Origin of the sequence: Vibrio sp. STUT-A11 (assembly GCF_026000435.1) — a bacterium.
Taxonomy (GTDB): domain Bacteria; phylum Pseudomonadota; class Gammaproteobacteria; order Enterobacterales; family Vibrionaceae; genus Vibrio.
In genome coordinates this window covers 921655-979325 of the sequence record NZ_AP026764.1, presented here as the reverse complement: position 1 = coordinate 979325, position 57671 = coordinate 921655, and the positions used below count along the sequence as shown (strand labels likewise).

42 protein-coding genes and 3 pseudogenes (2 of these 45 only partly in view) are annotated in these 57671 nt (G+C 44.7%); 21 read left to right on the top strand and 24 right to left on the bottom strand.

Going from position 1 to position 57671, the window contains the following annotated elements; all coding sequences use genetic code 11:
- The 3 genes from OO774_RS20050 to OO774_RS20040 all read right to left on the bottom strand — a co-directional run.
- On the bottom strand, nucleotides 1-397 hold the 5' end (the start) of the coding sequence (locus OO774_RS20050; protein ID WP_264906167.1) for a Gfo/Idh/MocA family oxidoreductase. The gene continues 632 nt to the left of window position 1, outside the view; only the first 397 of its 1029 coding nucleotides appear in the window; its start codon is at nucleotides 395-397; its stop codon lies off the left edge, out of view.
- Nucleotides 398-1154: 757 nt separating this feature from the next.
- Nucleotides 1155-2528 carry a melibiose:sodium transporter MelB gene (gene melB, locus OO774_RS20045; protein ID WP_264906165.1) on the bottom strand — a complete coding sequence of 458 codons (1374 nt, stop codon included), beginning with the start codon at nucleotides 2526-2528 and terminating at the stop codon, nucleotides 1155-1157.
- A 361-nt stretch (nucleotides 2529-2889) separates the two neighbouring features.
- Nucleotides 2890-5010 carry an alpha-galactosidase gene (locus OO774_RS20040; RefSeq protein ID WP_264906164.1) on the bottom strand — a complete coding sequence of 707 codons (2121 nt, stop codon included), beginning with the start codon at nucleotides 5008-5010 and terminating at the stop codon, nucleotides 2890-2892.
- 787 nt (nucleotides 5011-5797) lie between these two features.
- Here OO774_RS20040 and OO774_RS20035 point away from each other — a divergent pair.
- The 5 genes and pseudogenes from OO774_RS20035 to OO774_RS20015 all read left to right on the top strand — a co-directional run.
- Complete coding sequence (locus OO774_RS20035; protein ID WP_264906162.1) at nucleotides 5798-7039, top strand: carbohydrate porin; 1242 nt, start codon at nucleotides 5798-5800, stop codon at nucleotides 7037-7039.
- 70 nt (nucleotides 7040-7109) lie between these two features.
- On the top strand, nucleotides 7110-7985 hold the full coding sequence (locus OO774_RS20030; RefSeq protein ID WP_264906160.1) for a MalM family protein: 876 nt from the start codon (nucleotides 7110-7112) through the stop codon (nucleotides 7983-7985).
- An 85-nt stretch (nucleotides 7986-8070) separates the two neighbouring features.
- A complete protein-coding gene (locus OO774_RS20025) occupies nucleotides 8071-11160 on the top strand; it encodes a beta-galactosidase (RefSeq protein ID WP_264906158.1) in 3090 nt (1029 codons plus the stop codon).
- Between the two features lie 178 nt (nucleotides 11161-11338).
- Nucleotides 11339-12346, top strand: coding sequence for a substrate-binding domain-containing protein (locus tag OO774_RS20020; RefSeq protein WP_264906156.1), 1008 nt, complete (start codon nucleotides 11339-11341; stop codon nucleotides 12344-12346).
- Nucleotides 12347-12728: 382 nt separating this feature from the next.
- Nucleotides 12729-12888, top strand: a pseudogene (locus OO774_RS20015) (DNA-binding transcriptional regulator GalS); the annotation flags it as partial.
- Nucleotides 12889-12953: 65 nt separating this feature from the next.
- On the opposite strand, the gene galM reads toward OO774_RS20015, so the two are convergent.
- From galM to galE, 4 genes are all read right to left on the bottom strand, one after another.
- The gene (gene galM / locus OO774_RS20010; RefSeq protein ID WP_264906155.1) at nucleotides 12954-14018 is read right to left on the bottom strand and encodes a galactose-1-epimerase; all 1065 of its coding nucleotides are present in this window, start codon (nucleotides 14016-14018) and stop codon (nucleotides 12954-12956) included.
- A 9-nt stretch (nucleotides 14019-14027) separates the two neighbouring features.
- Nucleotides 14028-15188 carry a galactokinase gene (gene galK, locus OO774_RS20005; RefSeq protein WP_264906154.1) on the bottom strand — a complete coding sequence of 387 codons (1161 nt, stop codon included), beginning with the start codon at nucleotides 15186-15188 and terminating at the stop codon, nucleotides 14028-14030.
- A 195-nt stretch (nucleotides 15189-15383) separates the two neighbouring features.
- Nucleotides 15384-16436 (bottom strand): UDP-glucose--hexose-1-phosphate uridylyltransferase, encoded by a 1053-nt coding sequence (locus OO774_RS20000; RefSeq protein ID WP_264906153.1) that lies wholly within the window; start codon nucleotides 16434-16436, stop codon nucleotides 15384-15386.
- Nucleotides 16437-16490: 54 nt separating this feature from the next.
- A complete protein-coding gene (galE, locus tag OO774_RS19995) occupies nucleotides 16491-17501 on the bottom strand; it encodes a UDP-glucose 4-epimerase GalE (RefSeq protein ID WP_264906151.1) in 1011 nt (336 codons plus the stop codon).
- A gap of 666 nt (nucleotides 17502-18167) precedes the next feature.
- Here galE and OO774_RS19990 point away from each other — a divergent pair.
- The gene (locus OO774_RS19990) at nucleotides 18168-18374 is read left to right on the top strand and encodes a hypothetical protein (RefSeq protein ID WP_264906150.1); all 207 of its coding nucleotides are present in this window, start codon (nucleotides 18168-18170) and stop codon (nucleotides 18372-18374) included.
- A gap of 233 nt (nucleotides 18375-18607) precedes the next feature.
- On the opposite strand, the gene OO774_RS19985 is transcribed toward OO774_RS19990, so the two are convergent.
- From OO774_RS19985 to OO774_RS19960, 6 genes are all read right to left on the bottom strand, one after another.
- On the bottom strand, nucleotides 18608-19870 hold the full coding sequence (locus OO774_RS19985) for a maltoporin (RefSeq protein ID WP_264906148.1): 1263 nt from the start codon (nucleotides 19868-19870) through the stop codon (nucleotides 18608-18610).
- Nucleotides 19871-20018: 148 nt separating this feature from the next.
- On the bottom strand, nucleotides 20019-22085 hold the full coding sequence (locus tag OO774_RS19980) for a beta-galactosidase (RefSeq protein WP_264906147.1): 2067 nt from the start codon (nucleotides 22083-22085) through the stop codon (nucleotides 20019-20021).
- Nucleotides 22085-23317 carry a glycosyl hydrolase 53 family protein gene (locus OO774_RS19975; RefSeq protein ID WP_264906145.1) on the bottom strand — a complete coding sequence of 411 codons (1233 nt, stop codon included), beginning with the start codon at nucleotides 23315-23317 and terminating at the stop codon, nucleotides 22085-22087. The genes OO774_RS19980 and OO774_RS19975 overlap by 1 nt, the downstream gene beginning before the upstream one ends.
- A gap of 16 nt (nucleotides 23318-23333) precedes the next feature.
- On the bottom strand, nucleotides 23334-24176 hold the full coding sequence (locus tag OO774_RS19970; RefSeq protein ID WP_110176712.1) for a sugar ABC transporter permease: 843 nt from the start codon (nucleotides 24174-24176) through the stop codon (nucleotides 23334-23336).
- A 4-nt stretch (nucleotides 24177-24180) separates the two neighbouring features.
- Nucleotides 24181-25476 carry a sugar ABC transporter permease gene (locus tag OO774_RS19965; RefSeq protein WP_049873693.1) on the bottom strand — a complete coding sequence of 432 codons (1296 nt, stop codon included), beginning with the start codon at nucleotides 25474-25476 and terminating at the stop codon, nucleotides 24181-24183.
- A 105-nt stretch (nucleotides 25477-25581) separates the two neighbouring features.
- Entirely contained in the window at nucleotides 25582-26817 is a 1236-nt protein-coding gene (locus OO774_RS19960; protein WP_140269313.1) for an extracellular solute-binding protein, read from the bottom strand.
- A 217-nt stretch (nucleotides 26818-27034) separates the two neighbouring features.
- Here OO774_RS19960 and ugpC point away from each other — a divergent pair, with 217 nt between their 5' ends.
- From ugpC to OO774_RS19935, 5 genes and pseudogenes are all read left to right on the top strand, one after another.
- Nucleotides 27035-28138: a sn-glycerol-3-phosphate ABC transporter ATP-binding protein UgpC gene (gene ugpC / locus OO774_RS19955; RefSeq protein WP_264906142.1), complete on the top strand. Its 1104-nt coding sequence runs from the start codon at nucleotides 27035-27037 to the stop codon at nucleotides 28136-28138.
- A gap of 78 nt (nucleotides 28139-28216) precedes the next feature.
- On the top strand, nucleotides 28217-29224 hold the full coding sequence (locus OO774_RS19950) for a LacI family DNA-binding transcriptional regulator (RefSeq protein WP_264906141.1): 1008 nt from the start codon (nucleotides 28217-28219) through the stop codon (nucleotides 29222-29224).
- 220 nt (nucleotides 29225-29444) lie between these two features.
- A complete protein-coding gene (locus OO774_RS19945; RefSeq protein WP_264906140.1) occupies nucleotides 29445-30443 on the top strand; it encodes an arabinogalactan endo-1,4-beta-galactosidase in 999 nt (332 codons plus the stop codon).
- A gap of 225 nt (nucleotides 30444-30668) precedes the next feature.
- Nucleotides 30669-30859 (top strand): annotated as a pseudogene (locus tag OO774_RS19940) (IS5/IS1182 family transposase); the annotation flags it as partial.
- Nucleotides 30860-30915: 56 nt separating this feature from the next.
- A pseudogene (locus tag OO774_RS19935) lies at nucleotides 30916-31466 on the top strand (tyrosine-type recombinase/integrase); the annotation flags it as partial.
- Nucleotides 31467-31588: 122 nt separating this feature from the next.
- Here OO774_RS19935 and OO774_RS19930 read toward each other — a convergent pair.
- From OO774_RS19930 to OO774_RS19920, 3 genes are all read right to left on the bottom strand, one after another.
- A complete protein-coding gene (locus OO774_RS19930) occupies nucleotides 31589-32632 on the bottom strand; it encodes a GMP reductase (protein WP_264906139.1) in 1044 nt (347 codons plus the stop codon).
- Nucleotides 32633-33044: 412 nt separating this feature from the next.
- Nucleotides 33045-34571: an NAD(P)H-hydrate dehydratase gene (locus tag OO774_RS19925; protein WP_264906138.1), complete on the bottom strand. Its 1527-nt coding sequence runs from the start codon at nucleotides 34569-34571 to the stop codon at nucleotides 33045-33047.
- A 94-nt stretch (nucleotides 34572-34665) separates the two neighbouring features.
- Nucleotides 34666-35574, bottom strand: coding sequence for an aldo/keto reductase family oxidoreductase (locus OO774_RS19920; RefSeq protein ID WP_264906137.1), 909 nt, complete (start codon nucleotides 35572-35574; stop codon nucleotides 34666-34668).
- 95 nt (nucleotides 35575-35669) lie between these two features.
- On the opposite strand from OO774_RS19920, the gene OO774_RS19915 reads away from it, so the two are divergent.
- A complete protein-coding gene (locus tag OO774_RS19915) occupies nucleotides 35670-36095 on the top strand; it encodes a helix-turn-helix transcriptional regulator (protein WP_264906136.1) in 426 nt (141 codons plus the stop codon).
- Here the strand turns inward: OO774_RS19915 and OO774_RS19910 are convergent.
- Nucleotides 36082-36663 carry a hypothetical protein gene (locus OO774_RS19910; RefSeq protein WP_264906135.1) on the bottom strand — a complete coding sequence of 194 codons (582 nt, stop codon included), beginning with the start codon at nucleotides 36661-36663 and terminating at the stop codon, nucleotides 36082-36084. The genes OO774_RS19915 and OO774_RS19910 overlap by 14 nt on opposite strands.
- Nucleotides 36664-37166: 503 nt before the next feature.
- Here OO774_RS19910 and clcA point away from each other — a divergent pair.
- Together clcA and OO774_RS19900 are read left to right on the top strand one after the other, a co-directional pair.
- The gene (gene clcA, locus OO774_RS19905; RefSeq protein ID WP_264908644.1) at nucleotides 37167-38570 is read left to right on the top strand and encodes a H(+)/Cl(-) exchange transporter ClcA; all 1404 of its coding nucleotides are present in this window, start codon (nucleotides 37167-37169) and stop codon (nucleotides 38568-38570) included.
- A 326-nt stretch (nucleotides 38571-38896) separates the two neighbouring features.
- Nucleotides 38897-39862, top strand: coding sequence for a TDT family transporter (locus tag OO774_RS19900; protein WP_264908642.1), 966 nt, complete (start codon nucleotides 38897-38899; stop codon nucleotides 39860-39862).
- Nucleotides 39863-39903: 41 nt separating this feature from the next.
- On the opposite strand, the gene folE is transcribed toward OO774_RS19900, so the two are convergent.
- Entirely contained in the window at nucleotides 39904-40557 is a 654-nt protein-coding gene (gene folE / locus OO774_RS19895; RefSeq protein ID WP_264908640.1) for a GTP cyclohydrolase I FolE, read from the bottom strand.
- Between the two features lie 278 nt (nucleotides 40558-40835).
- On the opposite strand from folE, the gene moeA reads away from it, so the two are divergent.
- The 4 genes from moeA (at nucleotide 40836) to OO774_RS19875 (ending at nucleotide 44150) form a co-directional block, all read left to right on the top strand.
- On the top strand, nucleotides 40836-42071 hold the full coding sequence (gene moeA, locus OO774_RS19890) for a molybdopterin molybdotransferase MoeA (protein ID WP_264908638.1): 1236 nt from the start codon (nucleotides 40836-40838) through the stop codon (nucleotides 42069-42071).
- A gap of 9 nt (nucleotides 42072-42080) precedes the next feature.
- The gene (gene moeB / locus OO774_RS19885; RefSeq protein ID WP_264908637.1) at nucleotides 42081-42830 is read left to right on the top strand and encodes a molybdopterin-synthase adenylyltransferase MoeB; all 750 of its coding nucleotides are present in this window, start codon (nucleotides 42081-42083) and stop codon (nucleotides 42828-42830) included.
- Nucleotides 42831-42979: 149 nt separating this feature from the next.
- The gene (locus OO774_RS19880) at nucleotides 42980-43276 is read left to right on the top strand and encodes a hypothetical protein (protein ID WP_264908635.1); all 297 of its coding nucleotides are present in this window, start codon (nucleotides 42980-42982) and stop codon (nucleotides 43274-43276) included.
- A 43-nt stretch (nucleotides 43277-43319) separates the two neighbouring features.
- Nucleotides 43320-44150 (top strand): sulfurtransferase, encoded by an 831-nt coding sequence (locus OO774_RS19875; RefSeq protein WP_264908633.1) that lies wholly within the window; start codon nucleotides 43320-43322, stop codon nucleotides 44148-44150.
- A gap of 262 nt (nucleotides 44151-44412) precedes the next feature.
- Here the strand turns inward: OO774_RS19875 and OO774_RS19870 are convergent, their stop codons facing one another.
- From OO774_RS19870 to OO774_RS19860, 3 genes are all read right to left on the bottom strand, one after another.
- Nucleotides 44413-46308 (bottom strand): TRAP transporter fused permease subunit, encoded by a 1896-nt coding sequence (locus OO774_RS19870; RefSeq protein ID WP_264908632.1) that lies wholly within the window; start codon nucleotides 46306-46308, stop codon nucleotides 44413-44415.
- Between the two features lie 108 nt (nucleotides 46309-46416).
- Nucleotides 46417-47346 (bottom strand): TAXI family TRAP transporter solute-binding subunit, encoded by a 930-nt coding sequence (locus OO774_RS19865; RefSeq protein ID WP_264908631.1) that lies wholly within the window; start codon nucleotides 47344-47346, stop codon nucleotides 46417-46419.
- A gap of 704 nt (nucleotides 47347-48050) precedes the next feature.
- Nucleotides 48051-49052, bottom strand: a complete 1002-nt coding sequence (locus tag OO774_RS19860; protein WP_264908630.1) for a sugar-binding transcriptional regulator — start codon at nucleotides 49050-49052, stop codon at nucleotides 48051-48053.
- 465 nt (nucleotides 49053-49517) lie between these two features.
- Between OO774_RS19860 and tal the strand changes: the two genes are divergently transcribed.
- Both tal and tkt read left to right on the top strand, forming a co-directional pair.
- Nucleotides 49518-50468, top strand: coding sequence for a transaldolase (gene tal, locus OO774_RS19855; protein ID WP_014233810.1), 951 nt, complete (start codon nucleotides 49518-49520; stop codon nucleotides 50466-50468).
- Nucleotides 50469-50550: 82 nt separating this feature from the next.
- Nucleotides 50551-52542: a transketolase gene (gene tkt, locus OO774_RS19850; RefSeq protein ID WP_264908628.1), complete on the top strand. Its 1992-nt coding sequence runs from the start codon at nucleotides 50551-50553 to the stop codon at nucleotides 52540-52542.
- Between the two features lie 86 nt (nucleotides 52543-52628).
- Here tkt and OO774_RS19845 read toward each other — a convergent pair whose 3' ends face one another.
- Both OO774_RS19845 and aroG read right to left on the bottom strand, forming a co-directional pair.
- Nucleotides 52629-54197 (bottom strand): PAS domain-containing methyl-accepting chemotaxis protein, encoded by a 1569-nt coding sequence (locus OO774_RS19845; protein ID WP_264908626.1) that lies wholly within the window; start codon nucleotides 54195-54197, stop codon nucleotides 52629-52631.
- A 375-nt stretch (nucleotides 54198-54572) separates the two neighbouring features.
- On the bottom strand, nucleotides 54573-55625 hold the full coding sequence (aroG, locus tag OO774_RS19840) for a 3-deoxy-7-phosphoheptulonate synthase AroG (RefSeq protein ID WP_264908624.1): 1053 nt from the start codon (nucleotides 55623-55625) through the stop codon (nucleotides 54573-54575).
- A 456-nt stretch (nucleotides 55626-56081) separates the two neighbouring features.
- Here aroG and OO774_RS19835 point away from each other — a divergent pair, with 456 nt between their 5' ends.
- Nucleotides 56082-57065, top strand: a complete 984-nt coding sequence (locus OO774_RS19835; RefSeq protein WP_264908622.1) for an OmpA family protein — start codon at nucleotides 56082-56084, stop codon at nucleotides 57063-57065.
- Between the two features lie 105 nt (nucleotides 57066-57170).
- Here OO774_RS19835 and OO774_RS19830 read toward each other — a convergent pair whose 3' ends face one another.
- Nucleotides 57171-57671, bottom strand: partial view of a beta-phosphoglucomutase family hydrolase gene (locus tag OO774_RS19830; protein ID WP_264908620.1) — the 3' portion only. It continues 102 nt past the right edge of the window; the window shows 501 of its 603 coding nt (coding positions 103-603); its start codon lies off the right edge, out of view; its stop codon occupies nucleotides 57171-57173.

Sequence of the window (57671 nt, the reverse complement as noted above, 5' to 3'; positions counted from 1 at the left end):
GTAAGGTTCGTACATCGGTATCAAATCGACGATTATGAAAAGCACACAAAAGAACGCCTTTGTCGTTTGCTGCATCAATCAACCCTTGAGCAACTTGAGCACTAGGCGCGAACGGCTTATCGGCAACAACATGCACACCAGCCTCAATCGCTTCTAATACGAGATCTCTACGCGTTTCAGGAGGCGTCGTAATAGTAACAGCATCCACAGTACCTGATTTAATCATACTGGTTAAGCTGTCGAAGACTGGCATCCCGGGGAAATCTTTTTCTATTTGCACCCGCTTAGATTCAGACCGGGCAACAATGCCTGTCAGTTCTAGCTCTTCTGATGCTTCAATAAAAGGTGCGTGAAAATACTGACCACCAACACCGTAACCAACAAGTCCAATGCGCATAGAATACTCATCCTTTTGATTCTTAGACCTCATTCACTCTATACCTATGCCACACCATAACTCAATAGGTTGCATAAAAATAAAACATTTATTTTGTTGAATACAATTGAGAGATCCGTAGCGGCGAGTAAAGTAGGTTACACTTCACAAAGTGCAATTTCTAATGCTTTTCGACGAACCTTTGGCTTCTCCCCAAAAGAAAGTTGAGAATTAAATCTAAACGGATTCTCGAGCATATATCGTGTGCGAAGAGGATTTAGCGATTGCCCCTCAGCTACAAGAAATGATGGCTGAAAGAGCAAACATAACCCAAGTAATGTATTTAGATTCAGGTCATGAACCTTTCTTCACATGCCCTGATAACTTAGTACAAATAATTGTCGATCTCACTTAATCTAACGCCGAAGAAACTCTAAACAAGGAAAGTTTTTTCACCTTGATACCGATAAATAAAAACTAATGGATACTTATACTGCGCTGCGGTTTGTCGGAGGCTAATCAAGCTTTACCGGAAATGGGTAACTTTAAAACCCTCAATAACGTTACGAGAGCTTAAATTTGATCTGTTCTGATATTGATGTCTTGAAAATAACATTAAAGTCTGAGCAGTTTCTAGCACGTTTTTGGACAAAACCTTGTTACGAATTTCATAAGACCGAGACGTTTGGGATCTCTATCGCGCAGTAAAAAACGGAAGGCTAAAAAGCCTCCCGTCATAGATTAAATTTGTAGCCAAATGTACTGAACTTGGAGAATACTAAGCTTCTACTGAAACAGGTTCAACTTGTTCATTTGACTTGAGTTCTTCTTTATTGAAACCGTCGTGTAAGAGGTAGTAGCGTCGGTAAATAATACCGCTGATAATCATCATGATTGCAGGCAAACCAATCATCATAAACTCAAGCCCCATAATCGTGCTTTCTGATTGCTCCACGTTTGGTACGTAACCAACAACCGACAGACCTACACCAACAATGAAGCCACCAGCTGCACCAGCGAATTTTACAAGCATGGTTTGTACTGAGAAAATAACACTTTCACTACGACGACCTGTTTTGTACTCACCATAGTCAACGACGTCAGCCAACATTACCGTTTGCAGTGCGTTTGCAATGCCCACACCAAACTTAATTGCAGCACCTGCCATACCAATCATTAGCGCATTTGCCGGAGCAATGAAACCCATAACGAGCAGCAGCAGACAAGAAAGAACAGGGAAACCACAAGCAATTAGCCATAGGTTTTTACGTGGAAGTGCTGCCGCTATACGAGGGAATAAGAAGACACCTGCCACTTCTGCAGCGCCTGCAACCATCATGTATACAGGGAATAATTCCGCATCACCTAATGCGTAAGAAAAGTAGTAAATCGCAAAACCACCAACCAAAAGGTTTGCAATTTGGAATGAAAGAACCGTACCAATCAGTGCTTTTAGCTGGTCATTCTTACCGATAATTCCCAGCACATCTTTGAAGTTAAATTTTTCTGCAGTTTTTGCATTTGTAGGTACAGCCTTCTCTTTTACGTTACGTGCAATCAGGAATGCACTCATAACAAACAGTACCGCAATCAGCATTGCCACGTTAAAGAAACCATCACCTTGGTTACCGTTACCTAACTCACCCACAATATGTAAGCCATAAGTACCCGTGATGAACCATGCAAGGCTAGCGAACAGACGAGGCCAAACGACTAACTTCTCACGTTCCTCGCGAGAGCTAGATAACGCTGGAATCATTGACCAGTATGGAATATCCATGATGGTATAAGTCAGTCCCCATAAGATGTAGGCCGCCGCCGCATAGATGTAGAGAGCGGTACCTTCGAACATATGAGTACTAAATAGACCAACCAATACCACTGCGTTTAATAGCGTACCAATCACAATCCATGGGCGGAATTTACCAAATCGTGATCGCGTGTTATCTACGATCACCCCCATCATAGGGTCGGTGACTGCATCTACGATACGAGCCGCCAGAAAGATGGTACCAACAAATGCTGCAGACAAACCTGCCACATCAGTAAAATAAAACATTAAGAAGATATAGATAGGAGCACAGGCAAAGTCTTTACCAAGTGCACCAAGACCGTATGAAGCCTTGGTTTGTAGAGTAATTTTATCAGACATAATCTTTCCTTAGTGCCGTACTGCTATGCATTCCCCTAACTAGAATCCATAACGTCGACGTATTGTATTTATATTTCGATGATAATGTTACTCACACACCTACTGCCTTACTGTGATCCACAACCACTTCATGGAAACGTTTACAATCAAGTTCTCAAAATGAGATATGGAACACTATTTTTGTCTTTGAACTTGGATAAGAAATAAAACATACACCTAACTATCAACAACTTAAAACAAATCTCAGTGAAAACGGTTTAATGAATACGTTTTTAAATGCACGCAAAAAGCCGCACAAACTTAATGTCTGTGCGGCTTGAATAAACAGCTCGGGAATCAATTAAGGTCTCGTTTTATGGTGCTATTCGCAAACCCGATCAAACTTCACTAACATCGCAGTCTCTGGATCTAAAATTGGCATGGTTAAACCCACTTCCGCACACCACGCACCGGAGAGTTCACATTCAGACTCTGTCCATGGGGGCTGATAATTGACAATATCGTCGTAGTTAGAAGGTTTATCTAACACCGACACACGATATATCCCCTCTGGATCCAAACCCGGCACGCGTAAATGCCCGCTGAGTGAATTGGTCGGCATCGCGAGCTGGGCGATCATTACGGCAGCCTCAGATTGATCCTCAGAAACAACCGCATGAATCTGATGTACTTTATCATCCGTTGGCACTCTCCATGTTCTACCAGTGTGTAGCAACGGACGCAATACTTTGTGTAGCCTGATGTAACGCTCAAACCCCTGTTTTTCTTGTTGTTCTTCTTTCACTGGATCAAGCTCGATACCCATGTGACCAAACAGAGCGGTTAGCCCGCGAAATTCTATACTGTGACGACGACGCGTACTGTGACAATGACTGGCTCCAATATGGCTTCCCATCACTTCAGGTGGGAAGAAGTAACTCATACCACGTTGAATGGTTTGACGTTCAAGAGCGTCGTTGTTGTCTGAAGCCCAGAAACGATGGGTACGTTTTAGTACTTCGTAATCAATACGACCACCACCCGCCGCGCACGATTCAATCTCTACTTGAGGGTGCTTTTCACGCACTTTATCCACTAACTCGTAGTAACGTAGAGTTTGACTGTGCGCTGCCGCTCGACCAAGGTGACCAGGCTGAACAACTTCACGGTTCATGTCCCACTTGATGTAAGCAATGTTGTAACTCGACAGGAAGTGATCCAATCTTTCGAACAAGAAGTTAAAGGCGTCATCATTTTGCAGGTTAATCACGTACTGGTTACGACCTGTCGGCTGCTCGTATCCATCGACTGCAAGTAACCAATCTGGATGCGTGCGGTACAAGTCAGAATCTTTGTTGATCATTTCTGGCTCAAACCACAACCCAAACTCCATACCCAATACATTTACGTGGTCCACAATCGGTTGCAAACCTTTTGGATACTTGGATTCACATAAGAACCAGTCCCCTAACCCAGCTTTGTCACCATTGCGACCTTTGAACCAGCCATCATCAATAATGAATCGCTCTACACCCATTTCTGCCGCTTGAGATGCCATCGAGATGATGTATTGCGGATCATGGTCGAAGTAAATCCCCTCCCAGGTATTCAAGTGAATTGGACGTGGTTTTACGCTAAAGTTGCGGGGTAAAATTGAATCGCGAACGTGAGAGTGGAAGTGATGGCTCATTCCATTTAAACCTGCATTGCTGAAGCTTGCGTATAGCCAAGGCGTAGTCACGCTTTCACCCTCTTCCAGCGCTACTTCACCCGGTAGATAAATCACCTCTGCCTGCATGTAGCGGCGTCCATCAGCTTTCACATCCGCGCGCAATCTGTGGTTTCCACTCCAGGCAAAGTGGAATCCCCATACGTCACCATTCATTTCATCAAAGTGAGTCGTACCAACAACAAGTGCAGGGTAATGCTCATGAGAGGTACGACCGCGGCGGTTTTCTTGTTGGTACCCCCCCTGAGTTAAAGGTTGACGGACCGTCTGGAACTCATGTACCCAGCGTCCGTAATACGTCATCAACTCATTTGCTCTCGCTGGCAACGGAAGTGTATTAGCAAGACGATTGACATGATACGTCCCCGCTTTGATGTTGGTTAGCGTGTGACTGGTCTTGACCACGTCATGCTCATCCATCTGCAAAATGGTCTTTAAGCGCAGGCCAGCAATAGCGTCTTCACTCTCGATAGCAATGCAGTTTGTACTCCGTTCGATTCGGGTAACGACAAATACGGGCGCCCAATCCTGCCCATCACGATGACCTTCCACCCCAGGGCTACTGAACACTCCGCGACCAAGCTCAGGATGCAGAGTCATGGATACGTCTTTGTCTAAACGTCCATAAGGTACCGGGCGTTGCAGAGTGACACGATAACCTTCCAGATCACCGCTTACCTTCTGTCCCCAATGCAGGATCTCCGCATACTCACCCAACTCTACGATCAGTTGAGTCTGTTTACCTGCTAGCTCAATCAGCGTTTTGTCTGTCATCTTGTCTTACCTTGAAACTGAAATTTACGTCGCATCATAATGAAAAGAACAAAATAATCTGTGAGCTGCGCCAAAATCATGGAAACGTTTACAGATAAATTTTTCATACTGAGGCGAGCGTCATTTGGCCTAATACCCTCTTATATTTAACTCAAATCAGAAAGAGAATATAAGATTTTATTGTTGTAAAATTGGACATAAAATCACAATAACCTATTGTAATTAAATCAAAAAAACCACATATAAATTATAAACAAATATGCAAATAAGCCTAAAGACCACGCAGTTAAACCTTCAAGCTCTTGCAGTGATCAAGCGACACTCGTATTCTTAATGCTTCGAGATTCATAATGAAGTGTCTCCTTGGGTCCTAACTTTATACCCCAGCTTGACAATTCAGCACGCCGCCGTGTGGATTAAGCCCGCAAACGACATGTTGTTTATACTTCCTTGTCTCACATGCCCAATTGAGTTCAGTTGGGCTTTCTTTCCGCCCCACCCTCAATCAAATCCCTTTTTATCAATAAGTTACATATCATTAATCACCATCCTTCTAGCCGCCTCAAAGTAAACGATTCCAACCAAAAACCATCAAAACTAACCTAAACTCCGTCTATAAACCTCTAATAAAGAGATCAAAGTCACACAAAATAGCAATAACATCATCCTTTCGACAAAAATGCCAATTTGATCATGAAAACGTTTCCAGCGTTTATTTACACTGCTCGCCGAGTTAGGACTCAAATAAAAAATAAATCCATAAATAAAAATAGAATGGAGACACTTCATGAAACAAAAGACGCTTGTAAGAGCGCTTGGGTTAACCCTTGCCCTAGCACCGCTTGCTAGTATGGCCGCAGTGGAAAACATGACCTACTTCGGCTACGCAAAATGGGGCAATATCTATACCGATAATGATGAACACAACGATGGTAAAGGCGAACGTAACGATGTGATTCGCGCAGGTCAGGGTTATGGTAATTACCGTTTGGGAAACGAATTGAACTGGTGGGAAGCGGGCTTAAAAGCTGACGTATGGCAGCAAGGCGATGCGTACTTTGACACCACTCTTTATCTGGGAAGTGGCGAAAGCTGGGGTGACGTTAGCTTGATCCAAATGTGGGCAGCTGGTTACGGACTTTTCGAAGGCCAAGAAGATGCTTCCGTCTGGGCGGGTGAACGTTTCTACCGCCGTCATGAAGTGCACATGATCGACATTAAATACTGGGATACCTCAAGCACCGGTATAGGTATTGAGAACTGGGACCTCGGATTTGCTAAAGGCCATTTTGCCTGGATGGCGCCAAATTCGAGTGCTGATGGACGTAGCTTACACAACTTGGATGCACGTTTAAGCGATATTGAATTAAGCGACAGTGCGGATCTTACCGTTGGTTTGAACTATGTTTTCGCCCAAAACTCAAGCTACGACGAAAGTGACATCACCACCTCTGGCACCATGTTTTCTGCCCTTTATCGTCAAGCCTGGAGCTATGGTTCAAACACGTTTGCATTCCAATATGGAACTGATGCGCTTGCGGGTGGCTTAATGAGTGCAGAGGGCGGTTCTAATCGGAAATACAGCACAGGCGTAGAGCATGATGGTTACAGCTGGCGAATCTTTAACTCTGGTGACTTAAACGTCAATGAAGATTTCCAAGTGATGTACTCCATCGCCTATCAAGACAATAACCTGGATAACAGCGAAGGCGAAAAGTGGTTCAGCGTAGGTGCGCGACCTCAATACAGCTGGACAGAATACATGGCGACTGCACTAGAAGTGGGTTACGAGTCAGTAGAAGCACAAAACGGTGCCGGCACCAACGATATGTACAAAATCACGCTGGCGCAGATGTTCCAGGCTGGCAAAGGGGTTTGGGCTCGTCCGTCTCTACGTTTATTCGCAACATACTCAGAAAAAACCGATGAATGGAACCGCGGTGGTGACGTTTATGGCAACTCACAAAGCATAAGCAAGAGCGACGTAGATGAAGTGACATTCGGCTTTAACGTCGAAACATGGTGGTAATGCACCAAAGCTACTATTTTTGAACGCAATGGGGTGAGAGATTTACTCACCCCGTAAAAGGACAAAACCGATGAAACTAAAACCGTTGGTAACTCTACTCATAGCACTGTCTCTTGGCGCATGCAGTAGCTTACCAGAGCAAGCCTTTAATACTGACTTGAACACGCAGGCGTGCTGCTCAACACTAGACACGTTACCTCTGACGGCATTGTCGATGCCTTTCCACCAGCAAGTGGTTATGGACGCCAATTTGCCAACATTGAGTATCGCGGTTTTATCGGGTTCAGAAACCGCTTCATCACAAGCACTTCCAGTAACGAGCTACCGAATTACAGCGGATACGCCTTTTTCGCTGTTAGTTCGATCTTATATTGATAACAATGCACTCTTTGCTGCGAACATTCGTATTTATGATGGTAATTGGCAGCTAATTTCCAGCTATTCAGCTGAAACTTTCGACTACCGAACGACAGGAATGCGTGGATTAGAACGTATTGAGAGAGTCGTCACTATCAATCCACAACTTAATGGCGCGAAATACATTGTTATCGCGTCAGATAATGCCCTGTTTGGTAAAGAATTAACCCGCGTTCATCCTGAACAAGTCTACGCAGATTCACAAAATGTAATCGGCAATAAACAATTACCTCTCACTGCCGAATACCAACCATTCGGCGTGATTGACGTAACCACAAGCGCTTCAGGCAACAACACAGTACTAACACTATTGGCAGAACTCGGCAAGAATCCTGACGCTCAACAACAAGCGACCGTAGCAGATACGTCATTAATCACCTCGCTAAATGAGTGGCCACAATACCGCGAACAAATTGATTCGGCTCTAGAAGTGAACAACGTAAAACAAGCAGCAGAAATCGCCAATAAAGCCGAAGAACAAGGCATGAGCCAAGCAAAAGACTATCTCGTACAGCAGCTAGCTAAATAGCGCATTATAAAAGCAAAGATTTATTCATTACGAATTCAATTAACGTAGTGAAACAAGATTAGAAATAAAATATTAAGTAGGAAACATGATGGCATTTTCAGATATTATTCAACGACGCGATTGGGAAAACCCACAATCAGTGAACATTCACTGCCTGAAAGCACATAGCCCGCTTTCTAGCTATCGCAATATTGACCATGCCCGTGACGATATTCATGCTCAGCGACATTCACTCAATGGTCAGTGGAAGTTTAAGCTGTTCGAAGCGCCAGAGCAGGTCGACGGAGAGTTTATTGAAGCGCACTTCAATGATACCCACTGGGATGAAATTACTGTTCCTTCAAACTGGCAGATGCAAGGTTACGACAAGCCTATTTATGCCAACGTCAAATATCCATTTGAGGTGAACCCTCCGTTTGTACCAGCAGACAACCCAACCGGATGTTACCGCACAACGATTTCTCTTACTGCAGAAGAACTTACAAATACACAACGCATCATTTTTGACGGAGTTAACTCAGCTTTCCATTTATGGTGTAACAGTAAATGGGTTGGCTACAGCCAAGATAGCCGCCTTCCAGCTGAATTCGACCTAACACCTCATCTGATCGCAGGAGAGAATGCTCTCGCAGTCATGGTGATCCGCTGGAGTGATGGCAGTTACTTAGAAGATCAGGATATGTGGTGGTTAAGCGGTATTTTCCGCGATGTGACTTTATTATCTAAACCACAACACTGTATTGAAGATGTGTTCATCACTCCGGATCTGGACGCCTGCTATCGCGATGGTTCTTTGTCTGTCGAGACCCATATTTCAGCGCCAGACACATACCAAGTTCAGGTGCAGTTATTTGATGGCGAGCAAGCCGTCACGAAACCTCGTATCGACACGCCAAATAATCGCCGGATTGACGAACGCGGCTCATGGAATGACGTTGTATTTCAAACCCTGCACGTGAATGATCCACAAAAGTGGACAGCAGAAACACCAGACCTATATCGCCTTGTTGTCTCTCTACTGGACGAAAACGGCACACACCTGGAAAGCGAAGCCTATCAGGTTGGTTTCCGTAAAGTTGAGATCACCGATGGGCAACTGAAGTTAAATGGTCAACCACTGTTGATCCGCGGTGTGAACCGTCATGAGCATCATCCTGAGCTCGGACATGTGATGACCGAAGAAGATATGATTCGTGACATCTGTCTAATGAAACGACACAACTTTAATGCGGTACGCACTTCCCACTACCCAAACCACCCTCGTTGGTACGAGTTGTGTGACCAATACGGCTTATATGTGTGTGATGAAGCAAATATTGAGACACACGGCATGCAGCCGATGAACCGTTTGTCGAGCGATCCTCAATGGTCAAACGCCTACATGAGTCGTTATACGCAAATGGTCATGCGCGACAAGAACCACGCTTCCATCATTATCTGGTCTTTGGGTAATGAGTCAGGTCACGGTAGCAACCATAACGCTATGTACGCTTGGTCGAAGGACTATGACCCGTCACGCCCTATCCAGTACGAAGGCGGCGGTTCAAACACCACTGCTACCGACATCATTGCACCCATGTATGCACGCGTAAATACAGTCATTGAAGACGAAGCCGTACCGAAATGGCCAATCAAAAAATGGATTTCATTACCAAATGAAACGCGTCCTCTTATTCTGTGCGAGTACGCTCATGCTATGGGCAACAGTTTGGGTAGCTTTAACGAATATTGGGATGCATTCCGTGAGTTTCCTCGCCTACAAGGTGGCTTCATCTGGGATTGGGTAGATCAAGGCCTGAGTCAATGGGATGAAAAAGGCGAACACTTCTGGGCATATGGCGGTGACTTCGGAGATGAAATTAATGACCGTCAGTTTTGTATCAACGGGCTAATATTCCCTGATCGCACCGTGCATCCAACTTTAGAAGAAGCGAAATATTGCCAGCGCATGATCACCGTTTCACTACAAGAACAAACAAAGCAGCGCTGTACTCTTCTAGTGAACAATGAAAACCTTTTCCGCACCACAGATAATGAACAGCTGAACTGGTCACTATTGGAAGACGGCAAAGTGATTAAGTCTGGCTCAGCACAGCTTGATATCGAAGCCAATAGCCAAGCCCTGTTGGAAATCGAACTAAACTTCGAACCAAAAGCAGGCGCTGTGTATCACTTAAACACGGACATTACCTTAATCAAAGAGACACCATGGGCTCCTGCGGGTCATGTTTGCGCGACAGAACAATTTTCTCTGCGTAACTACGCGGGTCTGGTGATACCTAAACTGGAACCCAAACTAATTCCGTCTTTGATTCAACAAGATAACACAATTTTGGTGGTTAGCTTAGACGAGAAGTATCAATGGCGCTGGGATCGCCACACTGGCTTACTGGTTGATTGGCAAGTAGAAGGCAAAACGCAGATGCTGGCAGCGCCGCAAGACAACTTCTTCCGTGCTCCGCTGGATAACGACATTGGCGTCAGTGAAGTTGACAACGTTGATCCTAACGCTTGGGTATGCCGATGGGGCATGGCTGGTATTGGTCAGTGGGAACGTGAATGTGTCTCCTGCCAAAGCGAGACACTTGAGCAGGCCGTACAAGTAACCTCGATCTATGCTTACCACTTCAATGGAGACGTGCAGGCTATCACAACCTGGGTTCATGTCCTGAACAATGATGGTAAAATGCAACTGGACGTTGAGGTGAAACTAGCGGATAACTTACCGCCTATGCCACGTATTGGTTTGGAAATGCAATTGCCACAACAAGAGCAAAATACCACGGTAACGTGGCAAGGTTTAGGTCCGTTTGAGAACTATCCGGATCGTTTAGCTGCTGCGCGATTCGGTCTTCACTCTCAAACATTGGACCAAATGCACACACCTTATATTTTTCCTACCGATAGTGGCTTGCGCTGTGGTACCCGGAATTTAGAAATTAACAAGCTGATCATTTCTGGTGATTTTCAGTTTAGCGTTAGCCAATATGCACAGCACGCTTTGGCAGAAGCGAAGCACACCAATGAAATAGACAAAGAAGAACAGATTTATCTGCGTCTGGATCATAAACATATGGGTGTAGGTGGTGATGACTCTTGGAGCCCGAGTGTACATAAGGAGTTCCAGCTTACAGACAATCACTATGCATACCGAGTATCGTTTCAGCCCGCTTAATAAGCCGAGCTAGACCCTTTATCGTGTCAATCCCCAAACTCTGGTTTGGGGATTTTTTATTCAAATCACCCCGTAATCACTACAAAACCTTGAAACACCGTCACTATTCTTATCTCACTAATTGAGTTCCTACTGCCTTCATAGTTAAATAGCTGAAATTAAAGATTCTGAGTTCCCTATGGCTACCATTAAAGACGTCGCAAAAGAAGCCGGTGTTTCGATTGCTACCGCATCACGCGTGATCAATAACGCCCCTCATACCAGTGAAGCTGCCATTGTTGCAGTGAAAGAAGCAATGGAAAAACTGGGTTATCGACCGAATGCCAATGCTCGAGCTTTAGTCAGTAAATCTTCGAATGCGATTGGTGTGTTAGTCAACGACGTCTCAGCGCCTTTCTTCGGTACCATGGTTAAAGCCATAGACACCATAGCCAGTGAGCAAGAAAAACAACTTCTTATCGGAAGCGGATATCACGATGCAACCAAAGAGCGTAACGCAATAAACTTGCTGATTAACAGCCAGTGCGAATCTTTAGTCGTTCACAGTAAAGGGATGAGTGATTCGGAACTAGGCAAGTTAGCAAAAGAAATCCCGGGCATGGTGCTGATCAATAGGATCGTACCGGACATCGCCTCTCGTTGTATCGCCTTAGATAACCGTAAAGGTTCTTACATCGCTACGGAACACTTAATTCGTAATGGCCACAGGCACATCGGTTACATTTGCTCCAGCCATGATATCGAAGATGCACGAGACCGACGAGAAGGTTATCTGGACGCTTTGCGTGATAACGGCATCGAAATCCGTGAAGAATATATTGAATACGGTGAACCCGATGAAACCGGTGGTGAACAAGCCATGGTGAATCTAGTGGCGAAGAACGTTCCAATCACGGCCGTTGCCACGTACAACGATTACATGGCTGCAGGCTGTATGACTCTGCTACAAGAAAATGGCATTCGTATCCCCGAAGATATGTCTGTGATTGGTTTCGATGATGGTCACATCGCGCGTTACATATACCCTCGCCTTACGACTATCCGTTACCCCATTCAAGTTATGGCCAACGAAGCTGTAAAGCTTTCGCTGAAGTTAATAAACAAGGAATCCATAGAAAGTACAGAATTTAAACTGTTTATACCAATATTAGTGAAGCGCTCTTCAGTAAGCGGCATAGAGAGCTAGTATCGCCATAGAGGATGCCTCTGGATGTCGGGAAGGTTGCGTATGCTGTTCTTAACTGGGGATCGCTTGGTAACAGTTGTCAGTTATTCGAACAAACTGGCAACACCGGGATAGAGCTGTTTCGATCACCAAGCAATTCCGTCGATGTTTATCACTGTTTTTCGGACTTGCCTCTACCTGACACGACCTCCCATACCTGAAAAATGATCAAGCTTTATTTTCCACCGACACTGTAATGTAAACGCTACCACAACATTAGCTATTTAAAATATAAGTGATAAAATCCAAAGCTTGCAAACCAAACCTACTGGTTAATTTAAGTTGTTACATAACGGGGTTTCATACTTCCAGTTAAAATTTTTAACCACTAAAGGTTCTATATGGCATTGAGGTACCAGCTAAAGTTTCAATGGTAGGATTTGATGATGGCTGAACGTGCCGCTCGCTTAGCTTTGGCACTGTCGCGTGACGAACAAGTTGAAGATGAAACGATTATTTTCAGCCCAACATTAGTGCGCAGAAATTCAGTTGAGCGTTGTTGATTGTCTATATCTAATTGACTACGAATCAAAAAAAGGTGGGCATAGAGCCCACCAAAAAATGCTATCTAAAATTCAAACTGATACACGGTTCGATGCTGATAGCAGTCCCCAGAGCTCAACACCCCATTGTTGAGTCCCCATTCTGGTTTGTTTGGTCCATCAGGAAAGTATTGAGTTTCCAATGCAAGGCCGTCATAAAACGCGTAGGTTTTGCTTGCGCCCGGCACACCTGCTAAAAAGTTTCCTGAATAGAACTGAATAGCTGGTTTAGTGGTTTTGACCTTCATCACCACATCTTCTTTCGGTGCAGTCAGAACCGCGGCGACAGACACACCATCGGTCACTTCAGGCTTGAACACAAAGGCGTGATCGTAGCCACCAGCGGTTTTCTGATCCTGCTCGGTAAGAAATGCCTGTCCAATAGGTTTTGGCTCGGTGAAATCAAAACTGGTACCTGAAACAGGCTTTTGTTCACCCGTAGGAATTAACCCCGCATCTGTTGGCAAGTAATGCTCTGCACTAATTTGCAACGTGTGCTCCAAACCTTTTGCGTTGCTTGTCTCGCCCGCCAAGTTAAAGTAAGCGTGATTAGTTAAGTTCACCGGAGAGGTTTTATCAGTACTCGCTTCATAAGCAATAACGAGTTCATTCTCGTCGGTTAGCAAGTATGTGACTTTCACATCGAGATTACCTGGATAACCTTGGTCATCATCAGGCGAGTGAAGTGTAAAAACCACTTGTTGAGTGCTTTGCTCGGCAATATTCCAACGGCGTTTATCGAACCCATCCATGCCTCCGTGGAGAGAGTTTTCACCGTTATTAACACCAAGTTGATACTGCTCTCCATCGATGTCAAATCGACCGTTTGCAATACGGTTGGCAAAGCGACCGACGATGGCACCAAAATAGGCGTCTTGCTTCATGTGTTCTGCCATATTTGGCGAGCGTAATAGTACTTCACGGTGTTCACCATCTAACGGCAGCGTGCAACTCAACCAAGTCGCGCCAATATCCATAAACGTTGCCGTCATACCATTCGCATTGGTAATATGGAGCAGATTCGCCGCTTGACCGTCAAACGATGGCGTTTGCATCATCGCTTGTTCTAGTTGTTCAAAATATGCGTTCATCACTTGCCTTTACAATACTTCGACCAGACCTGCGCCATCTTGGGCTTTGCAAACATAAATCGACGCTGTTAAACCTGTCGCTGCTGGGTATTTTGCTTCTACCGTCGCTTTCACTTCATCCACTAATGCAGGTGGAACCAACGCCACAATACAGCCACCGAAGCCACCGCCAGTCATGCGCACGCCACCGTCGTCGCCAATCACTTCTTTCACCATATCAACCAGGAGGTCGATTTCTTTGACGGTAATTTCGAAATCATCACGCATTGACGCGTGCGATTGCGCCATCAGTTCACCCATGCGTTTAATATCATGCGAACACAGTGCTTTTGCCGCTTCGACTGTGCGATCGTTTTCCGTGATCACGTGACGCGCGCGTTTTGCTACCATTTCATCCAGCTCAGAGACTTTTTCATTGAACTGCTCAATGGTGACATCGCGCAATGCGTTAACGCCAAAGATTCGCGCCGCTTCCTCACACTGTTCACGGCGAGTGTTGTATTCACTGTCTACCAAACCACGTTTTTTATTCGAGTTGATGATCACGACTGCCATGTCCTCAGGCATAGAAACGGCTTCTGTTTCCAGACTGCGACAATCCAATAGCATGGCGTGGTTTTCACGACCTTCTGCCGAAATCATTTGATCCATGATGCCGCAGTTACAACCAACAAATTCGTTCTCCGCTTGCTGACCATTTAATGCAACTTCCGCCTGGCTGATTTCTAAGTTGAAGAGCACTTTAAACGTCTGACCAATGGCGACTTCCAGTGCCGCTGATGAGCTCAACCCCGCACCTTGAGGAACATTGCCGCTGACAGAGATATCAGCACCGGTAAACTGGTAACCACGAGCCAGCAGACACTTCACGACGCCACGAATGTAATTCGCCCACATTTTGTCTTCTCGAAATGTGATTTCTTGAGTGATATCGAATTCATCGACTGCGTTGCCATAGTCAACCGATACCACGCGTACTAGGTTGTCTTCACGCGTTGCTGCCGCAACAACCGTTTGGTAGTTGATCGCACATGGCAGTACAAAACCATCGTTGTAGTCGGTATGTTCACCAATCAGGTTGACGCGACCAGGCGCTTGGATAATGTGGCTTGGTGCATAGCCCAGCACGCTCTCAAAAGACGCTTTCACATTTTGGATTAAATCAGACATATTGAATTCCTAATCTCATAAATTCTTTTCTATTTCTCTTGAACTGGCAGATAGTCCAAGAAAATTTTGTTAAGCCCTAAATATTTGGAATTGCAGCTAGGCGACAAGTAAATTCAGCCCTATGAGCATAGATTTCCTATGTGATTAGGGTGAATTTATGCAGGCAACAACGCTGCGGTTTCAAATATGACGGGGTTACTGTTCTTTGTAGTGCAAGTCACTGACATCACGCAGACGCTGTGCCGCTTGCTCTGCGGTTAAGTCGCGTTGGCTTTCGGCCAGCATTTCGTAACCCACCATAAACTTACGTACTGTCGCGCTACGTAATAGTGGCGGGTAGAACAGTGCGTGAAGCTGCCAGTGGTCGATATCTGTGCCTGGTTCAAAGAACGGCGCGTAGTGCCAACCCATTGAATATGAGAAAGAACATTGGAACAGGTTGTCATAGCGGCTGGTAAGCTTTTTAATTGCTACCGCCAAGTCGTCACGCTGCTCATTGCTTAACTCGCTCATACGGCGGATGTGTGTTTTCGGTAGCAGCATGGTTTCGAATGGCCACGCCGCCCAATAAGGAACAACCGCGACCCAATGTTCGGTTTCTACCACGATACGAGAGCCATCTTTTAGCTCTGCCTGCACATAGTCCACCAGCAGGTTACTACCGTGTTCTTGATAGTACGCGTTTAGGTTTTGCTCTTTGCGTTCAATCTCATTGGGTAAGAAGCTGTTCGCCCAGATTTGACCATGTGGATGAGGCTGAGAACAGCCCATCGTTTCGCCCTTGTTCTCAAACGCCTGAACCCAAACGTACTCTTTGCCTAACTCTTCAATTTGCTCGTTCCACGTATCAATCACGCCACGTATTTTGTCTACCGGTAATTCAGGTAAGGTTTTACTGTGGTCAGGTGAGAAACAAATCACTCGGCTCAAACCGCGTACACCTTGGGTTTTGAAGAGTGGGTTGTCTGATTCTGGTGCATCTGGAGAATCCACCATCAGTGCGGCAAAATCGTTATTAAAAACATACGTGCCCTGATAATCTGGATTAACATCTCCAGAGATACGCTCATTTGTCGGACACAGGAAACACTTCTCATCGTAGCTTGGTAGCTCATCAATCGCAGCTTTCTCATCCGCCCCACTCCAAGGACGTTTTGCACGGTGTGGTGACACTAAAATCCATTGACCCGTTAGTGGGTTGTAACGACGGTGTGGGTGATCCACTGGGTTAAATTCAACGTTCGACATTTTACTTACTCAACTTAATATTCTGCGACTCCGGCGCACTGCACCGGATTAAAATTAGTAACCTTGTGGGTTGTCAGATTGCCATTTCCAGGTATCGCCCGTCATTTCAGCAACGCTGCGTGTTGCTTTCCAGCCAAGCTCGCGCTCTGCCTTGTCTGTGCTCGCCCAACATTCAGCGATATCACCCGGACGACGTGGGCACAGCTCGTAAGGCACAGGTTTACCGCAGGCGGCAGCGAAAGCATCGACCATTTCAAGTACGCTCGAACCTTTACCTGTACCTAGGTTGTAAATGTGCAATCCCGCTTTCTGCCCCACGGCTTTCAGTGCAGCAATGTGGCCATCAGCCAGGTCCATTACGTGGACGTAATCACGCACGCCGGTACCGTCTGGCGTTGGGTAGTCGTTACCAAATACGGAGAGCTTGGCACGACGACCAACCGCGACTTGTGCAATGAACGGCATCAAGTTGTTTGGAATGCCTTGTGGGTCTTCTCCCATTGTGCCTGATGGATGCGCACCAACAGGATTAAAGTAGCGCAGCAAAGTGATGCTCCAATCGCTTTCAGCATTGAACAAATCACTCAAACACGCTTCCACCATGTATTTACTACGACCGTATGGGTTAGTGGTTGCACCTGTTGGTGAATCTTCAGTGATGGGGACGGTCTCAGGGTCACCGTAGACGGTTGCAGATGAACTGAATACGATGCTCTTGACACCCGCTTTACGCATACTGCGCGCCAGCACCAATGAGCCATTGACATTGTTATCGTAATATTCCAACGGCTTGACGACTGACTCACCGACCGCTTTCAGACCAGCAAAGTGAATGACCGCTTGGATATCATGCTCAGCGAATACCGAATCCAAAAACGCTTCATCACGAATGTCGCCTTGGTAGAACGCAGGCAGCTTGCCTGTTAGCGCTTCAATACGGCTTAACACTTCTATTTTGGCATTACACAGGTTATCGACAATGATGGGCTCCATGCCCGCCTCAATCATCTGAACGCATGTGTGACTGCCGATGTAACCCATACCACCTGTGACAAGTACTCTCACTTTTGCTTCTCCATTGTTGCTACTTCCTGTTCGATATCGAGCCGATGCTCACTGAGCCAGTTTTAATTACATCAAGTCGATACGCCCATTGCTTCACTGGTTAAAATTCTATCAACCAATACCGGTTCATATCCGTGATCAAACTCAAATTAGTGTAAACGTTTCCACAATCAAAACCAAAACTTTCTGTGGTTTGAAAAAACACGACCACTCTTGGGCCTTATAATTTAAGAATTAACAAATAATCATTCTCGCATGATAAAATAAGACTCAAATAGAAACCTAAAATGACATCATGAGATGTAATCGATACCAATAAGAAATGTAGACTTGATGATAAATTGAAAGTCAAAAAGATAAACATAGAAATTTTGTTCACAATTTTACTTTCTTTAGCGTTAGAAATACCTGCCGTCAAGGTTTTGGACAACTATCAGTTTCGGAAAAGCGAACATTTGCAGTTCATGAATAACTACAGGTATGGTAAAGCTAGTTTTGGAGAGCTAGCGCGATGAGTAAAGTGCGCATCGCACTAGCTAAAAGATTTGATTTAGGTACGCAATAAGTGCAGTTAAGTTAAATTGGCTCATTGGACTGCCACCGATCTCTACTACGTTCTCCCCTGGTAGTTATAAAATCTCCGCACCAGAATTACCGAAAAACGCTATGTTTATCCACCATGTTAACAGCATCGACTGGCTGGTTATTACAGCTTTTGAAGAATTGAAAACTATATCTATCGAAGAAGTCGGTGCGATCCCCTCTTACTTCTCTGCCGCCAGCGAATTGAACCTGTGTTCTTCTATCATCCATAAATATGACCTTCCTACAAACGTTTATCGACTTTCTGTTAACCAAAATTATCTCAAATAAACGTTCAGGATCTCCTACGATTTGTTGATCCAAGTGTATAGAAAGCCAACCTTAAACGGGTAACAAGTCTAAAAAAGCTCTTAAAGTGATAACATTGTCATACCTCCCGCCCCACCGTTCCAGATATAACCCACTTTAAGAGCATACTACTAAAGGTACCAAGCTTAAGCTTGAGATAGGCCAGAATGGAGTTAAACAGGCCTATCTAAGTAGTAAAATGGCAATTTTATTGGTTACCACCAGGCCTCGACTTGCACACCGTAGTTGATGGTGTCGTTACTCTTATTGTTGTCAAAAGAGTCATCCTCGTTGTCTTTCAAATAAGTCGCAAAGAATCGAATTTCTGGTCGAGCAAAGAAAGATTCACCGGTCGAGATAGCATGTGCGATAGTGAATTTTGTGCCACTAAATTTGTCTTCAGAGCCTGAATCCCAAGTTTTTTCTTGGTCATAGTAGCCTACTTCTAACATGGTCTTGTTGTATGGAGACCAGTTATAGGTTGGACGAGCTACAAATGAAAACAACTCTTCCTTATCTAGACTATCTCCATGGTCTTTCACGTTACCGTAAGTTAACACATGATTAATCACTACATTTTCGCCTAAGTTCAAATCACCAGTGCTGATAAAACGAAACCCTTTTGCATCACTGACATCACCACTCCAAATATCATACCAACCACCACCTTGTGAGATAGCATTCTGTGCAAGACCTTTGTCCATATATTGGAATACAAACTTGTTGTACCCCAATTCAAAACTTTGACTAAGTTCAGCCGTTAACATTAAACCGTTATCAAAGTTTTCAGCGGCGTCTTCTTGCTCATCCGTTGGGTTAACCATTGCATAATCAACACCGAATTCAGTCCAGGAGCCTTCCCATGGGCTAAAGCCAGCGTAACGTAAATCTAAGAAGTAAGTATTCAAATCTCCGTAACTCGTTTTATTGCCAGTATCATCCCACTCGGCCAACTCATTATCAGCTCGGATGACCGCTGCTGAAATCGCACCGGTATTTAACTTGATGTTTTCGATACCTACACCGTAGCCAGAAATATTCCAGTATTTGGTGTCTATAATGTGGATATCATGACGTTGATAAAAGCGTTTACCAGCCCAGATAACGGCATCAGGTGATGCAGGAATATAGCCCTTCGCTTGAACATTTAACTGCTTAATTCCAAAGTTGGCACTGTCATCTTTACTATTTTCAGACTCTAGGTTTCCGTCCGATGACATTTCAAACATACTTTCAAAGTACATTGAACGACCATCTGCATTGAATAACTCTTGGCCTAATCCAATTTCCGAATAAGTGTCAAACTCATTGCCCAAGCGACCCAATGTCGTTTTGTAAAACTCATCTCCGCCCTTGGTACCGCCTCCATCAGCACTGGCTCCCAAACCAGCCCGTACGTAACCGTAGAAATCGACTGCTGAAACTTGAGTGGCGAATAGAGAACCTAAAATAGCGACTGTCAATGTTGCTTTTTTCATTTTAATTTCCTTTTGTATTACTTTTGAGTTATCGGCTGGGTAAATATCGCCATATCCTTTATTTAGGCAATACTTACCCTTAAGATGAATTTCATCTCATTTTAAAATATTTTTATTTATTGCCCGCCTAAATAATCAGGCGGGATAGTTATTTATTATTTTTGATAACGATGACTTGATAGGGTTGAAGTGTAATATTCTCCTTAATATCGTCACCTGTATTTGCATTTATCCAATTCCCGTGCGGAACTTTCAAATCTCGCTGCTCATTCAAAAAGTTCATAATAAACAAATAGCGAGACTGTTCGTCTTCACGAGTTGTCACTGACACTCCGTAAGGCACGTTTTCAATTGGCTTGCGAATGCCATGTAAATTAGCAAGAGAGATGTAAAACAACTCGTTAAACTCTGTCTCTGTACGTGCAGCGATGTAGTAAGCACAACCTTTACCAAGCTGGTTCTTAGTAATGACCGGGCAAGCATCAAATAGATCCTCGCGGTAATAAGCCAAAGCTTCTGCCGTCTCTAAATGAATATGTTCCATTAAGTGCTTGGCCTTAAATTCACCACTGAAGCCAAAACCAGAATGCGTTTCCATTTCAAACAATACGCGTTCATGGTCATAGAGTGAGTCAATCTCCTCAGCCCAAATACCTAATGTGCGGCGTAATGGGCTGCCTTCTCCGCCAGGGAAGCCACCCAGAAAGCACAGATCATTCTGGTCAACGATGCCACTCCAGTAAGTCGCGACTAACGTTCCGCCTTGCTCGACAAACGCTTCCAGACGTTCTGCTACACCAGGTTTTATTAAGTACAGCATAGGCGCAACAATGATCTTATAAGGAGTAAAATCAGATAGCTGCTCTATGATGTCGCAGCTAATACCTTGCTGCCAAAAACCTCGATAATGGTCACACACGGTTTGCTCGTAGTGCATGCCTTCATTGCGAGGACCTGAAGCATCATCCATTGCCCAACGGTTTTCCCAATCAAAAATGATCGCCACTTCGGCCTGCGTACTCGTTCCCGCCACATCATTAATTTGTTTAAGATACTCACCGACGGCTGTCACTTCTCGACCAGTACGAGTATTTGCATGACCAACGTGGTCGATCACCGCACCATGGAACTTCTCAACAGAACCGCGGCTTTTTCGCCACTGGAAGTACTGAACAGAGTCAGAGCCATGAGCCACTGCTTGCAATGAGGAAAGTAGATGGACACCGTCTTTTTTGAGCTTAGTGATTGGCTGCCAGTTAGTTTGGCTTGGGGTTGATTCCATGAGTAAAAATGGCTGATTTTTCAGTGTGCGCATCAAATCATGGTACATCCCGGTATAGCAAGCGAGCGCAATTTCATCGCTGTCACTGTGCCAAAGCGGATAGCTGTCCCAAGAAACAACATCAATTGACTTTGCCAATTCCCAATAGTTGTAGTCGTAAAAGTACTCCATGAAGTTTGCCGTCGTAGGCAGATCAGGATTAATCGACTTGAGCGGTGCAATCTCGTGCTCACAGAAGTTCGAGACGCGGTCAGTACAGAATCGTTTCCAATCTAACTTCAGTGCATGAACGGAGTTCTCACCAACGGGAGATGGTGATTCAATTTGTTCCCAACTGGTGTAAGTATGACTCCAAAATGCACTCCACCACAGCTTATTAAGATTGTATAGGGAGCCGTATTTGTTTTTCAGCCACAAACGAAACTCTTCCTGACAGTAATTACAGTGACAATCGCCGCCATATTCGTTTGAAACGTGCCAGCCTATCACCGCAGGATGTTGACTGTAACGTTCAGCCAATTTAGCGTTCATGATGCTTACTTTCTCACGGTAATTCGGTGAGCTGTAACAATGGTTATGACGTTCTCCATGCAGTTGTTTAATACGTGCGCTGTTGACTCGAAGGACGTCAGGGTATCGTTCAGATAACCAGGCAGGACGCGCACCACTCGGTGTCGCCAGGAATACAGAAATCCCATTGTCTGCCAGGTTATCCAGTACGCTATCAAGCCATTCAAACTGAAACTCACCTTCAACAGGCTCAAGAGCAGACCAACTGAAGATACCGACAGACATAACGTTACAATTCGTCTGCTTCATCAGTTCAATATCTTTGGCTAGAATATCTGGTCTGTCTAACCATTGCTCAGGGTTGTAATCCGCTCCATGGAGCAAGCCTTTTATCTTGGGAATGATGTGTTTTTTATTGTTCATTATTGACCTTTAAATACTTTCAATGACGGTAGTGCGTTACCTTCAAAATCGAACAGTGATTGGTTCTCCCATGAGTTACCCATGTCCCATTTGTCCCCGCTGTAGTCCATGCCAGCGCCCGTTGACCAGGTTGCCCCATCGATTGGTAACCATGCAGGTTCCCAGTAATAAATCCCTAGACCTTGTTCATTAGGCAGTTCATTCAGCAGAGTCATGATGTCAGCCAGATATTGCGCTTGGCCCTCGATTGACACACTGTACCCCTCAATCGGCCCCGCCTCGGAGTAGCTATTACCTAACGAATCACCATTTTCAGTGGTAAACGGGAAAGACGTTTCGACTAAGACGACAGGCTTGTTGTAGCGACTGATGACGTCATTCATATTGACTTTCACTTTATCGATTGGACCGTGCCACCACGGATAGTAAGACATACCAATCACATCAAAATCTACGCCACGCTGGGTGATTTCATCAAACCACCAACGGAAAAGACCGTTGTCACCTGCTTCAGCGAGGTGCAACATGACTTGAATATCTTTACCACTGTCGTTGTCATGCACCGCTTGAATGCCAGTTTTTAAAAGAAGTGAAAGGCGGTCGAACTCCTTACCATCTTGCCCCCAACTCTTACCCTCTGGCCAAAGCATACCGCCATTCAGTTCGTTACCTACCTGAACCATGTCTGGTACGACACCCGCAGCTTGATGCGCTTTCATCACCTCTGCTGTGTAGTCGTAGACTTTCTGTGTTAGGTTCTCAAACGTAAGTTGCTCCCACTCTTTTGGCTTGTGTTGCTTCTTAGGGTCAGCCCAAAAATCGCTGTAATGGATATCTAGCAGGAATGACATACCGTTTTCTTGTGCGCGTTTACCAAGCTCAATGGAACGCTCTAGCGTGTTATTGCCGCCACCAAATACTTCACCAGTGGCTGACATTGGGTCTACCCACAAACGTGCGCGGATAGAATTAACCCCACTATCTTTTAATATTTTAATCAGATCTTCTTCATTGCCATCTTGGTAATATTTCCCACCCAACTTTTCTATTTCAGGCAACATGGAAATATCCATGCCACGTATAAAATTAGACCTCAATTCTGGTGCAGTAATACTAATATCCCCCATGCCAGGATTAATATTTGAGCTATTATCATTAGACGAATTTGAAGATTGACAGCCAGCCAAAGCCACTGCCGCACTAATAAGTGCAACCTTAAATTTTTTATTCATATCTTTCTCTCTAGTATTAGCCTTTTGTACTACCTGCTGTTAAGCCAGATACAAAGTATTTTTGTAGTGATAGATAAAGAAGCGCTACAGGTATTGAAATAAGCACAGCACCTGCTGCATATGTGGTATAACTTGCCCCCATTTTCTCAACGACCAAATTATATAAACCGATAGGTAACGTATAATTTTCAGGCGTTCTTAGAATGGTTGTAGCAAGAATAAAGTCGCCTAGAGGCCCCGTGAAAGAGAATAATGCCACTACTGCAATAATTGGTTTTGAAATAGGCAGTATAATTTCTAAAAAAATACGAATATTACTCGCACCATCCATTTTTGCTGATTCATCCAGGTCTTTCGGTATCGCGTCCAAATAACCTTTCATTAAATACGTGTTCATCGGGATCATTCCACCAACATAAACCAGTACTAATGCAAGATGGCTATTAATCAACCCCAACATCTGCGCTAGGACAAATATCGCAATTAAGGCGGAAAATTGAGGGATCATCTGCAAAAGAAGGAACAGCATTAGACCATTTTTTCTGCCTTTAAAGCGAAAGCGTGAAAACGCATATGACGTACATGACACACTGATCAGCGTTAGCACCATGGTCAAAAAGCTGATTTTCAAACTATTCCAGAACCAGGTCAGGTAAGCCACTTTGTCATTAGCAAACAAAGTGGCATAGTGACTCAGAGTCGGGTTCTCCGGGAAAATGGACTCACCCATGATGCTATTGCCTGGATAGAATGACGCACCAACCGTCCACACTAACGGATAAATAATGATCACTGATACCAACAAAATCAGGCCGTAACTCAATGTCAATCGGATGCGATTACTACGTTTAATACTCATGTTGTTATCTCGCTTCTTCTTTGAATGACTTGGTCATACGGAATTGCCAAAGAGCAATGCCCACAACGAAAATCGACAGTAATAAAGTGATGGCAGAGGCAATACCGTATTGCGATGAAGACATCGTCAGTTTGTAAATCCATGACACCAAGATATCGGTGCCGCCCGCGTTACTACCAATGACTGCAGGCCCCCCATTATTAAACAGATAAATAATATTGAAGTTGTTAAAGTTAAACGTGTATTGAGTAATCAAAATTGGAGCGATTGAGTACAGAACCAGCGGTAAAGTGATAGTTCTTAACTGCTGAAATTTGCTTGCACCGTCCATCGTCGCAGCTTCATAAAGATCATTAGGGATCGCCTGTAGAACCCCCGTTGTCATGGCGAATACAAATGGGAAACCTAACCAGGTTTGGATCATGATGAGCGCAACTTTCGTCCAGAATGGGTCTGTCAGCCAAGCTTTAGGCTCAATACCAAAGAAGTCGAGAATCACGTTGTTGATGACACCAAAGCTGTCGTTAAACATCCCGGTAAAAATAAGGATGGTAACAAAGCCAGGTACCGCCCAAGGAAGAATAAAGATTGTACGGATCAGAGGCTTAAATTTAAGGTCTTTTTGGTTAACCAGAATCGCCAACAGAACCCCGACTGTGCATTGCAATGTTGATGCAACTAATGTCCAAACGACTGTCCACTGCAACACATCGATAAAAGTGTTACGCCACAAGTTAATTTGGAAAATGTTGAAGAAGTTCTTCAATCCAACCCAGTCAACCAGCTTCGCAGGCGGTGAGTTGTAAAGGTTATAGTTAGTAAAACCAATCGCAAAACCAAAGATGATCGGAAATACAACAACAAAGACTAAAAGGATAAAACCCGGGCTTATCATCAGATACGGGAAGCCAGCATTGATAACATTGCGATACTGAACACGCAGTGAGTTCAATGGACGGCCTTCATCAAGCCGTTGCCCGTTTTTGTAGGCGTCATTAATGCTGAGTACATAAACCGCTAAACCAAATACCACCACTAGCGAAGCAATAATACCTTCTGCGAGTAGGAAAACTGAGTTGTCCTCTGGTAGGTTTTCGCCAAGTGTTACAAGACCCCACATACCGTGGGAAATAAAATCACGAGTTACTGCATAAAAACTTGTTAGCAAGATGAAGAACATCATGCCTTTTACAAACTGTCGGTTATAAAACTGGCCAAAGCCAGGAATTACTGCAAGTAAGGAGGCAGTAAACCGTTGGGATCGATATAGCCCCGAGTTATGCTCAAAATGTTCACTCATGTCAGACATCACTTACAACTCCATTTCGGAAAACTTCTGGCGTCTGTCAGCCCCAGACGAGTAACTAGGGCCGACAATTGCTTTCGCCAGAACAATATCTTTAAATTATTGACCCATCATTGCGTGGTTAGCTTCGATTTGCATATTGATGCTGTCTACTGCAGAGTCGAGTGCACTTTTCGCATCTTGTTTATTGGTTGCGATCAACTGAAGCGCGCTGTTCGCAGGGCCCCACACTTCGTTCATTTCTGGAATGGAAGGCATAGACGTAGCGTGAATGGATTGCATCGCTACAGCACTTGCTCCTGGGTCATTCTTGATAACAGGATCGTCCACCAATTTTGTCACTGCCGGAACCTCTCCAGTTAGCTCAAAGCGGCGCTTGGCATTATCATAATTATTGACGAACGTAATAAACTCTTGCGCTAAAGGTTTGTTTTTCGAGAAAGTGGAAATGCTGTAACTCTTAACCCCCATAAATGAACCCATTTGCTCACCAGATGGTAATTTTGGAAGAGGCGCTACACCGTAGTTGATCCCTGCTTCTTTGTAAGGCTGGAGCGCCCAAGGACCAGTTTGAACAATCGCTGCTTTGCCCGACGTGAATAGTGAATCGATAGCATTAAGCCCGTTATTACCAATGATGCCTGTAGGGAAGACTTTAGAGTCATAGAACTTCTGAATGAATTTCGCGCCTTCGACTGCCCCTGGAGTATTCAGTAATATTTTATTAGGATCGTACGAGCCGTCGTCTTTTTTAGCGAAAACATCACCACCCATACCGTTTAAAATTCCGTAGGTGTAATAAAGCTCATCCCATTTAGCCAGCAAACCGTATTTATTCTCTTCACGAAACTTCTTAGACAGCTCAAATATTTCGTCCATCGTTTCTGGCAGTTCAGAAATAAGATCTTTGTTGTAAACCATAAATACGGTTTCAACGGATTTTGGCAAACCGTATAGCACGCCATTGTAAGTCAAAGCGTTAATAGAAGATTGACTAAATGTATCGGTAACGACTTTATCGACCTGAACTGGAGCAAGTAAACCTTGGATAACCGCCCCACCAATCTGATCATGTGGAATCAACACGACGTCAGGGCCAGTGCCTGCAGGGCCGTCCATACGCAAAGATTCGACCTGACCGCCATATGGCATTTCAAGCACATTCACTTTCACATCGTGTTGTTTTTCAAAAGCAGCGACCGCTTCTTCATTACCAAAAGACTTTTGAATGTCTTCCCAGACTAATAAGGACTGCTGCGCCAACGCCATTGGCGAACAAAATAGAGCAGTAACTGCGAGAGCAGATAGTTTTTTACTAAATTTATTATTATCCATAAAATTTCACGCCTTTCGTTTTTGGTAAAAAATAAAATTTATGGTGCAAATATGCTCCTTTGTGTTATTTTTTCCATACAGGTTATTCATTGATGTGATTCCAATCACTATAGCTAGCAGTTATTGTGATAAAACAAACAAGTGAAAATAAAATTTACTAAATAAAAGACGAATTAGATCACACACTTTATTTATTATCATTTAAGAGGAATTTAAAATGTCTTCGATCCAATTATCCAATGTCGTAAAACGTTTTGACGATACCCAAACCATTCACAACGTAAACTTGTCGATAGAAGAAGGTGAGTTTGTGGTGTTTGTTGGCCCATCGGGCTGTGGCAAATCAACGCTCTTGCGTATGATTGCTGGTCTGGAAGACATCAGTGATGGCGCAATATCTATTTCGGGCAATGTCGTTAACGATACTCCACCCTCAGAACGAGGGGTGGCGATGGTGTTCCAGTCTTATGCGCTATACCCGCATATGACTGTTGCAGAAAATATGGGTTACTCACTAAAAGTAAACAAAGTACCTAAAGAAGAACGAGATAAAAAAGTGCAGTTGGTCGGTAAAGCTCTGCAGTTAGAACATCTACTCGATCGTAAACCAGCCCAACTGTCAGGAGGCCAACGCCAACGCGTTGCTATCGGCCGAGCAATCGTTCGAGATCCAAAAGTGTTTCTATTTGATGAGCCGCTATCAAACCTAGACGCAGAATTACGCGTCGACATGCGGCTTCATATTGCAAAGTTACACCAAGAGCTTAAGTCAACCATGATCTACGTAACGCACGACCAAGTCGAAGCCATGACATTAGCAGATAAAATCGTCGTGCTTCGTGATGGCAAAGTTGAGCAAGTTGGTTCACCAATGGATCTCTACCATAACCCAATTAACAGATTTGTTGCCGGATTTATCGGCTCTCCGAAAATGAACTTTCTTCCTTGTACTGTTGAAGGGTGGGATGAAACGAGCTTAACAGTGAGTCTGGATGTGGGCCGTTCAATCACTTTACCGATAAAAACAGCTCAGGTTGAAATAGGTAAAAATCTAACGTTAGGTATTCGACCAGAACACCTCACGACAAATCCAGATATGATCACACTCGCATTCCAATGTGAAGTGGTCGAGAGACTGGGAGGCATGACTTACATCTTTGGCCAATGTGGCGGCGTGGATGACTTCAAATACCTTCATCATGGGGACACACAAGTACAGCCTGGTGAGTCAATTTCGCTATTTACATCACCTTCCCATTTACACATTTTTGAACCTGATGGAAACGTCATTAAATTTGATTCTGTACAATCAACACATTAGCGCTTTGGTGCCAAAGAGCATTCAGTATGCTCTTTGGCATGCTAGGACCGTCCAATAAATATAATATAGGGTAATCTTTTGGCTACACTTAAAGACATTGCACAAAGAGCGAAGATTTCTACTTCCACTATTTCTCGCTTTCTTAACGAAGACCCTACTTTGTCTGTAAGTGAAGACAAAAAACGGGCCATTTTGGAGGCAGTAGAGTCGCTTGGCTATCAATCCCCTAAACGCAGTAAAAAACAGTTTGTTCATCATGAAGCAACCAAAACGAATAAGCCACTTGGCGTACGTGATGTTGTTATGTTGAACTTTTTGACTCCGACACAGGAAATAGACGACCCGTATTTCACTTCTATTCGTGCTGGCATTCAAAATCGTTGTTTAGAAAAAGGCGTCGATTTAAGAACACTCCATTTAGACCAAATCGATACTAATATAAATCTAATAGAAAAGGCTCCGGCCGTCATTGCAGTCGGACATTTCTCCAAACAAGTTGTAGATACTTTATATCAAGCTAACCACAATATCATATTTGTTGACTCGAACCCTTTAGGTAGCAAAACCGATGCAGTCTTAATTGACCGGCTGGCGTTGTCCAATGATGTTATGCAAAATGTGCTGAAAAGCCATTGTAAACGACCTGCTTTTATTGGCAATAACGAGGAGCGCTTACATACTTTTCGTAAAGTGACCAAAGAAAACGGCTTGTATCACGATGCGCTATGTAAAGTGAGTAAAGAGTATTGCATCGAATCGGGGTATCAAGCAATGAAAGAAATGCTACAACTCGATGAACTTCCCGATGTGGTCTACGCAGCGACAGATATGGTGGCCGTTGGTGTTTATCGAGCCATTTATGAGGCAGGGTTAACCATTCCAACCGATATACAAGTCATCGGCACCAATGATATCTCGTCAGCCCGACATATGAGTCCAAGCCTGACTACAATGCGACTGTTCCCGTTTGAAATGGGAGAAGTCGCAATAGATATGTTTATTGAAAAAATAGAAGGCAGAAAATACAAAAAAACGGTTTTATTTGGTCATGAATTTATCTGGCGAGACAGTTTTAAAATTAACTAACTTCGGCTTAATTTATGATTTGATACATTTGTAGATAGATCATATTCACAATTATCTAAGTAAATTTACTTAGATAATTTATCCAGAATCACAACTACGCAAATAACCTTATAAAAATAATCACTAACACTTTTATACATCACCTCTACACTAAAATCCGTTGCTATATTATTTACGTTTAAAAACAATCAAAACGTGAATATATAAAAATGGTGAAACGATGAACAACACCCTAAAATCCCTAGCTATCTTCGGCTCATTAGTGGCCTCAAACTATTCTCACGCTTTTATTAAAGGTGCGGATATTAGTTGGATAACTCAGATGGAAGACAGTGGCTACGAGTTCTACAACGATTGGGGCTATCGACAAGATGTCCTTTCAATATTACGAGACCATGGTATGAACGCAGTGCGTCTTCGTGTCTGGGTTAATCCCAGTGATGGTTATTACAGCTCACTGGATGATGTAATTGTCAAAGCGCATTGGGCCAAAGACGCAAATATGGACGTGATGATTGACTTCCACTATAGCGACACTTGGGCCGATCCAGGCAACCAATGGAAACCCGCAGCATGGCAACAACTGAGCTTCGAAGATTTAATGGGACAAGTATGGTCTTACACTAGAGACTCACTCAACACCTTAAAAGCTGCAGGTATTACACCAAAATGGATTCAAGTCGGTAATGAAACCAACAACGGAATGCTATGGAATGAAGGAATGGCTTCAAGCAACATGCGTAACTATGCATGGTTGTTTAATAGCGGACGAAACGCAGCCAAAGAAGTATTCCCAGATGCTAAGGTCATTGTCCATTTAGCAAACTGTCACGACAATGCTAATTTCCGATGGATTCTTGATGGCTTACAATCCAACAGTGCTTGGTGGGATGTTATTGGCGCATCATCCTATCCCAAGAATGCTACTGGCCTTACTTGGCAAGAAGCAAACAATGAATGCCTCTCTAATCTCAATGATATGGTCGAGCGCTACGGAACGGAAGTGATGATCACTGAAATTGGCGTGCCTTGGGATGAGCCTCAAGCAAAGACTATCGTTGCCGATATGATCCAAAAAGTACGAAGTGTTAATCAAGATAAAGGCATTGGGATTTTCTACTGGGAGCCACAGGCATATAGTTGGCAAGGCTATACCTTGGGTGCATGGGATCCAAATACGCGCCAGCCTACTCAAGCGCTTGATGCCTTTCTTGAATGAGCAAAAACATAAAGTATTTTTCAAGCCCCTCTTTGATTAGAGGGGGCTTTGTTGCGTAATTCGATGGAACTAAACTAGGAAGTTACGATCTGATCGGCTACATCAGTTAATCATCGTAGCCTTATGCCGAAACCTCGTTACAAAACAAATAACTGGAAACAGTACAACAAAGCTCTAATCAACCGTGGTTCACTCACTTTCTGGATCGATGAAGAAACCATAAGCGAGTGGAAAAAGCGGTATGGTATCACAAGCGTTCACTCTCTGAAACGGCCATGTACCGTGTGAAGCAGCTACTTGGTGCGACGTTAAGCCTGAGAAACTACAATGCTCAAGTTGGCGAAACCTACGCCATGATTAAAGCGCTGAACAAGCTTACAGGGCTTGGTATGCCCGAAACTCAGTATGTTGTTTGATAATTGTTCAATTTCAGGTGGTTTGGTTTTCTGTCTGAATTACGCAACAAAGCCCACCAAACCCGCTAGACGATATTAAGCCTTTCATAGAATCTGAAAGAGCTATGATGTTCTTAACTAAAGAGCAGATTAGCTTATTGCTGGATCATGCAGAACAGCACCCTATTTCAGATATGGTGAAGGTGGTGAAACTTTGCTTGGCGACTGGAGCACGATGGAACGAGGCGGCGCAACTACAAGGCAGTCAACTTTCCCAGTACAAAGTCACGTACACCAATACAAAAACCAAAAAGAATCGTACTGTTCCCATCTCCAAAGAGTTGTACGAAGAGATATTCAAGCCGACATCAGGAAAATTGTTTGAAGAGTGCTATACCCCGCTTTGCTACATTCTCAAAAACAAAGTCGCATTACGTTACCTTCCGGGCAAGCCTCGCACGTATTGCGTCATACGTTCGCCAGTCATTTTATGATGAATGGGGGAAACATTTTAGTATTACGTGATGTACTCGGCCACGCAGATATATCAATGACGATGCGCTACGCGCACTTCGCACCAGACCATTTATCTGAGGCCATTACCCGTAACCCTCTTTGCAATTTATAGCCTGTCGCCACAAAATTTTTTATAGCTCTGTCGCCACTTTGTCGCCACTAGGCAAATTTAGGGCAAAAAAGAGCCGTAAAATACGGCTCTTAACTCTTCGGTTTTTCCGATATTCAGTCGATTTACTCTTTACCGAATACGTTGTTCTCTTGCTCTTGTACGCGGATGAACGTCGTGCGCTTCGTTAGCTCTTTAAGCTTTGCTGCACCTACGTATGTACAGGTTGAACGTACCCCGCCGAGGATATCTGAGATAGTACCGTGAACACTGCCGCGGTAAGGTAATAGTACGGTTTTTCCTTCAGCTGCGCGGTACTTAGCCACACCGCCTGAGTGCTTGTCCATAGCCGACTGAGAAGACATGCCGTAGAATTTCATGAAGGTTTTGCCATCTTTCTCGATAACTTCACCGCCTGACTCTTCGTGACCAGCCAGCATGCCACCAAGCATCACAAAGTCTGCGCCGCCACCGAACGCTTTAGAAACGTCACCAGCGCAAGAACAACCACCGTCGCCGATGATCATACCGCCAAGGCCGTGCGCCGCATCACCACATTCGATGATTGCAGAAAGTTGCGGGTAACCAACACCGGTTTTAACGCGTGTCGTACAAACTGAACCTGGGCCAATACCCACTTTCACAATGTCTGCACCAGCAAGAATTAGCTCTTCACACATGTCGCCAGTAACAACGTTACCAGCAGAGATAACTTTGTCTGGGAATGCTGCGCGTACGCGTTCTACATACTCGACTAAGTGCTCTGAATAACCATTTGCGATATCAACACAGATGAAAACGAACTCTTCTGAAAGCGCCATGATGTCTTTGGTCTTTTGGAAGTCTGCATCAGATGTACCAGTAGACACCATCACGTTGTTTAGTGTTGCTTTGCTTGCTGATTTCGCAAACTCTGCCCAATCTTCGACTGTGTAGTGTTTATGCACAGCCGTCATTACACCATGCTCAGCTAACGCAGTAGCCATTTCAAAGCTACCAACAGAATCCATATTAGCTGCAATTACAGGCACACCAGACCATTGACGACCACTATGCTTGAATGTAAAATCGCGGGTTAAATTTACTTGAGAACGGCTTTTAAGGGTAGAACGTTTCGGGCGAAACAGTACATCTTTGAAACCTAACTTAAGTTCTTGTTCGATACGCATTGTGTAATTCCTTGATTCATATATCTATGTGTCATCTCAGAGTGCGTAGTGAAGTCGTTGGCAGACGAGTTCACTGTTCTTCGGACACAAAAAAACCGGAGCGTTGGCAGACGCTCCGGTTTTCAGCATTATAGGCTGTGATTTATTTCCTACAAGTCTGATATTTGAAATTTTTTTGTGTTACCATCTTGATAATCGCATATCAAAAACACCTATCAAACCATCAAACCTTTTTCTTATTTAACAAATTCAATAAGTTAAGATAACGCAACTCTAAAACGATTGCGCAAACCGTTGCGTCTCAGTGACCAGATTCAAACGCTTCATATCTCAAATCCATCAAATTCCACGCAAGTAATGCCCTAACCTGCAGATTGAAATACAAAGATTTTCACAAAATCGGACCAAACTTTCATGGATTCATGGCAACGCGAAGTGTCTCTACCACATCACTAGCTAATAACCCGCGTTCACCATAATGACCCACATTGATATCCGCCGCATGACTATGGATCATGACGCCTAATCTGGCAGCGATAGAGATTGGTATACCTTTCGCCAGCAACGCACCAATAACACCAGAGAGGACATCTCCCATTCCTCCGCTTGCCATCCCCGGATTACCAGCCAGACAGACATACATTCGTATGCCATCATAAATGAGCGTCCCAGCGCCTTTCAGTACCACCACGCCACCAAAACGTTCGTGCAACTGCCGAGCGGCTGAATATCGGTCACGTTCAACGTCTTGCGTGGTCACATTTAGCAAACGCGCCGCTTCTCCCGGATGAGGTGCCATCACTCGTTGATTATCGCATACTAGCGTTCCATCATAACGCTGACTGAGCATCGCCAGTATATTCAATCCGTCGGCATCGACGACTTTCGGTTTATGTGGCTGTGACAAATATTGATAAGCTTGATAAGCCCATTCATCATCGCCAAATCCTGGTCCAAAAACTAACGCATCCGCCCATCTAATTCGCTTAGTCAGTTCATTTTCGGTATTCCGCAATTCATCCGCCGTGATGCTTTGGCTCATCACTTCTGGGCAGGCTATTTGTAGTGGTATCAGGCTATCAGGGTGTGTTATTGCTGCTGTTAACCCAGAACCACTGCGTACTGCTGCCGACGCGCAGAAGCGAATCGCACCCGACATCCCGAGATTGCCTCCGACACAAAGCAATTTGCCGTTATCGCCTTTATGAGCGGTTGGTTTTTGTAACGGTAAAAGTCGAGGGATGACCTGGTGATCGATACCTAGTGCACTCTCCTCTTCTATAGAGTCAAATTCTACATTGACGCCCAAACCACAAAAGTGCAATTCACCAACATGATCTCTCGCCCGGGCGGTAACTAAACCTTGTTTGACGCCGATAAAAGTAACGGTATGGTTTGCATAAATCGCATCACCCAATACAGCTCCGGTGTTGGCGCATAAACCGGACGGAATATCGATAGCGATTACAGGGCAACGAATCTGGTTAATTTGCTCAATATAGCGGCGATACTCTTTTCTCACTTCACCACTTAACCCCGTTCCCAGCATTGCATCAATAATGACGTCTGCTTCCAGCAACGCCGTGTTCCAGTCATCCCAACTGCTGTTTTGCCCATCAACAGTTTGCCAATCTTCGTAAGCACAGAGTGCATCGCCAGTGAGTGAAGTAGTATCTCCTAGCTGAAAGACCTTCACATTGAGCTGTGCTTGCTTAGCGAGAGAAGCAAAGATATAACCATCTCCGCCATTATTTCCTTTCCCGCAAACGACCAATACGTTCTTTGCTCTGGGGTATAGATGCAGAAAGTGCTCATAAACGGCCATCCCAGCTCGTTGCATCAAGCTATACATTGAAACACCAGCCATCTGCGCAGCAATAACTTCGCTATTTTTGACTTGTTCTGCTGTATAGAGTTTTAAAGCAAGATTAAAGTCCATAATCATATTCTTCGTAACAAGCACACAGAATAAGTATACAAAAAAGGCACCCAATGTGGATGCCTAATACAATTATTGATGTCGTGAGGGTGTTCTATGGCACCCCGTGTCCTTTAGATGCAACCCAAACGCGATACCACTGTTCACGAGTCAACTCGATGTTTAATGCATCAACAGCCGTTTGAACGCGCTCAATCTTACCAGAACCAATAATTGGGATTGGATTAGAAGGCAGACGACGAACCCAAGCGTAAATCACCTGATCAATACTGGCGGCACCGACTTCCTCTCGAATGGCTTCTAGCTCATTACGTACACGAACCGCCTGTTCACTGTCGCCGCTAAAAATAGAGCCGCCACCTAAGCAAGACCAAGCCATTGGACGAGCGCGCAGCATTTGCATCTGATCTAGCGTGCCATCGTGCGCAACCTCAAAGTTAAGCGGGTTTATTTCCACTTGGTTTGTCACGAGTGGTTTACCCAAACGCGATTGCAACAACTCAAATTGACGTGGAGAAAAGTTTGATACACCAAAGTGTTTCACTTTACCTACTTTATGCAGCTCTGAAAATGCTTCTGCCACTTCGTCCGCGTCCATTAAAACGTCTGGGCGGTGAATAAGCAGAACGTCGATTTCGTCGACATTTAAACGCTCAAGTGAGTTGTTTACCGATTGGTAAATGTGCGCAGAACTCGTGTCGTAATGGTTAATTTTACGTTCTGGGGTTTTATCACCACATAAATTGATATCACATTTAGTTACGATCTGAATTTGCTCGCGCACGCTACTATCCAGCTTTAACGCCTCACCAAACAGTGATTCGCACTCGTAATTGCCATAAATATCAGCGTGGTCAACCGTTGTAATACCTAGTTCCACATGTTGCTTAAGAAAGGTCAAACGCTCTTGAGCCGTCATTCCCCAATCCACTGTGCGCCAATATCCTTGAACCAGTTCTGAAAATTCTGGGCCACTTGGTGCAGTTACAACTTTTGCAACCATTGGTTCTCTCCTTTAATTGATCTGCTTTCATCCTAGTCTTGTTTTCGCACGGTCTCAACGGGTAAACTTTCACAATTCGAACTGGAGTACGAAATATGTCTTTTGCCCAACGATTATCGACTTTAATTGGCGAAGAAAGCATCAGCGGTTTTGCGCGACGCGTTGATGTCTCGGAAGCATTAATCCGAAAATATTTAAAAGGTAGTGAACCAAGCTTAACCAAAGCGAATCAAATTGCGATGCGTGCAAACTGCTCTCTTGAATGGTTGGCTACGGGGTGCGGGTACCTTTATCGCCGTGCTGAAGTGGTGGATTTGGAGGCGTATAAACTCGCTTTTCAATTCGTGATGAACGAAACACTGCCAGAGGATGAGCAAGAGATGCATCGTAAACTTATCGCTGGTTACCAATATCTGCGCTCACATAAAAAAGCGGATGGCTTTTTAGATGAATCTGCAATGGCAACGTTTCTATCACTGCATCATGAGAACAAAAATCAGCACGAGACTAAAAGCGCATAACGCGGAGCGTGATCATTTCACCATCACTAATCAGCGACACCGCCAAACTCGGAGACGCTGATTGAAACTCACTTGCTCTTACCCACTGTATTCTCCGATTAGCTTCTGGTGGGTAACGATTCATCATTAAGATGACTTCTTTATCTACATCGTCTGCTGACTTATTTTTCAGTGAGCTAAGCACATCAAATTCTTCTTCATCAAAATGGATACTTTTTATTACCAAGCCATCCTTTCTTAAGTTAAGAATTAAGTCGTTCCAGATCTGCCATTGGAATTGCGCTAGAAAAACAAATTCCGTAGTTTCCTGACGTAAAATAACTTCACCATAAAGCGGTTGGTGGTAGTAGTTGAACTCGTCTAGACAAAACGTACTGACAGTGGACTCTGAGTTACTCAATTCGCTATCACACCGATACCAAAGACCACCTGTCCTAATAGTGCTCTTTACCTGATTCAAAGATTGTTCGGACAGCACACTTTGCCACCAGCCATTATCCAGTGCCAAGACGGAAGACGAAAACAGAACATTAAAAGTAGAAAGTAATAAAATGGACAAGGAACGCATCTGATTTTTCAAAGCAGCAACAGTTGACGAAACATTAACGCGGAATAGAAAATTTTCAAGTGGGAAGCGACGATTGGACTAAAGCTAGCCAAAGGAAACAAACATTAAGAAGGCGCACGTTTCAAGTGCGCCTCTACCTCGTTACTCAATCGTGAGTTTGCGAATCGGGAAGTCTATAGATGCATCCCAAACTTAAAACGAGGAATTACCGTAGGGTTTGAATCCATCCAAATTGTGAGTAAAACGTCACGTCCCTCCTTTTGAAGCAGTCATGTTGCTTTACACTTAAAGCATGGTTCATTTTTCTCAGAAAACAAGGTTTCTCGGTAAAAAAACCACACTAAATATGAGATCAATAGCACAACATTCGCGAATGCTATTAATTCTCAATCTTTGAGTCACCAATAGTGGAAAGCTAAATTGCAACTTTGCTGATTAGGTCTAGACTCTTCCAGGCGTATAATTTCGTCTGTCCCTTCAAATAGAAACAGGAGAAACCGTTAATGACCAAGAGAGAGAGAATTGTGAAGTCTGTGTTAGCGCACGTACCGAAAGATGCGATTAACCAGTTTATCTCTCGAGGGTCGACGCCAATCTCTGTTTTATTAATGGCAGCTGTCGTGGGCATACTTGCGGGCTTGGTAGGGACGTATTTTGAACATGCTGTCCACCTAGTTTCCGAAACGCGCACCGAATGGCTAAAAAGTGAAATAGGTAGCATGTTACCGCTATGGCTTGCCGCTGTTCTGATCAGTGCGTCTTTGGCTTTTGTCGGCTACTTTCTTGTTCACCGTTTTGCTCCCGAAGCTGCTGGGTCTGGCATCCCTGAAATAGAAGGTGCCATGGATAACATCCGCCCGGTACGTTGGTGGCGCGTGCTACCCGTTAAGTTTTTTGGTGGTATGGGTGCGCTTGGTTCAGGTATGGTGTTAGGCCGTGAAGGTCCTACAGTACAAATGGGTGGTGCTGTTGGCCGAATGGTGACTGACATTTTCCGCGTAAAGGATGACGATACTCGCCACTCTCTGCTTGCTTCGGGCGCAGCAGGTGGTTTAGCCGCAGCGTTTAACGCGCCGTTAGCTGGCATCATGTTTGTCGTAGAGGAGATGAGGCCTCAATTTCGCTATTCTTTAATTTCCATCCGTGCGGTGATTATCTCAGCCATCATGGCCAACATTGTGTTTCGAGCAATTAATGGCCAAGACGCCGTGATCACTATGCCTCAGTATCAACCACCAGCACTGCAATCACTGTGGCTGTTTTTGCTACTCGGCGCTCTGTTTGGCGTGTTCGGCGTGATCTTTAATAAACTGATCACCATCGCACAGGATAGTTTTGTCGCTATCCACAAAAACGATCGTAAGCGTTACCTTATTACAGGTTCGATTTTAGGTGGCGTTTTCGGCTTGCTGCTCTTATACGTCCCGCAATTGACGGGGGGAGGGATTGCGCTTATCCCCGATGTAACGAATGGCAACTATTCCATCACGCTATTAGTGCTGTTGTTTGTCGGCCGTGTCGTAACAACGTTACTTTGTTTCGGATCTGGTGCACCAGGAGGTATTTTCGCTCCGATGCTCGCCTTGGGTACCTTATTTGGTTATGCATTTGGCGCGAGTGCCGAAGTGTTACTACCTAACCTTACTATTGAGCCTGGGATGTTTGCGATCGCAGGTATGGGCGCTTTATTTGCAGCGACAGTACGTGCTCCAATCACAGGTATTCTGCTAGTTATTGAGATGACCAATAACTACTACCTTATTTTACCGCTCATCATTACCTGTCTTGGAGCTGTTATCATTGCGCAGTTACTTGGTGGTCAACCGATATATAGCCAGTTACTTCGCCGTACGCTTAAAAATGACAAGCTACGTCAACAAGACCTACCTGAAAATCAAGCATCTTAAGCTTTAAACCCCCTCTTCGCTCCAAATAATCTTTTCTCCTAAAGGGTTGTTTGGAGCAGATTACCTGCTACTTTTGCATCTTTTACCAAATATTCGATACCAAACTCACAAAATTGCCATTCTATGATCGTTCACTGATACCTTTATGAGTAACTACCAATAAAACTTGCTAGTATTCGCGCCTGATAGAGCAATCGTTCCATGACTTGTGGCTTTATTTATTCTGGTCAAGATATAGACAGCACAATGTTTTTTCAGGTAAATATTTTTCAAAAAGCCAGGCTGGTATTAACGTTTCATACGAATAGAATCATTTCGGAGTAGATTTGAACTGGAGAAGACTTGTACAGTTTTATAGTGTCCCGCCCTCTCAGGCAGCGTTGGCACTTGGTATTATTGGTTTAGGTCAAGCTTGGGCGCTTTACGTTCCAGCAATCGGAGAACCGATTCGACCATTTCTCTCGTTACTTGGCGCGTTATTACTTGCTCCGGTGCTGATCAAATATGCAACCAATCCTCGCTTGTTCATTATAGATATTCGTCATCCATTAAGCGGGAGTTTAATGGCTCCGATGAGTATGGCGCTGCTAATCCTGACTGACTACCTTGCCTCTGTTTCACCTATTATTGCTTATCCAGTGTGGTTTTTAGCACTTTTGCTTCATTTTTCAATGATGGTGCTCTTTTTCGGTTTTCAGCTCACTAACTTTAAAATGTCGAATATTGTTCCGAGCTGGTTCCTTTATCCTGTTGGGATCATCAGTAGCTCGCTTGCTGGTTCCCAGTTCGGACACAACGTATTCTCAGAAACCGTCGCGCTTATTTGTATCGGCATTTATTTCTTTATGCTGCCCCTAGTGCTATACCGCTTAGTTTTCTTCGGCTCTCTACCAAGAAAGGCACGCCCTACACTTGCGATTATGGCAGCACCAGTTAATTTATCTCTCGCGGCATATTTAGTGAACTTCCCTGAGCCAGACCCAATCCTCACTGGGGCGTTAGCGGGTATTGCAATCACGATGACCTTGCTGATTTACCTGTGTTATTTCCGACTAATGCGGTTAAAGTTCCAACCATCTATCGCAGCAGTGACGTTTCCTTCCGTCATCAGCGCCATTGCCATGCACCGGTTAACCACATTTTTCGCCGCATCACACCCACAATGGCATTGGCTGCATGACTTTGGCTTTTTCGAGCTGAGCATCGCTACAGTTTTAGTCGTTTGGGTATCTGCTGGATATGTAAAAATGTATTGGCCAGAAATTGTCAGATCCCGTTCCAAACAAGCATAAAAAAAGATGGCATCGGCCATCCTTTTTTTCATCAATTCGATTTATCGTAAACCATGTAGAAATTCAGCACGAGTTGCTGGGTTGCTCTTGAAGATCCCTCCCAACGCAGTTGTCGTCGTTTCACTGGTCGCATCCATCACACCACGTGATTTCACGCAGTAGTGTGTCGCATCGATAGTCACAGCCACATCGTCAGACTCAAGAAGCGTTTGTAACGCGATAAGGATCTGCTGTGTCATACGTTCCTGAACCTGTGGACGCTGCGCAAAGAAACGAACAATTCGGTTGATCTTAGACAAACCAATGATTTTACCGCGAGGGATATAAGCAACGGCAGCTTTGCCATCGATAGTGACAAGATGATGTTCACAAGTGCTGGTCACAGTGATGTCTTTCACACGAACCATTTCACTGACGTTCATCTTGTTTTCGATAACGGTGATTTTAGGAAAGTTAGAATAATCCAGGCCGGAGAAAATTTCGTCCACGTACATTTTGGCTATGCGGTGTGGTGTTTCTTCTAAGCTATCGTCCGTAAGGTCAAGTTGAAGGAGGCCTAAGATCTCACGCATGTGGTACTCGATCTTTTCCTTTTTTTCTTCACGGCTTACGTTATTAGAACGCATTGGCGTTTCTAATCCGCGTTGCTCTAGCGCTTCTTTTACTAACTTCGCTGACTCGCTAAGACCTGACATTGCACTTCCTCTTTCATAACTGCCGCTCTCAGATTGAAAAACAGTTGTCGTTGATTCATTCCGTTAGCGTTTCGGTCGCTCAGTTTAGTGATTGATAGCCAAAACACATAAAAAGAATAGACTGAGCGGTTTTCTCTTACTCCATGAGGCGTTTTACCCCTTTTGGATGGTCGACAAGGATACTCGGATTTTTGAATAATTACACCCATATTTTATCGGTGGGCATTGTGACTTTATGATAAAGTTGCCTCAAAACATAAGAACATAGGATACTCTCAATGGGCTGCTGCGACGCACCTGGCTTGATGCCAATTGAAGAAGCGATGGAGAAGATGCTATCGCAAATCAAACCAATCCAAACGACTCTGTCTCTGCCACTCGCTGAAGCATTGGGTTATGTACTTGCCGAAGACATTTTATCGCCAATTCACGTACCTCCGTTCGACAACTCAGCGATGGATGGGTACGCAATCCGTATTCAAGACTTGAAAACTTCAACAATATTGCCTTTAGCTGGAAAATCCTTTGCAGGCCAGCCTTTTGAAGGAGAATGGCCGCAAGGAACCTGTGTTCGTATCATGACGGGCGCACAGATCCCTCAAGGTTGTGATGCCGTCATCATGCAGGAAAACACCGAAGTTACCGACTCTGGTATCCAGTTCAACCAAAAAGAGGTGGATCCGCAAAACAATATCCGCCCTACTGGTGATGACATCAAACAGGGGGATATCGTACTCGCCAAAGGTGCACGTTTGACACCTCGTGATATTCCGATGATTGCCTCTTTGGGTGTAAGTCATGTGACTGTGGTACGAAAACCGAAAGTGGCCTTTTTCTCGACCGGTGACGAGCTCAAACCATTAGGTGAATCGCTTGAAGCAGGTCAAATCTACGACAGCAACCGTTACGGTATTAAACCCCTGATCGAAAATTTTGGTTGTGAACCAGTAGACTTAGGCATCGTTCCTGATTGCCCAGAAACTCTTAAAGCGACATTTGAGCAAGCGCAAACACTGGCGGATGTGGTTGTCACATCGGGTGGTGTTAGCGTGGGCGAAGCCGATTACACCAAAGATATTCTTGAGGAACTGGGCGAAATCGGCTTCTGGAAACTAGCGATTAAACCGGGTAAACCTTTTGCTTTTGGTAAACTTTCGACAGCTTGGTTCTGTGGTCTTCCAGGCAACCCGGTTTCTTCAATGATGACGATGTATGTATTGGTTCAACCAATGCTGGCTAAATTAGCCGGGCATACAGAGTGGAAAGAGTCATTATCCATCCCTGCTGTCACTAAGACAGCTTTCAAGAAAGTGCCGGGACGTGCGGATTACCAGCGCGGGATCTATTCTTTAGAAGATGGTAAGTTCGTCGTTGAAACAACAGGAAACCAAAGCTCCGGTGCATTCCGTTCAATGAGTTTAGCCAATTGCTTTGTTGTGCTGGAGCGCGAACGTGGCCGGGTTGAGATCGGTGAGACGGTAAACATTCAACTATTCAACTCAACACTTTACTAGGATTGCACCGTGGATATTCTTTCTGATCAAGAAATGCTGCGCTACAACCGCCAGATCATTCTGCGTCAGTTTGATTTTGACGGGCAGGAAGCACTTAAGCAAAGCTCAGTTCTGATTCTTGGTGCTGGCGGACTGGGTTGTGCGTCAAGTCAGTACCTAGCTACTGCGGGTGTTGGTAAGCTGACATTAGTTGATGATGACATTGTCGAGCTGTCTAACCTACAGCGTCAGGTGCTGCATCACGATGCAGATATCGGCCACAAGAAAGTAGACTCTGCCTGCGATGCATTACGAGAGCTTAATCCTCACATACAAGTTGAAGCGTTTGATAAACGTCTTAATGATGCTGAAATGCAAGCTTTGATTGAACAGCACACCCTTGTGGTGGATGCGTCAGATAACGTCGAGACGCGTAACCAACTTAACCGTCTATGCTTTGCGACCAAAACGCCGTTAATCTCCGGTGCAGCGATCCGCATGGAAGGTCAGGTGAGCGTATTCACCTACGATGACCCAGCACAACCCTGTTACCAGTGTTTAAGTGCCTTGTTTGGCAGTGATGCTTTAAGCTGTGTGGAGGCAGGGATTATGGCACCAGTGGTTGGCATTGTCGGCGCAGTGCAAGCGATGGAAGCGATAAAAGTGATCGCCAATTACGGTCGGCCAATCAAAGGCAAAATACTCATACTAGACGCGCTAAGCATGTCTTGGCGAGAGATGAATTTAATGAAAATGCCAACCTGCCCAGTTTGTAATTAGCCAGATAACACTCAAAAGCTCAACCTATCGTTGAGCTTTTTTTTGGGACGAAATGGAATTTAACGCAAATCTGCATCCAATTTTGAACCGACATTTATTTTGATGTAAAACAGTGAGATTACTCAGGTTTGAACATACGGAACTCAATCTTGGACAATCCCCAAAAATACATTTTGGTTTTAACCAGCTTAACTGCCGTTTTACTGCTTCTCTGGTTAAGTGCTCCAAACACAGAGAGAACCGTGACGGCAACCGTAATAAATAACACGTTAATGCAATCTTTGGATGGTCAGCGTCGCTACCTGACTATCCATTCACCCGAGACTGGCCAACAACGCGTTTCTGTTCCAACATCAGTGGTATGCCCTGTTGGTTCGACCGTAACACTAAGCCAAACCACAGAAACAACCATTGAACAGTCATTCTCATTTGTTCGTTGCGATTAGCGTATCTCCAGATCATATGGGTATTAATAATAAGGATTTAACGATGCAAACATTGATTGACGCGAAGGAATTAAGTGCCCTATTAGGCCAACCCAATGTGAAAATATTGGACGCAAGCATAAGCTTCCAAATCCCTTCTGAGGGAAAGAAGATCACCAATAAATGGATTCCTGGCTCACTGCGTTTTGACTATGACAACGACTTTTGTCTACCTGACTCAACGCTGCCACATATGATGCCGACTGAAGATGGATTTAATACCAGCGCGCAACAGCTTGGTCTGCATAAAGATGACCTTATTGTTGTCTACGACAACTCTGGTACTCTCGCTTCACCCCGGGCATGGTGGATGTTCAAAGCGATGGGACACGATAACGTAAAAGTCCTCAATGGCGGATTACCTGCGTGGATAGACAGCGGCTTGCCTGTCGTAGATTCACTCGCATTACCTTCTGAATTAGGGACATTTGCCGGGACTCTGTTTGAAGAAGCGTTCTTGGATGCGCAAACCGTACTTGAACACTCTAACAACCAAAGCGCCAACATCATTGATGCACGTTCTAAAGCCCGCTTTTTAGGCGAAGTACCAGAACCACGTGCTGGCCTTCGCAGCGGACGTATTCCAACCTCAATCTGCTTGCCATTTCAGGAGCTGATGACGGATGGCCACATCAAACCCGTTTTAGAATTAGAACAAGTGTTTAGTGAGCTCACCATACAGGACGATAAACGTCTCGTATTTAGCTGCGGGTCGGGCGTCACTGCTTGTATTCTGTTGCTAGCAGCGCATCAATTAGGCCTGCGAAATGTGTCTGTATACGATGGTTCGTGGACGGAGTGGGGTTCAAGCCTACACTTGCCAATTGAAATTTAGGTTTAAAAGGTAAGTGTTAATCACCGCCGTCATTCCAGCGAGTCATAGCGAGACTAGGAATCTGACATCAGAGTGCTGAGAAGTGTTATGAATTGCTCTGGTAACACAGCGCTAGGGGAGTAGATTCTGAATCTCTCTCGTACCTCGCTGTTCAGAATGACCGGGTGGTTTGAACTTGTCGCTCGCTGCTAAGCGAGCGACAGAACTCAATTAAAGACGTTTTTAGTCTCTATCACACTGTGGCTTTATCACCACTGGCTCATCATGATGCCTGAGAAGTAGGTTCATCTGGCTGACGATAGTTAATCAGACAGATCACGACGATCACGGCCAGTGCCACAAGTCGATAAATGTCCGACATAAACAGCACACCTAACGCCATCACCAGTAAAACACCACGCTGCCACTGTTGTAATGGCGCGAACAGGCGTCCTTCTATACCACCAGCGAAGGCGACAAACAGGCTGATGGTCGAAATCACACCAATCACAAAGTGCATCGGCTCACCGTCAATCCAGATTAAACCAGAAAAGGCCATCATTGCCGGAATAAGGAAAAAGCCCTGAGCAAGCTTAAATGCCTGCACAGCAGAACGCATTGGTGACGCATTCGCGATCCCTGCCCCGGCAAATGCAGCCAGTGCGATTGGCGGTGTCACGTTTGAAGTTTGCGACAACCAGAACACAATCATATGCGCGGTTAGTACACCGAGTCCAAAATCCATCAGTGCTGGTACAGCCATAATTGATAATACAATGTAGGCCGCAGTCACGGGTAAACCCATACCTAGTACTACCGCAGCAACTGCGATCAAGGCTAATACCGACCATAAGTAACCGCCTGACATGGCAATCAGGAACTGGGTAAACTGAAGACCAATACCCGTCTGGCCTACAACACCCACCACGATACCAGCGGTTGCACAGGCGACAGAAATTGGGATAGCGAGAAACGCACCTTCTCTCAAGCCTTCAATAAACAGTCTGAGACTAATCCGACTGTGCTTGCGCGTCATGGCCGCTAGTAGGATCGCCACACACCCGATGACGCCGACCAGTACTGGAGAGTAGCTCATCATCAGTAATGCGGTGATTAAGATAAGCGGCAGTAAATAGTGCCAGCCATCTTTCAACACCTTCGAAATTTGCTCGGTTACCGTCATCCCCTCAAGACCCAGCTTACAGGCCATCAGGTGCACATACAGCAAGGTACAGGCAAAATACAAAATCGCCGGAGCAATAGAGACCAATAAAATGTCGCTATAAGGGATACCAGTAAATTGCGCCATCACGAATGCGCCAGCTCCCATTACTGGTGGCATAATTTGTCCACCTGTCGACGCTGCAGCTTCGATGCCCGCAGCTTGCTCAGATTTATAGCCGAGCTTTTTCATCATTGGTATGGTTAATGCGCCTGTTGTTACGGTGTTTGCGATTGCCGATCCAGAAATAGATCCCAGAGCTGCAGACGCAATCACACTGGCTTTCGCTGGCCCGCCTCGGTACTTACCTGCCAACGCAAATGCCATATCAATAAAGAACTGACCGGCACCAGTGACCTGAAGAAAGGCACCAAACAAAACGAACATAAACACCACGCCAGCGGCAATCGCAAGTGGAGCACCATAGACACCATTGGTTGAAAAGATGTGGAAGCGAACAATCTCTTCGACAGAGAAGCCTTTACTCGCAACGTTATCCGGTAATACATCACCAAACATGGCATAAGCCAAGAATAGCACCGCGATCGCTACCATCACCAGCCCGACAGTACGTCTTGTCGCTTCGAGTAACATGACAATCAATACGACGCCTGCCAGTTGTTCTGTCGTTCCTAGCCCATCAAGCAGAAAGCTAATGTCATCGTAGTCGAACAGAGCAATGGTGGTTGAAGCCCAACACGTTAACGCGACGAGAACAAAATCAATCACTCTTCCTGTCAGGTAAACAGGCACAGAATGTCGGGCTTTGAAGGTCGGGTAAACCAAGAAAGCAATCGCTAGCACCCAGCTAACGTGAACTGGACGAAATACTGGCGCCGACAGGCTGGCTACAATACCTTGCCAAACTTGAAAGACAGATAAAGCGATAGCCGCAACGGCGGCTATCGAAAGTATCACGTCGGTAATTTTCTGGTTACTCGGATGAATCTGACTCATCACTTACTCCATGTAACTTTCTATCAATCCACATAAGCACCGACTCATAGCATTAAATCGAAACCTGACCAGTGCCGCTGTGGGTTGGCTTTACTTCTTCAATACGAATTATTTAGTTTGTTCCTGAAAGTACTTCTCAGAACCTGGGTGTAGAGGAACACCGTCCAGTTTGGTCATATTTTCGATGGTGGTGAACTTAGTTACGCCCAATACCTGACGAATTTCATCAATGTGCTCAAACGTCGTTTTTGTCATTTCATAAGCCATGTCTTCGCTCATGTTTTTATTCACAACGAGAACGTTCCATACTGCTGGCACCTTGAATGCAGGCACTTTGTTGTAGGCATCAGCTGGAACATCAAGCTCAAGATAAGAAGGGTAATCTGCCGCAATTTTCTTCAGCTCTTCATCGCTGAAACTTAGTACACGAATGTCACGAGTCAGAGCAAGTTCAGTGATTGCACCAACACCGACACTACCAACGATGACACCAGCATCAATCTGGTTGTTCGCGATAGCACTAGTGGTCGCAGTGTAGTTCAGAGACTGAGCTTTGATGTCGTCTTCTGCCACACCCAATGTATTTAGGATATTAATTGCACTAACGCGAGTACCTGAGCCTGGCGCACCAAGAGAAACGCGTTTACCTTTTAGATCAGCAACTGATTTAATGTCTGAGTTAGCAGGAACAATGAACTGCACAGCATTTGGATAAAGTGCAAACAACACCGCAACGTCCATCTTACGAGGGAACGGTTTCGTACCTTCATACGCTTGCAACACAACGTTGCCTTGAGCAATACCAGCAAGCTGTTTGTTGGTAGACACTTTGATGGTGTTTTCTACAGAGGCCGCTGTTACTTCAGCACGCATATTAAAATCAGTTAGATTTTCACTCCAGATTTTCGCCAACATACCACCTAACGGGTAATAAGTACCACTCTGGCTACCGGTACCAATAGTGTAGTTTTCTGCCACAGTTGAAGCTGAAAATACGACAGCAAGTGCCACTAGCCCATTCCTTAGTGCTTGGTACATAAATGCTCCTTGTTCTTTTTGATTGGTTGTTATAGCCAAATAACCTTGAGATGTTTGATGCACAGAAAACAGCAACGCTCTGAATCAAGTACCTTGAAGTCATTTGGATATACTTCATAAAGTTATGGTGTGCTCAGGGAGAAATAGCAAACGAGAATGAGATGAAATGAGAGCTTTGTGCGCTATTTGTGTGCCACTCAGAAACGGATTGAAACTTTCCCTGTACTTTACGTCAGCCAGAAGGCGTGGGAGAACACACGACGACAAACCTGACTGAAATCGCAGCAAAACAATGAGATTTGTTTTTCTCCCTACCATGGAGAACTGCGAGTGCGGGCTAATATTTATATACTTTACTTCAATTTGCAATCATTAAAAACGCACACAGCAACAAGAAACACATGAACAGAAAGGCGGTGACTTGGGTGATAAAATTGAACAAGTCACATTTAGAATCAACAAATTATCGTTGAATTAATATTTCCACAATCACTAGAAAAAACCTTAAATTCCGGTTTATTTAAATAGCACAAGTGAATATAAAAGCATCATTAGCGAATAGAAAAATGTCTTGCCCGGGTTTCCTCTGAGCTAATCGGGTTCCAATGAGCCGCGAGGAATACTTTAAACTTAGGAAGGAAATCAGGCTGCGAGTGATTTCTAAACACTCGCAGCCCTATTACATTAATGGCAAGTTATTCGAACTAGATGTCCGATACTGGTTTGCCGTTCATTTGCTCATCTAGGTTGAGTACCGTTAATGCGTTACTCACGCTAGTGGCAATAACGTCAATCGCGCCCGTTCTTAAAGCTCCGAGTAATGCCAAAGGTTTACTGTTCTCGGCAGCAATGGCGATCACTTCAGAAACGGAGCGGAATTCATCAATGCCAAGACCGATAATACGGTCGCTCATCACCGTCTTTGCGGATACGCCATTAATATCGAAAAAATCGTACCCCGCGAAATCTCCAACTACACCTTGCATCATTCTCGACTGCACGACTTCTTCTGCGGTAAACCAACCGAGGTCGACCATGTAGCTGTTTTCACTCATATCGCCGATTCCAACCAGAGCCACATCGGCTTTACGTGCGAGGTCCAGAGTCTGCTTAACCGTCGCGTTTTGCATAAAAGCAAGTTTCTGCTCCCGGTTTTCTGCATAGGCTGGTGCGTATAGCGTTTCTGATGTGCCGCCATAACTTTTGGCGAACTGACGGCAAATATGGTCAGCGTTAAACATGCCTCCCCGCGGGTGGATGCCACCAATGCCACAAACAAACTTAACGTCCTTTTGTGGGATAACGCCAACATGATGCGCGACTGCAGATACATTACGTCCCTGCCCTACGGTCACAACCGTACCATTTTGTAGCGTGCTCGCCATGTATTTGGATACCAGCCCAGCGACTTGTAACCTTTGCTGCTCTTCGCTTGGCTGATCTAAAGCCACCAAGGCGCGTTTCACGCCAAAACGTTCAATCAGCCTTTGTTCAATCTTAGCGCTAAATACCGGGTGATATTTAACGGTGATCTCCACGATGCCTTCATCTCTTGCTTGCTTTAGCATACGTCCCACTTTCGCGCGGGAGACAGCATACTTTTTCGAGATCTCTTCTTGTGTTGCCCCATCTTGGTAATAAGCAACCGAAATCTCAGTCAGAAGATCGGTACTTTCATCAGATACATCGTTAATAGATTTACTCATATTCAACCTGATTTGTATTTTATCTGTGCCCTTCACTCGAGCAAATACTCAACGCCATTACAAGCGCTCACGAGCGTAGCATATGTCACACCCGCCCTTCACTTCAACATTTGCTCATCACAAAAACAAATTCTCAGATTAAAACAGGGCTTCATTAATGCCCTTATAAGCCATGTGCTATATGGGCAAACGTTTATCTCGATAACACTGGCCCAAGGCCGGAAAAAATAATTGATGAATGTCACTTTCCCCCCAGATCAACAATTGACTTTTCGCACAGTTCAGATAATTATGGAGGCATCATTTACTCAGAGTTCGAGCAAATGTTCACAACAAATGTTCAAACGCTGAAAAGTTAAAAGTTAGTGAGCAGAACAGATTTCTACTTCCGCTGGCTAACGCGCTTGCAAATGCACTTTTCATACTGACAGCAAAGTATGAGCCCAATGAAATAGGATGATCGGAATGAGCAACAAATTAGAGCAACTTCGTAAACTGACGACTGTAGTCGCTGACACTGGTGAAATCGACGCAATCAAAAAATACCAGCCAGAAGACGCAACAACTAACCCTTCTCTGATTCTGAAAGCCGCTCAAATTGCTGAGTACGCTCCTCTAATCGATGCTTCAATCGAGTATGCAAAATCACAGAGCGACGACAAAGCTCAACAAGTTCAAGACACTTGTGACATGCTTGCTGTAAACATCGGTAAAGAAATCCTGAAAACTATCCCTGGCCGTATCTCTACAGAAGTTGACGCACGTCTTTCTTACGATATGGAAGGCAGCGTAGCAAAAGCACGTCAGCTAGTTAAAATGTACAACGATGCAGGCATCGCTAACGACCGCATCCTTATCAAACTGGCTTCTACTTGGGAAGGTATCCGCGCTGCTGAAATCCTAGAGAAAGAAGGCATCAACTGTAACCTAACGCTTCTTTTCTCATTCGCTCAGGCTCGTGCATGTGCTGAAGCTGGTGTATTCCTAATCTCGCCATTCGTTGGTCGTATCATGGATTGGTACAAAGCGAAAGAAGGTCGTGACTTCGAAGCTTCAGAAGATCCAGGCGTACTATCTGTATCTAAGATCTACAACTACTACAAAGAGTACGGCTACAACACCGTTGTTATGGGCGCAAGCTTCCGTAACATCGGTGAGATCCTAGAACTAGCAGGCTGTGACCGTCTAACTATCGCTCCAGCTCTACTTGCTGAACTAGAAGCGGCTGAAGGCGAAGTTGTTGAGAAGCTAGTTGACTCTAAAGGCACTCAAGAGCGCCCAGCGCCAATGACTCATTCAGAGTTCCTATGGGATCACAACCAAGACCCAATGGCAGTAGAGAAGCTTGCGGAAGGTATCCGTAACTTCGCGATTGACCAAGGTAAACTTGAAGACATGATCGCAGCGAAGCTGTAATTACACAGAATCACAATAGGGGAACGTTTGCGTTCCCCTATTAATTTTCCTTTCCTAGAATTAAATTTATTCGGTAACTATTATGGATCGTAAACATCTTGCCAATGCAATCCGTGCACTAAGCATGGATGGTGTTCAACAAGCTAACTCAGGCCACCCAGGCGCACCTATGGGTATGGCTGACATCGCTGAAGTTCTTTGGCGCTCTCACCTAAACCACAACCCATCTAACCCTGAATGGGCAGACCGCGACCGTTTCGTTCTGTCTAACGGACACGGCTCAATGCTGATCTACTCGCTACTGCACTTGAGCGGTTACGAACTATCTATCGACGATCTGAAAAACTTCCGTCAGCTCCACTCAAAGACTCCAGGTCACCCAGAGTACGGCTACGCACCAGGCATTGAGACAACAACAGGTCCTCTAGGCCAAGGCATTACTAACGCTGTTGGTATGGCAATGGCTGAAAAAGCGCTTGCTGCACAGTTCAACAAAGAAGACCACGACATCGTTGACCACTTCACTTATGCATTCATGGGTGACGGCTGTCTGATGGAAGGTATCTCTCACGAGGCATGTTCTCTGGCAGGTACGCTAGGTCTTGGCAAACTGATCGCATTCTGGGATGACAACGGCATTTCTATCGATGGTCACCTTGAAGGCTGGTTCTCTGACGATACGCCTAAGCGTTTTGAAGCGTACGGCTGGCACGTAATTCCAGCAGTAGATGGTCACGATCCTGAAGCGATCAATGCTGCAATCGAAGCGGCTAAAGCAGACCCTCGCCCTACGTTAATCTGTACTAAGACAATCATTGGTTTCGGTTCTCCAAACAAGTCTGGCTCTCATGACTGTCACGGTGCACCTCTAGGTGCAGAAGAAATCACAGCAACACGTAAAGAACTAGGTTGGGAGTACGGTCCTTTTGAAATACCGCAGGAAATCTACGCAGAATGGTCAGCGATCGAGACAGGCACAGCTAAGGAAGCAGCGTGGAACGAGAAATTTGCAGCTTATGAAGCAGCGTACCCTGAGCTGGCAGCTGAATTTAAACGCCGCGTAAACGGTGATTTGCCTGCTGAGTGGGAAGAGAAAGCAAACCAAATCATTGCTGAACTTCAAGCTAACCCAGCAAACATTGCATCACGTAAAGCTTCTCAAAATGCACTAGAAGCGTTTGGTGCTCTACTACCTGAATTCATGGGTGGCTCTGCTGACCTTGCGCCTTCTAACTTGACTATGTGGTCTGGCTCTAAGTCTCTTGAAGCGAATGACTTCTCAGGCAACTACATCCACTACGGTGTACGTGAGTTCGGTATGACAGCGATCATGAACGGTATCGCACTACACGGTGGTTTCGTTCCTTACGGTGCAACATTCCTAATGTTCATGGAATACGCGCGTAACGCAATGCGCATGGCTGCTCTGATGAAAGTTCAGAACATCCAGGTTTACACGCACGATTCTATCGGTCTTGGCGAAGATGGCCCAACTCACCAACCCGTTGAGCAAATGGCTTCTCTACGTCTGACTCCAAACATGAGCACATGGCGTCCATGTGACCAGGTTGAATCGGCAGTGGCTTGGAAACTAGCGATTGAACGTAAAGACGCACCAACCGCGCTTATCTTCTCTCGTCAAAACCTAGCACAACAAGAGCGCAGTGCTGAGCAAGTTGCAGACATCGCGAAAGGTGCTTACATTCTGAAAGATTGCGCAGGCAAGCCAGAGCTTATCCTTATTGCAACAGGTTCAGAAGTTGAACTAGCGGTTGAAGCAGCAGCGCAGCTGACTGCTGAAGGTAAGCAAGTACGTGTTGTTTCAATGCCATCAACCGATGCATTCGACAAGCAAGACGCGGCTTACCGTGAAGCAGTACTACCATCAGATGTTACAGCGCGTATCGCTATCGAAGCGGGCATCGCAGACTTCTGGTACAAGTACGTAGGCTTCGGTGGCAAGATCATCGGCATGACTACCTTCGGTGAATCTGCACCAGCAGGCGAACTGTTCAAGATGTTCGGTTTCACTACTGAAAATGTAGTAAACACAGCAAAAGAGCTGCTAGCTTAATCAAAGATTAGCTTCAAGCAATTGTTATAAAAACAGAGCCCCGCTAATGCAGCGGGGCTTTTTATTGTCTGAATAAACGAGAATTCTTACGACGACTTATCTTCAAATCGAAGCGCCAGTTGATAGAAATCTTTTACCTGCTCTTTCAACTGAATACTGTTTTGCTCAACAGAATGCGTCGCTGCTAAGTTTTGCTCTGCAGTCGAGGCGATAGACTGAATGTGCAAATTCACATCACTCGCCAGTTTTAGCTGATTATCTGCTGACTGTGCCACATCGACCATTAAACCACTCATGGTTTGCATCATTTGTTCGACCTCCGATAGACGAACTGTACTCTGCTCTGCCACTTGAGAGCACGCATCAGTCTGCTCTTTATTAGTCAGAATGTCTTGTTGCCAACTCTGTATGGTCGACAACATGGTAGAAATGGACGCCTGGATTTGCTCGGTTGCATTAGAAGTCCGCCCAGACAGCGCTCTTACTTCATCCGCAACCACAGCGAAGCCTCGACCTTGCTCGCCTGCCCTTGCGGCTTCAATCGCGGCATTCAACGCCAACAAATTGGTTTGATCAGCGATACCACCGATTTCTTCCATCAAGTGACTCACTTTCTGTGCCTGATCACTCAATTTGTATGTTGTTTCAGTGGCCTGCTCAGCTTGTAGACTCAATTGGGTCAAATTACTGTGAGTCTGAACAATGGTCTCTTTTGCCATTAAACACGACTTAAGCGTGTCATCAATAAGTAGATGCGCTTCATTCGTCGTCGAAGACGCCGAGTTAGCTGAAATTTCAACCTCTTGCATGGCATCACGGACTCGATGGATATCGATATTTTGCTGGTTGAGCGCATCATGCACTTCAGCCGTTGTCTGACTAAGATCCTCTGCACACTCTTGTAACGGTAGCGCTGAGTCTGTCATACGTCCTAATACGGTTCGTATCCGAGCTGACAGCATTTTGATATGGAAATCCGCAATAGAGAACGCGCTACCACCTGAGTAAATAAGCCTGCTTACACTGTCATATTGCTTTTGTAGTTTCTTTAGTTGTTGAGGGGTATCAATCAACTCTTGGCGAAATAGCAGAGCTAACACACCAGCAGGTAACGCACTCGCCAACCAAGCCAACGGACCTTCAGCAGACAATGCATAAGCGGCAGCTGGCGCAGTTAAAGCACCAAGCAAAATCGAATAACGTAGAGTTTCATTGATCTTTAAAGACCAAGTACGACCAGACTTTTCTGCCGCTTTCATACTTTTATATGCTTTAGTGGCAATATCAACCCATTCACGTTTAGGCTTAACACGTACGGATTGGTAGCCTACGATCTCATTGTGCTCATATATCGGCGTTACATAAGCATCAACCCAGTAGTACCCACCAGATTTGGTGCTGTTTTTTACCATACCACGCCACGCTTTACCTTGCTTAAGGCGTGTCCACATGTCGCCAAATGCCCCTTTGGGCATATCATTATGACGAACAATGTTATGATTTTGGCCAATCAACTCTTGGTTTGTATATTCCGCAACCCGACAAAATGCGTCGTTGCAGTAAGTGATAACACCTTTCAGATTCGTGGTTGAGACCAGTTCTTCAAACTCTCCGACGAGAGTTTCTTGAGCTTTGTGATTTGAATTGACTGACATAGACAATGCTTCTCATATTTATAGTTATCATTCAGTAATAATTTGTTGAGCTATTACGAAGTAATTGATTCACGACCCTACCTGGGTGACCCTTTAACGGCAAGTCCCCACTTTTCTTAAGAGTAAACAAAGAGAAATTTACGCAATTGCTTGCAGTCAGAGGTATGTACATAGCCATGTCAGGAAACACCGACGTTAGTTAGGTTTTCAGATGCAAAAACCTAACTACGGGTTGCTACAAAGCAGCGGAAGAGATTGAGTCCGCCACTCAACCGAGAAGTGGCAGTCAGTTTGCAATGAGATGGCCGCGAGAAATAAAAAGAGCCAGTGGCATCACCAGCCACTGGCTCCTTAGACGTGTATGACGAAAGCGTGTTACTTATTACGACGAGCTTTCACAGCATCGGCAAGCTGACGCAGAACAACTTCAGTATCTTCCCAGCCGATACATGCATCAGTGATTGACTGACCATAAGTTGCAGCTTCACCCTCAACAAGATCTTGGCGGCCTTCAACCAAATGAGATTCAATCATTACACCAAAAATAGCATCTTCTCCACCAGCAATCTGCTCTGAAACATCGTCTGACACCAGCATCTGGCGCTTGAACTGCTTTGAGCTGTTAGCATGGCTGAAATCGATCATCACTTTCTTTGGTAGACCTGCAGCATCTAGCTCATCTTTAATTTGGGTAACATGAGCCGCGCTGTAGTTTGGTTCCTTACCACCGCGCAGAATAATATGGCAATCTGGGTTACCTGCGGTTTCAACAATAGCAGAGTGACCGTACTTCGTTACCGATAAGAAGTGGTGAGACGCACTTGCGGAACGAATTGCGTCAGTCGCAATCTTGATGTTTCCGTCAGTACCGTTTTTAAAGCCAACCGGGCAAGATAAACCTGATGCTAATTCACGGTGTACCTGTGACTCTGTCGTACGCGCACCAATTGCTCCCCAACTAATAAGATCGGCAACGTATTGAGGCGTGATCATATCCAGGAACTCACTGGCTGTTGGTAGTCCCATATCAGTAAGGTCGAGAAGCAGTTTACGCCCGATGCGCAAACCATCATTCAGCTTGTACGTGTCATTTAAGTACGGGTCGTTAATAAGACCTTTCCAACCTACGGTCGTACGTGGCTTTTCAAAGTAGACTCGCATCACAACTTCTAACTGCTCACCTAGCTCATCGCGAAGTACTTTCAGCTTTTTACCGTATTCAACAGCAGCTTCCGGATCATGGATCGAACATGGGCCCACGATAACAAGCAGTCTGTCGTCTTTTCCTTCCAAGATGTTATGAATAGCATTACGACAATCAAAAGTAGTTGAAGCAGCGGTTTCAGTAGTTGGAAATTTCTCCAAAACTGCAACAGGTGGCAGCAGTTCTTTTACTCTATTTATTCTTACATCATCAGTTTGAAACATTACTTCTACATCCTAGTGGTTATTCTGACCCACCTTTGCCAACTACAGTCATTGCAATATTGTTCATAAAGCAAGATGCAACAAGGGCTGTGGTTCATTTTTGTCTTTCGATGCAAGTAACTTATCGGCTTCGCCGTAGACTTTCAATCACTTTTTTCAAATAAATGCAAACAAACTATCAGCGTTAAACCACAAACACAGTGTAAAATTATATTTACAAAAAAAGTTCAAAATTATCAGATATTTTCTTATACCTTTAAAAATCTTTACTACAATGTAAGAAATATCAGAAGTTTGTGAGGTATTGAATACAAAATAGTACATCTAGTTCTAATATTTTGTTGCTTGATATGAAACGAATTAACTAATAAACTAATTTCTTATAATAACTGGTTTTTTCTTTAATTTTGATAACACGACGTATATATTAATATGCAATCAATACAAGGAAACATTATGAACAAAGTAGCAATTGCAGTAGCAGCGGTGGTAGCTGGTGGTAGCGCTCTTTTGAACACTGCTCAAGCTGAAATGTATATCGGGGGCAAAGTGGGCATGAGTACACTCGATGATGCTTGCTATCTAAACAGCCCTTGTGATGATGAAGCATTCGCGGCCGGAATGCACGTTGGCTATGGCTTTAATGAATATTTTGATCTTGAATACGGTGTAGATTTCTTAGGTAACTACGAAGCTAACTTTAAGACATCGACTGGTGCTGATACTATCGACGGCGACCTATGGGCGATGACGCTTGCACCTAAGCTAAACCTACCTATATCTGATTCTTTCAACTTGTTTGGTAAGATCGGTGGTGCTTACATGATGTCTGGTGACGAAAAAGATTTCGTTCCAACAGGCTCGCTAGGTGCCGAGTACGCTCTTAATCGTAACTTAAGTCTACGAGCTGAGTATCAACGTTACCAAGATATGTCTGACGACGTATGGGACGATATGGATGCAAACTTCTTCTCTGTTGGTGTTAACTACACATTTGCAGCAGCACCTGTAGTAGCAGCAGTTGTCCAGCCAGAGCCAGAGCCGGAACCAGTAGCGGTAATGAAGACTCACAAAGAAGAGTACGGTTCAGGTACGTTTGAGTTTGATAGCTCAAAACTTACACCTGAAGCTACTGGACGTCTTGACAACTTCGTTGACCACTTGAACGAATACCCTCAAGCTAACGTAGAGATTACAGGTTACACTGATAGCTCAGGTCCAGCAGCGTACAACCAAAAACTGTCTGAGCGTCGTGCTCAAGCGGTTGCTGATTACCTAACAGCAGCGGGTATTGATGCAGGCCGTCTGACTGTGTCTGGCATGGGTGAAGAAAACCCAGTGGCTGACAACAGCACTAAAGAAGGTCGTGCTCTAAACCGTCGTGTTGAAGTTGTGGTTCCTGAATTCGAGTACGAAGTAATCGAAATGGTTCAACCATAAACTCAGTGATAGTAATACATTGATAGACAAAGGGGTGCAAACGCACCCCTTTTTAATGGCAATGACACTATATGTAAATGGCTGTCAGTTAAGCTACTCATTCATTTACGGCTTAGCGAAGAATACCAATTCATCACCTTCTACCATGACACAATCCATTCCTGCCGCATGTGCTGCTCGCTTGCCCAATTCCGTATCTTCGAAAACTAGACAATTTGACACCTCTAAGCCTAGATGTTCTGCCGCCATAAGAAATGTGTCTGGAAACGGCTTATGATTTTCAACATCTGTAGCGGTAACGACAGCATCCAATTTGTCTAATAAGCCCGCGTGGCTGAGTAAGCGCATCGCACTTTCGCGTTGACTCCCTGTCCCTACAGCGATTTTTTTAAACCCTATATACTCTTCCAAGACAACGTTAGTACAAGGGATTATCTCACCGTGAAATTCCATCGCCGCAAAGGTTTCCATCTTAAATTTAGAAACTTGCTTAGGGTCGAGCGACAATCCATGTTTGTTATTTAATTCAACAACAATCTTAAAGCTCGGCATCCCCCCTAAACTGTGGAACCAATCCTGACAAAATGGGAAATCGAACCGGTCGGC

What these genes read in the sequence shown, in the direction of transcription:
- melB (WP_264906165.1), bottom strand. Translation starts at nt 2,528, where the DNA reads ATGTCTGATAAAATTACTCTACAAACCAAGGCTTCATACGGTCTTGGT.
- OO774_RS20040 (WP_264906164.1), bottom strand. Translation starts at nt 5,010, where the DNA reads ATGACAGACAAAACGCTGATTGAGCTAGCAGGTAAACAGACTCAACTG.
- OO774_RS20035 (WP_264906162.1), top strand. Translation starts at nt 5,798, where the DNA reads ATGAAACAAAAGACGCTTGTAAGAGCGCTTGGGTTAACCCTTGCCCTA.
- OO774_RS20030 (WP_264906160.1), top strand. Translation starts at nt 7,110, where the DNA reads ATGAAACTAAAACCGTTGGTAACTCTACTCATAGCACTGTCTCTTGGC.
- OO774_RS20025 (WP_264906158.1), top strand. Translation starts at nt 8,071, where the DNA reads ATGATGGCATTTTCAGATATTATTCAACGACGCGATTGGGAAAACCCA.
- OO774_RS20020 (WP_264906156.1), top strand. Translation starts at nt 11,339, where the DNA reads ATGGCTACCATTAAAGACGTCGCAAAAGAAGCCGGTGTTTCGATTGCT.
- galM (WP_264906155.1), bottom strand. Translation starts at nt 14,018, where the DNA reads ATGAACGCATATTTTGAACAACTAGAACAAGCGATGATGCAAACGCCA.
- galK (WP_264906154.1), bottom strand. Translation starts at nt 15,188, where the DNA reads ATGTCTGATTTAATCCAAAATGTGAAAGCGTCTTTTGAGAGCGTGCTG.
- OO774_RS20000 (WP_264906153.1), bottom strand. Translation starts at nt 16,436, where the DNA reads ATGTCGAACGTTGAATTTAACCCAGTGGATCACCCACACCGTCGTTAC.
- OO774_RS19990 (WP_264906150.1), top strand. Translation starts at nt 18,168, where the DNA reads ATGTTTATCCACCATGTTAACAGCATCGACTGGCTGGTTATTACAGCT.
- OO774_RS19985 (WP_264906148.1), bottom strand. Translation starts at nt 19,870, where the DNA reads ATGAAAAAAGCAACATTGACAGTCGCTATTTTAGGTTCTCTATTCGCC.
- OO774_RS19980 (WP_264906147.1), bottom strand. Translation starts at nt 22,085, where the DNA reads ATGAACAATAAAAAACACATCATTCCCAAGATAAAAGGCTTGCTCCAT.
- OO774_RS19975 (WP_264906145.1), bottom strand. Translation starts at nt 23,317, where the DNA reads ATGAATAAAAAATTTAAGGTTGCACTTATTAGTGCGGCAGTGGCTTTG.
- OO774_RS19970 (WP_110176712.1), bottom strand. Translation starts at nt 24,176, where the DNA reads ATGAGTATTAAACGTAGTAATCGCATCCGATTGACATTGAGTTACGGC.
- OO774_RS19965 (WP_049873693.1), bottom strand. Translation starts at nt 25,476, where the DNA reads ATGAGTGAACATTTTGAGCATAACTCGGGGCTATATCGATCCCAACGG.
- OO774_RS19960 (WP_140269313.1), bottom strand. Translation starts at nt 26,817, where the DNA reads ATGGATAATAATAAATTTAGTAAAAAACTATCTGCTCTCGCAGTTACT.
- ugpC (WP_264906142.1), top strand. Translation starts at nt 27,035, where the DNA reads ATGTCTTCGATCCAATTATCCAATGTCGTAAAACGTTTTGACGATACC.
- OO774_RS19945 (WP_264906140.1), top strand. Translation starts at nt 29,445, where the DNA reads ATGAACAACACCCTAAAATCCCTAGCTATCTTCGGCTCATTAGTGGCC.
- OO774_RS19930 (WP_264906139.1), bottom strand. Translation starts at nt 32,632, where the DNA reads ATGCGTATCGAACAAGAACTTAAGTTAGGTTTCAAAGATGTACTGTTT.
- OO774_RS19925 (WP_264906138.1), bottom strand. Translation starts at nt 34,571, where the DNA reads ATGGACTTTAATCTTGCTTTAAAACTCTATACAGCAGAACAAGTCAAA.
- OO774_RS19920 (WP_264906137.1), bottom strand. Translation starts at nt 35,574, where the DNA reads ATGGTTGCAAAAGTTGTAACTGCACCAAGTGGCCCAGAATTTTCAGAA.
- OO774_RS19915 (WP_264906136.1), top strand. Translation starts at nt 35,670, where the DNA reads ATGTCTTTTGCCCAACGATTATCGACTTTAATTGGCGAAGAAAGCATC.
- OO774_RS19910 (WP_264906135.1), bottom strand. Translation starts at nt 36,663, where the DNA reads ATGCGTTCCTTGTCCATTTTATTACTTTCTACTTTTAATGTTCTGTTT.
- clcA (WP_264908644.1), top strand. Translation starts at nt 37,167, where the DNA reads ATGACCAAGAGAGAGAGAATTGTGAAGTCTGTGTTAGCGCACGTACCG.
- folE (WP_264908640.1), bottom strand. Translation starts at nt 40,557, where the DNA reads ATGTCAGGTCTTAGCGAGTCAGCGAAGTTAGTAAAAGAAGCGCTAGAG.
- moeA (WP_264908638.1), top strand. Translation starts at nt 40,836, where the DNA reads ATGGGCTGCTGCGACGCACCTGGCTTGATGCCAATTGAAGAAGCGATG.
- OO774_RS19875 (WP_264908633.1), top strand. Translation starts at nt 43,320, where the DNA reads ATGCAAACATTGATTGACGCGAAGGAATTAAGTGCCCTATTAGGCCAA.
- OO774_RS19870 (WP_264908632.1), bottom strand. Translation starts at nt 46,308, where the DNA reads ATGAGTCAGATTCATCCGAGTAACCAGAAAATTACCGACGTGATACTT.
- OO774_RS19865 (WP_264908631.1), bottom strand. Translation starts at nt 47,346, where the DNA reads ATGTACCAAGCACTAAGGAATGGGCTAGTGGCACTTGCTGTCGTATTT.
- OO774_RS19860 (WP_264908630.1), bottom strand. Translation starts at nt 49,052, where the DNA reads ATGAGTAAATCTATTAACGATGTATCTGATGAAAGTACCGATCTTCTG.
- tal (WP_014233810.1), top strand. Translation starts at nt 49,518, where the DNA reads ATGAGCAACAAATTAGAGCAACTTCGTAAACTGACGACTGTAGTCGCT.
- tkt (WP_264908628.1), top strand. Translation starts at nt 50,551, where the DNA reads ATGGATCGTAAACATCTTGCCAATGCAATCCGTGCACTAAGCATGGAT.
- OO774_RS19845 (WP_264908626.1), bottom strand. Translation starts at nt 54,197, where the DNA reads ATGTCAGTCAATTCAAATCACAAAGCTCAAGAAACTCTCGTCGGAGAG.
- aroG (WP_264908624.1), bottom strand. Translation starts at nt 55,625, where the DNA reads ATGTTTCAAACTGATGATGTAAGAATAAATAGAGTAAAAGAACTGCTG.
- OO774_RS19835 (WP_264908622.1), top strand. Translation starts at nt 56,082, where the DNA reads ATGAACAAAGTAGCAATTGCAGTAGCAGCGGTGGTAGCTGGTGGTAGC.